The 57296-nt window shown below is 62.2% G+C and carries 53 protein-coding genes and 5 pseudogenes; 39 read left to right on the top strand and 19 right to left on the bottom strand.

The features are described 5' to 3' along the window. Positions 1-328: 328 nt before the first annotated feature. The 5 genes and pseudogenes from dhaK to BB934_RS41975 all read right to left on the bottom strand — a co-directional run. Positions 329-1318, bottom strand: coding sequence for a dihydroxyacetone kinase subunit DhaK (gene dhaK / locus BB934_RS41995; RefSeq protein WP_099515487.1), 990 nt, complete (start codon positions 1316-1318; stop codon positions 329-331). After that, positions 1315-1752, bottom strand: a complete 438-nt coding sequence (locus BB934_RS41990) for a hypothetical protein (protein ID WP_099513924.1) — start codon at positions 1750-1752, stop codon at positions 1315-1317. The genes dhaK and BB934_RS41990 overlap by 4 nt, the downstream gene beginning before the upstream one ends. Then, entirely contained in the window at positions 1749-3356 is a 1608-nt protein-coding gene (ptsP, locus tag BB934_RS41985) for a phosphoenolpyruvate--protein phosphotransferase (protein WP_099513923.1), read from the bottom strand. The genes BB934_RS41990 and ptsP overlap by 4 nt, the downstream gene beginning before the upstream one ends. Positions 3357-3361: 5 nt before the next feature. Further along, positions 3362-3640 carry an HPr family phosphocarrier protein gene (locus BB934_RS41980; protein ID WP_099513922.1) on the bottom strand — a complete coding sequence of 93 codons (279 nt, stop codon included), beginning with the start codon at positions 3638-3640 and terminating at the stop codon, positions 3362-3364. A gap of 16 nt (positions 3641-3656) precedes the next feature. Then, positions 3657-3851: pseudogene (locus BB934_RS41975) on the bottom strand (PTS sugar transporter subunit IIA domain-containing protein); the annotation flags it as partial. A gap of 83 nt (positions 3852-3934) precedes the next feature. On the opposite strand from BB934_RS41975, the gene BB934_RS41970 reads away from it, so the two are divergent. Beyond that, positions 3935-4903: an IS5 family transposase gene (locus tag BB934_RS41970; RefSeq protein ID WP_099515485.1), complete on the top strand. Its 969-nt coding sequence runs from the start codon at positions 3935-3937 to the stop codon at positions 4901-4903. A gap of 245 nt (positions 4904-5148) precedes the next feature. Here BB934_RS41970 and BB934_RS41965 read toward each other — a convergent pair whose 3' ends face one another. The 4 genes from BB934_RS41965 to BB934_RS41950 all read right to left on the bottom strand — a co-directional run bounded on the left by BB934_RS41965 (position 5149) and on the right by BB934_RS41950 (position 8529). Then, positions 5149-5457 (bottom strand): Dabb family protein, encoded by a 309-nt coding sequence (locus BB934_RS41965; RefSeq protein WP_099515484.1) that lies wholly within the window; start codon positions 5455-5457, stop codon positions 5149-5151. A gap of 37 nt (positions 5458-5494) precedes the next feature. Continuing rightward, positions 5495-5971 carry a heme-degrading domain-containing protein gene (locus BB934_RS41960; protein ID WP_099515483.1) on the bottom strand — a complete coding sequence of 159 codons (477 nt, stop codon included), beginning with the start codon at positions 5969-5971 and terminating at the stop codon, positions 5495-5497. Between the two features lie 49 nt (positions 5972-6020). Next, positions 6021-7262, bottom strand: coding sequence for a glycerate kinase type-2 family protein (locus BB934_RS41955; protein ID WP_099515677.1), 1242 nt, complete (start codon positions 7260-7262; stop codon positions 6021-6023). Positions 7263-7368: 106 nt separating this feature from the next. Continuing rightward, complete coding sequence (locus BB934_RS41950) at positions 7369-8529, bottom strand: dihydrodipicolinate synthase family protein (RefSeq protein ID WP_099515482.1); 1161 nt, start codon at positions 8527-8529, stop codon at positions 7369-7371. 207 nt (positions 8530-8736) lie between these two features. Here BB934_RS41950 and BB934_RS41945 point away from each other — a divergent pair, with 207 nt between their 5' ends. From BB934_RS41945 to BB934_RS41865, 17 genes are all read left to right on the top strand, one after another. Next, positions 8737-9786, top strand: a complete 1050-nt coding sequence (locus tag BB934_RS41945; RefSeq protein WP_099515481.1) for a LacI family DNA-binding transcriptional regulator — start codon at positions 8737-8739, stop codon at positions 9784-9786. Beyond that, entirely contained in the window at positions 9783-10808 is a 1026-nt protein-coding gene (locus BB934_RS41940; protein ID WP_099515480.1) for a Gfo/Idh/MocA family protein, read from the top strand. Before BB934_RS41945 ends, BB934_RS41940 begins: the two co-directional genes overlap by 4 nt. Continuing rightward, positions 10805-12424, top strand: a complete 1620-nt coding sequence (locus BB934_RS41935) for an acyl CoA:acetate/3-ketoacid CoA transferase (RefSeq protein ID WP_099515479.1) — start codon at positions 10805-10807, stop codon at positions 12422-12424. The genes BB934_RS41940 and BB934_RS41935 overlap by 4 nt, the downstream gene beginning before the upstream one ends. Next, positions 12421-13197 (top strand): enoyl-CoA hydratase/isomerase family protein, encoded by a 777-nt coding sequence (locus BB934_RS41930; protein WP_099515478.1) that lies wholly within the window; start codon positions 12421-12423, stop codon positions 13195-13197. The genes BB934_RS41935 and BB934_RS41930 overlap by 4 nt, the downstream gene beginning before the upstream one ends. 10 nt (positions 13198-13207) lie before the next feature. Beyond that, entirely contained in the window at positions 13208-14743 is a 1536-nt protein-coding gene (locus tag BB934_RS41925; protein ID WP_099515477.1) for an aldehyde dehydrogenase family protein, read from the top strand. Positions 14744-14783: 40 nt separating this feature from the next. Beyond that, on the top strand, positions 14784-16046 hold the full coding sequence (locus BB934_RS41920; protein WP_099515476.1) for an ABC transporter substrate-binding protein: 1263 nt from the start codon (positions 14784-14786) through the stop codon (positions 16044-16046). A gap of 133 nt (positions 16047-16179) precedes the next feature. Beyond that, positions 16180-17049 (top strand): carbohydrate ABC transporter permease, encoded by an 870-nt coding sequence (locus BB934_RS41915; protein WP_099515676.1) that lies wholly within the window; start codon positions 16180-16182, stop codon positions 17047-17049. Continuing rightward, positions 17046-17942: a carbohydrate ABC transporter permease gene (locus BB934_RS41910; protein ID WP_099515475.1), complete on the top strand. Its 897-nt coding sequence runs from the start codon at positions 17046-17048 to the stop codon at positions 17940-17942. The genes BB934_RS41915 and BB934_RS41910 overlap by 4 nt, the downstream gene beginning before the upstream one ends. Before the next feature lie 14 nt (positions 17943-17956). Further along, the gene (locus tag BB934_RS41905) at positions 17957-19069 is read left to right on the top strand and encodes an ABC transporter ATP-binding protein (RefSeq protein ID WP_099515474.1); all 1113 of its coding nucleotides are present in this window, start codon (positions 17957-17959) and stop codon (positions 19067-19069) included. Then, entirely contained in the window at positions 19066-20580 is a 1515-nt protein-coding gene (locus BB934_RS41900) for an FAD-dependent oxidoreductase (protein ID WP_237050680.1), read from the top strand. The genes BB934_RS41905 and BB934_RS41900 overlap by 4 nt, the downstream gene beginning before the upstream one ends. Next, a complete protein-coding gene (locus BB934_RS41895) occupies positions 20577-21344 on the top strand; it encodes a 3-ketoacyl-ACP reductase (RefSeq protein WP_099515473.1) in 768 nt (255 codons plus the stop codon). The genes BB934_RS41900 and BB934_RS41895 overlap by 4 nt, the downstream gene beginning before the upstream one ends. Before the next feature lie 82 nt (positions 21345-21426). Beyond that, positions 21427-23067 (top strand): GMC family oxidoreductase, encoded by a 1641-nt coding sequence (locus BB934_RS41890; RefSeq protein WP_099515472.1) that lies wholly within the window; start codon positions 21427-21429, stop codon positions 23065-23067. 8 nt (positions 23068-23075) lie between these two features. Then, positions 23076-23747 carry an amino acid ABC transporter permease gene (locus tag BB934_RS41885; protein WP_099515471.1) on the top strand — a complete coding sequence of 224 codons (672 nt, stop codon included), beginning with the start codon at positions 23076-23078 and terminating at the stop codon, positions 23745-23747. Positions 23748-23759: 12 nt separating this feature from the next. Continuing rightward, the gene (locus BB934_RS41880; RefSeq protein WP_099515470.1) at positions 23760-24416 is read left to right on the top strand and encodes an amino acid ABC transporter permease; all 657 of its coding nucleotides are present in this window, start codon (positions 23760-23762) and stop codon (positions 24414-24416) included. 46 nt (positions 24417-24462) lie between these two features. Beyond that, positions 24463-25272: a transporter substrate-binding domain-containing protein gene (locus BB934_RS41875; RefSeq protein WP_099515469.1), complete on the top strand. Its 810-nt coding sequence runs from the start codon at positions 24463-24465 to the stop codon at positions 25270-25272. 16 nt (positions 25273-25288) lie between these two features. Then, positions 25289-26059, top strand: coding sequence for an amino acid ABC transporter ATP-binding protein (locus BB934_RS41870; protein ID WP_099515468.1), 771 nt, complete (start codon positions 25289-25291; stop codon positions 26057-26059). A gap of 289 nt (positions 26060-26348) precedes the next feature. Next, positions 26349-27515, top strand: a complete 1167-nt coding sequence (locus BB934_RS41865; protein ID WP_099515674.1) for an MFS transporter — start codon at positions 26349-26351, stop codon at positions 27513-27515. 337 nt (positions 27516-27852) lie between these two features. On the opposite strand, the gene ltrA is transcribed toward BB934_RS41865, so the two are convergent. Beyond that, positions 27853-29136 carry a group II intron reverse transcriptase/maturase gene (gene ltrA, locus BB934_RS41860; RefSeq protein ID WP_237050679.1) on the bottom strand — a complete coding sequence of 428 codons (1284 nt, stop codon included), beginning with the start codon at positions 29134-29136 and terminating at the stop codon, positions 27853-27855. Between the two features lie 641 nt (positions 29137-29777). Between ltrA and BB934_RS41850 the strand changes: the two are divergent. Then, positions 29778-31002 (top strand): annotated as a pseudogene (locus BB934_RS41850) (IS701 family transposase). Positions 31003-31231: 229 nt separating this feature from the next. Here BB934_RS41850 and BB934_RS41845 read toward each other — a convergent pair. From BB934_RS41845 to BB934_RS41830, 4 genes are all read right to left on the bottom strand, one after another. Continuing rightward, positions 31232-32434, bottom strand: a complete 1203-nt coding sequence (locus BB934_RS41845; RefSeq protein WP_099515673.1) for a mandelate racemase/muconate lactonizing enzyme family protein — start codon at positions 32432-32434, stop codon at positions 31232-31234. 118 nt (positions 32435-32552) lie between these two features. Beyond that, complete coding sequence (locus tag BB934_RS41840) at positions 32553-33911, bottom strand: mandelate racemase/muconate lactonizing enzyme family protein (RefSeq protein ID WP_099515466.1); 1359 nt, start codon at positions 33909-33911, stop codon at positions 32553-32555. Between the two features lie 170 nt (positions 33912-34081). Then, positions 34082-35242 (bottom strand): mandelate racemase/muconate lactonizing enzyme family protein, encoded by a 1161-nt coding sequence (locus BB934_RS41835; protein WP_099515465.1) that lies wholly within the window; start codon positions 35240-35242, stop codon positions 34082-34084. Positions 35243-35294: 52 nt separating this feature from the next. Further along, positions 35295-36008 (bottom strand): GntR family transcriptional regulator, encoded by a 714-nt coding sequence (locus BB934_RS41830; RefSeq protein ID WP_099515464.1) that lies wholly within the window; start codon positions 36006-36008, stop codon positions 35295-35297. A 183-nt stretch (positions 36009-36191) separates the two neighbouring features. On the opposite strand from BB934_RS41830, the gene BB934_RS41825 reads away from it, so the two are divergent. The 6 genes from BB934_RS41825 (at position 36192) to BB934_RS41800 (ending at position 42910) form a co-directional block, all read left to right on the top strand. After that, complete coding sequence (locus BB934_RS41825) at positions 36192-37676, top strand: ABC transporter substrate-binding protein (protein WP_099515463.1); 1485 nt, start codon at positions 36192-36194, stop codon at positions 37674-37676. Between the two features lie 70 nt (positions 37677-37746). Then, positions 37747-38706 carry a carbohydrate ABC transporter permease gene (locus tag BB934_RS41820; RefSeq protein WP_099515462.1) on the top strand — a complete coding sequence of 320 codons (960 nt, stop codon included), beginning with the start codon at positions 37747-37749 and terminating at the stop codon, positions 38704-38706. Next, positions 38703-39584: a carbohydrate ABC transporter permease gene (locus BB934_RS41815; protein ID WP_099515461.1), complete on the top strand. Its 882-nt coding sequence runs from the start codon at positions 38703-38705 to the stop codon at positions 39582-39584. Before BB934_RS41820 ends, BB934_RS41815 begins: the two co-directional genes overlap by 4 nt. A 12-nt stretch (positions 39585-39596) precedes the next feature. Next, a complete protein-coding gene (locus BB934_RS41810) occupies positions 39597-40694 on the top strand; it encodes an ABC transporter ATP-binding protein (protein WP_099515460.1) in 1098 nt (365 codons plus the stop codon). Between the two features lie 141 nt (positions 40695-40835). Next, positions 40836-41588, top strand: coding sequence for a ribonuclease activity regulator RraA (locus BB934_RS41805; RefSeq protein ID WP_099515459.1), 753 nt, complete (start codon positions 40836-40838; stop codon positions 41586-41588). Positions 41589-41752: 164 nt separating this feature from the next. Next, positions 41753-42910: a mandelate racemase/muconate lactonizing enzyme family protein gene (locus BB934_RS41800; protein WP_099515458.1), complete on the top strand. Its 1158-nt coding sequence runs from the start codon at positions 41753-41755 to the stop codon at positions 42908-42910. A 163-nt stretch (positions 42911-43073) separates the two neighbouring features. Here the strand turns inward: BB934_RS41800 and BB934_RS41795 are convergent. Next, positions 43074-43808: pseudogene (locus tag BB934_RS41795) on the bottom strand (esterase-like activity of phytase family protein); the annotation flags it as partial. 79 nt (positions 43809-43887) lie between these two features. Between BB934_RS41795 and BB934_RS41790 the strand changes: the two are divergent. The 11 genes and pseudogenes from BB934_RS41790 to BB934_RS41745 form a co-directional block, all read left to right on the top strand. After that, complete coding sequence (locus BB934_RS41790) at positions 43888-44178, top strand: DUF6894 family protein (RefSeq protein WP_157934659.1); 291 nt, start codon at positions 43888-43890, stop codon at positions 44176-44178. 371 nt (positions 44179-44549) lie between these two features. Continuing rightward, the gene (locus BB934_RS41785) at positions 44550-46019 is read left to right on the top strand and encodes a tannase/feruloyl esterase family alpha/beta hydrolase (protein ID WP_157934658.1); all 1470 of its coding nucleotides are present in this window, start codon (positions 44550-44552) and stop codon (positions 46017-46019) included. Between the two features lie 999 nt (positions 46020-47018). Continuing rightward, entirely contained in the window at positions 47019-47159 is a 141-nt protein-coding gene (locus BB934_RS48660; protein WP_173909568.1) for a ribbon-helix-helix domain-containing protein, read from the top strand. A 174-nt stretch (positions 47160-47333) separates the two neighbouring features. Continuing rightward, a complete protein-coding gene (gene repC, locus BB934_RS41780) occupies positions 47334-48488 on the top strand; it encodes a plasmid replication protein RepC (RefSeq protein ID WP_099515455.1) in 1155 nt (384 codons plus the stop codon). Positions 48489-48730: 242 nt separating this feature from the next. Further along, positions 48731-49045 (top strand): WGR domain-containing protein, encoded by a 315-nt coding sequence (locus BB934_RS41775; RefSeq protein WP_099515672.1) that lies wholly within the window; start codon positions 48731-48733, stop codon positions 49043-49045. Between the two features lie 168 nt (positions 49046-49213). Continuing rightward, the gene (locus BB934_RS41770; RefSeq protein ID WP_157934657.1) at positions 49214-49519 is read left to right on the top strand and encodes an antitoxin Xre/MbcA/ParS toxin-binding domain-containing protein; all 306 of its coding nucleotides are present in this window, start codon (positions 49214-49216) and stop codon (positions 49517-49519) included. Positions 49520-49734: 215 nt separating this feature from the next. After that, positions 49735-50013, top strand: coding sequence for a DUF433 domain-containing protein (locus tag BB934_RS41765; RefSeq protein ID WP_099515453.1), 279 nt, complete (start codon positions 49735-49737; stop codon positions 50011-50013). Further along, the gene (locus BB934_RS41760) at positions 50010-50402 is read left to right on the top strand and encodes a hypothetical protein (RefSeq protein WP_099515452.1); all 393 of its coding nucleotides are present in this window, start codon (positions 50010-50012) and stop codon (positions 50400-50402) included. The genes BB934_RS41765 and BB934_RS41760 overlap by 4 nt, the downstream gene beginning before the upstream one ends. Before the next feature lie 132 nt (positions 50403-50534). Then, positions 50535-50804 (top strand): hypothetical protein, encoded by a 270-nt coding sequence (locus BB934_RS41755; RefSeq protein ID WP_099515451.1) that lies wholly within the window; start codon positions 50535-50537, stop codon positions 50802-50804. Positions 50805-50888: 84 nt separating this feature from the next. Then, positions 50889-51422, top strand: coding sequence for a hypothetical protein (locus BB934_RS41750; RefSeq protein ID WP_099515450.1), 534 nt, complete (start codon positions 50889-50891; stop codon positions 51420-51422). A gap of 88 nt (positions 51423-51510) precedes the next feature. Beyond that, positions 51511-51708 (top strand): annotated as a pseudogene (locus BB934_RS41745) (transposase); the annotation flags it as partial. Between the two features lie 114 nt (positions 51709-51822). Here BB934_RS41745 and BB934_RS41740 read toward each other — a convergent pair. Next, positions 51823-51933: pseudogene (locus BB934_RS41740) on the bottom strand (SWIB/MDM2 domain-containing protein); the annotation flags it as partial. 36 nt (positions 51934-51969) lie between these two features. After that, positions 51970-52137 (bottom strand): hypothetical protein, encoded by a 168-nt coding sequence (locus BB934_RS48105; protein ID WP_157934656.1) that lies wholly within the window; start codon positions 52135-52137, stop codon positions 51970-51972. A gap of 732 nt (positions 52138-52869) precedes the next feature. Between BB934_RS48105 and BB934_RS41730 the strand changes: the two genes are divergently transcribed. Beyond that, on the top strand, positions 52870-53895 hold the full coding sequence (locus tag BB934_RS41730; protein WP_099515448.1) for a P-loop NTPase family protein: 1026 nt from the start codon (positions 52870-52872) through the stop codon (positions 53893-53895). A gap of 617 nt (positions 53896-54512) precedes the next feature. Beyond that, positions 54513-54641 (top strand): hypothetical protein, encoded by a 129-nt coding sequence (locus BB934_RS50350; protein ID WP_257792387.1) that lies wholly within the window; start codon positions 54513-54515, stop codon positions 54639-54641. A 296-nt stretch (positions 54642-54937) separates the two neighbouring features. On the opposite strand, the gene BB934_RS41725 is transcribed toward BB934_RS50350, so the two are convergent. Beyond that, entirely contained in the window at positions 54938-55093 is a 156-nt protein-coding gene (locus BB934_RS41725; protein WP_237050813.1) for a KGG domain-containing protein, read from the bottom strand. Positions 55094-55268: 175 nt separating this feature from the next. Beyond that, the gene (locus BB934_RS41720) at positions 55269-55457 is read right to left on the bottom strand and encodes a hypothetical protein (RefSeq protein ID WP_237050808.1); all 189 of its coding nucleotides are present in this window, start codon (positions 55455-55457) and stop codon (positions 55269-55271) included. Between the two features lie 625 nt (positions 55458-56082). Here BB934_RS41720 and BB934_RS41710 point away from each other — a divergent pair. After that, a protein-coding gene (locus tag BB934_RS41710; protein WP_418294821.1) for an IS3 family transposase occupies positions 56083-57224 on the top strand; the annotation gives its coding sequence in 2 pieces (ribosomal slippage) (positions 56083-56341 and positions 56341-57224; 1143 coding nt in all). Positions 57225-57296 lie beyond the last annotated feature (72 nt).

Genomic DNA, 57296 nt, shown 5'->3' with positions numbered 1-57296 from the left:
CAGACGAGGCTGACACCCTCGCCGCGATCAAGAGGCTGAGCTCTCAGGTCATGGATCCGCTCCTCGCAGAGTACAAGGGATCCCGGTCAGAGCCTCGGGATCGGTTGGGGCCGTGCCGCGCCACAGGCGGCGGCCCTGCTCATCTACGATGCAGATCGTGGTCTCCTTTTGTGACACATCCAAACCGGCATAGTGGGTCATCATCTGCTCCTGCTCTGTTGGGCTAATCAGACTGTCGCCTGATCGGCGTCTCCGCTAGAGCTCTCGCGCTCCCCGCCATTATCCGATGTCCACATATGACGATACCCTCGGCACTGATGCGGCGTGGTCACGCGCCCCATCGCAACGCGGCCGTGTGCACTGGCTGATCCCAAAGCCGGATCAAGGTGTCATCCAGCACTGTCACCGTGAGGGAACAGCCGGCCATGTCGAGCGAGGTCACATAGGGGCCGACGAGCGAGCGAGCGAGGATTGCGCCGGCGTTGTCGAGGAGGCGCTTCGCGCTGTCGAACATCAGGTAAAGCTCCATTGCGGGCGTGCCGCCGAAGCCATTCACGAGGAGAAGGACCGGGGTGCCCGGTCTGATCGCAAGATCCGCCAGGATCGGCGCCATCAAGTCCTCGGCAATCCGATCCGCCTTCTCGAGGCGCACACGGCGCCGACCCGGTTCGCCATGGATCCCGACGCCAAACTCCATCTCGTCGTCTGAAATCTCGAAAGTCGGCTTTCCGGCCGCCGGTACGGTGCAGGATGTCAGTGCAACGCCCATCGAGCGGGTTTGGCTATTGACCTGCTGTCCGAGCGTCTGGAGCTCTGCGAGACCTGCCTTTGCCTCGGCGGCTGCGCCGACCATTTTCTCAACGACGAGGGTGCCGGCGACGCCCCGCCGGCCGGTCGTGTAGAGGGAGTTCTCGACCGCGACGTCATCATCTGTGACGACTGTCAGGACCTTGCGGCCCGCCATCTCGACGGCCATCTCGAAGTTCATCACGTCGCCTTCATAGTTCTTGACGATGAAGAGGCATCCGGCGCCGGTGTCGACGGCCTCGGCGGCTTCCACCATCTGGTCCGGTGTCGGCGAGGTGAATACCTGGCCGGGGCACGCCGCGTCGAGCATCCCAAGTCCGACGAAGCCAGCATGAAGCGGCTCGTGGCCCGATCCGCCGCCCGAGATCAGCGCAACCTTGCCGTGCGTGAGGGAGCGGCGCCTGACGAACTTTCGCTCGGGCCCAAGGACAACGATGTCCGCATGAGCGGCAGCGAACCCGTCGAGGCTTTCGGACAGGACCGTCTCGACATCGTTGACGAACTTCTTCATGGCTCCCTCCGTTCTGAGGCGCGGATGATGTGGGCGATGCGCCGGGCCATCTCTTCCATCAGGTCTTCGAGGGCGCGATTGCGTTTCGCGTCGCCGAGGTCGGGAACATTGATGGTGATGCGCCGCGTGGCCGGCCCGTGCCCGGCCGTCACCAGGCGGCGCGGATGGGCGGCGTGATAGGCGTCCAGGAAGGCCTGCCGCTCCGCGGGCGAGAAGTGGCAGACCTCGAAGATGACCGAGAGGTGCTGCACCGGCACCGGCACCGGATAGACCGGGTTCGTAATCTGCGAGACGAAGCTGCGGTTCTTGTTGAGCGCAATGGCCAGGCGTTGCCGCGTCCCGGATGGTCGGCGATCGAGCAGGTCCGCCAGAATCTGCTTATAGGCGCCGACTGCATCGGTCTTCGTCGCCTTGTCGGCCGGGCGAGACGTCATCGCTCGCCGTCCCGGAGGTCGATGGCAGCGATCGCCGCCTTCGTCGTCGCCACGAGGGTCGGCGCGACGGAGACGGTGCGCAGCCCGCGCCGCAGGAGCAGCGGCAGCATGCGGGGATCAGCCCCGGCATCCCCGCAGAGGGACACCTTGCGGCCGCTCCTCGCCCCGTGAGCGGCGACCTCTTCGATGAGGCGCAGCACCGCCGGATGGGCGGGATCGGCGAGGGACACGACGGAGGCGGTGTCGCGGCTCGCGGCCGTGACATATTGGGTTAGATCGTTCGAGCCGATGGAAAAGAAATCGGCGTCGAAGAGATCGATCGCGATTGCGGCCGCAGGCACCTCGACCATCATGCCGAGCGGCGGCCGTCGATGGGGCAGGCCTTCTGCAGACAACGAGGCCACCGCCTCGTCGAGAAGTGCGCGGGACGCGGACAGTTCCTCCCGGACTGTCACCATCGGCACCATGATCTCGATGCCCCCATAGGCGGCCGCGCGGGCGAGCGCTCGAAGTTGCGTTCTGAACAGATCCAGGTGTTTGAGAGTGAGGCGAACGCCGCGCAGGCCGAGGAACGGGTTCGTTTCGCCGTTCTCGGTTAGACCCGGGATCGGCTTGTCGCCGCCCGCGTCCAGTGTGCGGATGATGACGGGCTTGCCGGACGCCCATTCGACGATGCGCCGGTAGATTGCGACCTGATGCTCCTCGTCGGGCAGCCCGCGGCCGCCGAACAGGAGTTCCGTCCGCACCAGCCCGATGCCGTCGCAGGATGCGAGGTCAAGCGCGTCGAGTTCCGCCGGATCGGCGATGTTGACCTGAACGGCGATCGGCGTGCCGTCTGCAGTCACCGCGGGCTTCAGACGGTAGGCGGCATGACGGGCCACGGTGTCAGCCGCCGCCATCTCGAGCGATCGGAACGCCTCCAGGTCCGCCGCATCGGGGCCAATTAGGACAAGGCCCGTCGCGCCGTCCACGATCGCCTCGGACGGGGTTGATCCGAGCGCATCCGCGGAGATCCTCACGCCGACCACCATCGGCACGCCGCGCCCTCGCGCCAGGGTGGCCACATGGCTCGTCGGGCTCCCGCCGGCGAGGACGATGGCGCCTCCGGTCCAGTCGGTGGCGAGGAAGCGGGAAGGCGTCACGTTGTCGGCGAAGACAACGGACCCGGGCGGGATCGTACGGGTGCCGGCGCCCGTCAGCGCGTCGAGGACCCGGTCCCGCATATCCTCGAGATCGGTCGCCCGGGCGCGGAAATACTCATCCTCGGAGGCGGTGTAGCCCGCGATCTCCCGATCAAGGGCGCGGCGCCAGGCGTGATCCGCCGGGATGCCGGCCGCAATCTCCGCGAAGGCATCGGCCGACAGCGCGTCGTCCTCCAGCATGGCGATCTGGAAACCCAGAATCTCGGCGCCCGCGTCGCCGGCCTCTGCGGCGAGAAGGTTCAGCGTCTCGATCGCGGTCCGGATCGCCATGCGCAAGGCGCTTGCCTCGAATGCCGGGTCGCCGGTGACCCGGCATTCGCCGCCGGCCCGATCGAGGAGTGCGACTGGCCCGCGCGCCAGTCCCGGCGCGGTGGGGCGACCGACGAGGCGGGTGGCGGGCATGGTCGTCACTCCTCGTCGAACTTGCGCTCGACGAGATTGACGACGGCCGCGACCGCGGCCTGCGCATCCTCGCCCTCGGCGCGCACATGGACAACCGAGCCCCGCCCGGCCTTGACCCGCATCACCTGTACAGGGCTCTTCGCATCGGACCACGGACCATCCGGAGCGAGCGCGAGCTCGACATTCGCCCGGAAGCTCTTAGCGAGCTGGGTGAGCTTCACCGATGGGCGCGCATGGAGCCCGACAGCGTTCGTCAGCATCATATTGGCCGAGGCCCTGTTCATCTCGTCACTCCAACCCTCACGGGCTCAACTCCTCGGCGGTGCGCTTGACGGTCTCAAGAGATGAGCCTCCCGACGATTCCGCGGCGGCGATCACGGCCCCTTCCACGATGGGCGCGTTGCAGACTACAACTTTGCCGCGCCAATTCTCCGGCAGCATCTCGACCGCCATTTCGCTGTTCGTCTCGGCGCCGCCAAGATCGACCAGGATGGAGGCTTGTTGCACGGATGAGCGAATTGGTAACCGCAGCCGGGTAGCGTAGAGGCCTATTCGGCTTCTGATCAAAGATTTCTACCGTGCCCTTCAAAGCCAATGCCGCTCGCCGTCATCGTATCCCCAGGCAGCGGCACCGGGTGACAAACTGGGCCGAGTACGACGCCAGCCTGCGTCAGCGGGGCAGTCTCACGGTATGGTTCACCGAGGAAGCGATTGCAGCCTGGCGGGCTGAGCCTCGGACGACACGCGGCGGTCAGCCGCATTATTCGGCCCTGGCAATCAGGACAGCCCTGACCCTCCGGGCGGTGTTTCGGCTGGCGCTGCGCCAAGCCGAAGGTCTGATCGGCTCAGTCCTCCAACTCCTCGGTCTGGACCTGCCGGTGCCGGATCACTCGACCCTGAGCCGACGCGCCGAGACCCTGGAGGTCCCAAAGTCATCTCCAAGCTCGAGAGGGCCCGTTCACCTGCTGGTGGACAGCACGGGCTTGCGGCTCCGTGGGCCCGGGGAGTGGCTGGTCGAGAAGCACGGGACCCGCAGGCGCCGATCCTGGCGCAAGCTGCACCTCGGTGTCGATGCCCGCACTGGGGAGATCCTTGCCTCAGAGCTGACGCCCCATGATGTCGATGATGGCTCGCAGGTTGAGCCCTTGCTCGACCAGATCACCGGTCCAATCGCCACCCTTACAGGCGACGGGGCCTACGATCAGGAGGACATCTACAGTATCGTCGTCCAACATCATCCTGATGCTGGCGTGATCGTTCCACCTCGATCAACGGCAGTGCTGAGCGAGAATGTGGAGACAACTCCAACCCAGCGCGATCGGCATCTCCAAAGCATCCGTGAACAGGGACGCATGGGCTGGCAGAAGACCTCCGGGTATACGCGTCGTGCCTTGGTAGAGTCGGCTATCAGCCGCTTCAAACGAGTGATCGGGGATGCGCTGCGCTCACGGACGGATCAGCGTCGCGCGACCGAAATTTCCATTGCCATTCATGCCTTGAACCGCATGCTTGAGCTCGGATGCCCGACGTCCGTCCGCATCGCCTAAACTCCAGGCAGGGGGTGGGCTCAGTGCGTTCACCAACTGATCCATGCAACACGGTCCCGCGCAGGACGCCACCAGAAGGGAACGTCAGGAGCTGACACTGAGCTACCTCTGTTCCGAGTTCCACGATCGCGCGCCGAGCGGACATTCATTCAGTCCGCGTTACGTTACACATTGACCCGATGCAGACCTTCGAGGACTGAAATTAGTTGAGCAGAATTGGACAGCGGCTGCCTCCTGGCATTTTCTTAGGCTGAGAGGTCGAAAACGAGGATGCCCTCAAGCCCGCCCTCGGCCGCTCCCACGAGCCTGGCGCCTGTCCGGCGATGGTCCTCGTTGTTCTGGTAGGCCTCCAGGGCGGCCCGGTCATCGAACTCCACGATGAAGCCGTGTCGGAATCCCTTCTCAAGTTTTTCTAGCTCCAGGCTTCGTCCGGAGACAACACCGAGCATGCCAGAGATGCTCGGCTGGAGAGCTTTGATCTCGGCGAACAGGGCCTCGATCTGATGCTCACTGATCTCCTCCCGGAATCGGACAAGTACGGTGTGTCGGATCATGGGGTGAACTCCGGCCGTGCGGTCTTTCCGTGAATGGCTATGCGGTTAGTCGCGCGATTGTCTCCCGGATCGCATCGGTCACCAGGCGATGGTCCTCGAGTTGGGGAAGGCCACTGACGACGACCGCACCGACACAACCGGTCTCTCTGACGAATATCGGAAATCCGCCTCCGGCTGCCGCATAGTCCTGTTCAGACAGCCCGTAGCGCTGCAAGAACGGGCGCCCCTTCACTTCGGCCTCGACCGACATGTAGAGGGAGCTGTGGTGGAAGCGTTGCACGACCGCCCGCTTGCGGCGGATCCACTCTGCATTGTCCGGTGTTGCGCCGGGCAATGCCGCAAAGAACAGTTGCTGCCCGTTCCTGGACACCTCGATCGCGATCGGAAAGGATCCTGCCTCCGCACGCTGGTGGATGGCATTGCCGAGCATCCAGGCGGCATCGGCGCCGAAGGACGGAAACTGCAACTCCCGTTCCTCTGCGAGGAGTGCTTCAAGACTATTGCTGTCGTTCATCGTCGGTCTCCAAGCCATTGAGGCGGATCGTTCTCGCCCTCGAATGCAATCACCTGATCAGGATGGCACGAAAGTCGTTGACGTTGGTCAAGGTGGGTCCGGTCATGACGAGTTGGTCGAGCCTGGAAAAGTACCCGTAGGCGTCGTTGTCCGCCAGGAACGCGGTGGCGTCCAGGGCAGGGTCGGCGGGAGAGGGGCTGCGATGGTCGAACCAGGCGCCTGCGTTGTCCTCGATCCCGTCGATTCCATCGGTGTCGCAGGCGATGGCGGCAACGTTGGGGAACTCCGTCAGTGCGAGGTGCAGGGCCAGGAGGAACTCGGCATTCCGGCCACCGCGACCCTTCCCACGGACCGTGACCGTGGTTTCGCCACCCGAGAGAAGGACGCACGGCTTGATCGCCGGGATGTCGTAGTCACTCACCGACCGCGCGAGCCCCGCGAGCCCCTTGGCCACCTCGCGGGCCTCGCCTTCGATCGCGTCGCCGAGGACCAACGGGTTGAGCCCCATCTCCCTGGCTTTGGCTTCCGCCGCCTTGAGGGCCATCATCGGCGTCGCCAGGACGCGCACGTCGCTGGCCGCGGCCCCAACGGGCAATTCGCAATTCCCGATGATCGCATCCTTCATGGCCGGGGAGATCCCGATTCCGTAGCGGTCGAGAATGGTGAAGACCTCATCGGCATCCTGCGGCTCGGGAATGCTGGGGCCCGAGCCGATGCTGGCCGGATCGTCCCCGGGCACGTCGGAGATGACGTAGGTCACGACCCGGGCCGGCGCGGCCGCCAGGGCCAGGCGGCCGCCCTTGATGCGCGAGAGCGACTTGCGCACCTGGTTCATCTCGTGAATGGGCGCTCCTGACTTGAGGAGCGCCTTGGTGACCTCCTGCTTGTCGGCCAGGCTCACGCCCTTTGCCGGCAACGAGAGCAGGGCGGACGCACCGCCCGAGATCAGGCACACGACCAGGTCGTCAGGGTCCGCGCCGGAAGCCAGTTCCAGGATTCTCTCCGCGGCCTCCACACCGGCCCGATCCGGAACGGGATGCGCGGCTTCGACGATCCCGATCCGCCGCGTGGCCGCGGCGTGACCGTAGCGGGTCACCACGAGACCTTCACAAGGATGCGACCAGGCAGCCTCGAAGGCTTGCGCCATCCGGGCCGACGCCTTGCCCGCGCCAAGCACGATCGTGCGCCCCCTGGGAGGGTCCGGCAGGTTGGCGGCGAACTTGCCATCGGGCAATGCCGCGGCTAGGGCAGCCTCGAACAGGGAGCGGAGTATCCTGATATCGTCAGCCATCGGCACGGCCTCTTCTGTCCGCCACGCCGCCGCGGTGGGGAGGATGGTCTCCAAATCCGCGAACGGCATCATGCATGTCATCGCATCCCGGGCGTCCATCGGGACGCTAGATGCCGTTCAGGGCATTGAACTGGCGCATCCGCGTGATCGCGAGGTCGGGGTCGACGAGGAGGCGGGCCTGGTCGGCCAGCCGGAAGATCTCGGAGTAGTGAAGGATGCCCCGGGCCGACTCCATGCCGCCGACCATCCGGAAATGATCCTGGTAGCCGTTCAGCCAGGCGAGGAACACGACCCCAGCCTTGTAGTACTGGGTCGGCGCCTCGAAGATGCGGCGGGAGAGCGGCACGGTCGGGTCCAGGATGGCATGGTAGCCTGCGCCGTCGCCCTTCGCCAGGCAGTCCATCGCCGCTGCCGCGGCAGGCGCGATCGGGTCGAAGATGCCGAGCAGCGCGTGCGAGTGGTGCGTGCCGTCACCCTCGATTAGGTCGGCGTAATTGAAGTCGTCGCCCGTGTACATCTTCACGCCGTCCGGGAGGAGGGCGCGCATCTTCTCCTCGTAGGAGCGTTCGAGCAGGGAGATCTTGATCCCCTCGACCTTCCCGGGATGGGCGTTGATGAGTTCAAGGCAGTTGGCCATCGCGGTGTCGACCTCGCGGCTGGCCCAGTAGCCCGACAGTTGCGGGTCGAACATTTCGCCGAGCCAGTGAAGAATGACCTTGTCGGAGGCCTGGCGGATGATCCGGTCGTAGACGTAGAGATAATCGTCCTTCGAGCGGGCCACCTTGCAGAGGGCGCGGCTCGCCATGAGGATCGCACGTCCCCCGTAGGCTTCGATGTGGGCCAGTTGCTCCTCGTAGGCCGCGACCACATCGTCCAGGGACTGGACGTCGGCGGGGTTCAGGTGGTCCGTGCCCGCGCCGCAGGCCAGGTCGGCTCCCGGAACCGTCTTGGCTTCAAGCAGCGACCGCTTGATGAGTTCCTTCGCGCCGGACCAGTCGAGACCCATGCCGCGCTGGGAGGTGTCCATGGCCTCCGCGACCTTGAGACCCAATCCCCACAGGTAGTGGCGGAACTTCAGGGTGGCGTCCCAATCGACCTCCGACGACTGCCACGGGTTCCTCTGGGCGATGGGGTCGGCCACGACGTGGGCGGCGGCGTAGACCGTGCGGGGCAATTCGCCCGCGTGGCTGCGCGGGTAAGGCGAAGCTTCGCGAACCCGGTAAGGCTCGAGCGAGCCATCCAAGCGGAGCAAATCAATCTGAGTCATGGCGTTTCAACCTCCCGATCGGGCTGCCGGCGCAGGCCCATCCACGGAGCGTCTTTTAGAACGTTCCAATAAAAACTGGCAAGTGTCAGATTGCCGCTCTAACGGATAAACGATCATTTTTACCTACGGGGAAAAAATTATTTACAGGCTGCACATCATCATGATATGGAACGTTCCAATAGATCTAGGGATGGAAAGGCGGCCCCAATGTCCGGCAAGCGGAGGGCCTCGGCGAGTGTCACCATCATTGACATCGCCCGCGAGGCAGGCGTCTCCAAATCGACGGTTTCCTTGGTGCTCAAGGGCAGCTCCCTTGTGGCGGACGAGACCCGCGACCGGGTGTCGAAGGCGATGTCCAAGCTCGGCTACGTCTACAACCGCGGCGCAGCCAACCTGCGCGGTGCCCAGTCGAGCATCGTCGGCATGGTCATCAATGACCTAGCGAACCCGTTCTTCGCCGAGCTCGCCATCGGGATCGAACGCGTCCTGCGCACGTCGGGCTACATTCCGTTCATTGCCAACACGGCCGAGAGCGTCGTCCGGCAGGCCGAGGTCGTGCGATCGATGCGCGAGCACGGGGCGTCGGGGATTATCCTCTGTCCGGCGCTCGAGACCGAGGGGCGGGAGGTCAACGACCTGCTCGACCTCGGCATGCCGCTCATCCTGGCCATCCGGCGCGTGCCGGGTGCCCGTACATCGCTCGTGGCGTCCGACAACACGGCGGGAGCCGCCCGCATTACGGCGCACCTGATCTCCCTCGGCCACCGCAGGATCGCTTTCCTGGGCGGCATGGAGCCCATGGCCGTGCGCAAGGACCGGATCGCTGGCTTCACCCGCGCTCTCGAGGCGGCAGGACTGCATGCCGATCCCGCGCTCATGCCGGAGTCGATGCCGAGCAAGGACGGCGGGTTCACCGCGATGTCCAACCTGCTCGCCCGCCCGGAGTGGCCCACCGCGGTCGTGTGCTTCAACGACGTCGTGGCGATCGGGGCCATGCTGGCCCTGGGCCGCAAGGGCGTGGTGGTCGGCCGGGACATGGCGATCACCGGCTTCGACGACACGGCAGAGGCCCGGCAGGTCTCCCCGCCGCTCACCACGATCGCGGTCGACGCGGGAGACCTCGGCGAGCGCGCCGCGCAGATGCTGCTGCGCCAGATCGCATCCGGCAGCCGGACGCCGGAAACGTACATCGGCGAGGCTCGCCTGGTCGTCCGCGAGAGTTGCTGCCCGCCACCGAGGGAAAGGAAGATCTCATGACCACGACACTTCGCTGGGGACTGCTCGGAGCGAGTACGATCGCACGGGAATGGATGATCGATGCGATCCGCTCGACGGGCGGCGACGTCGTCTCCGTGATGAGCAGCGATCAGGATCGCGCCGCGGCCTACGCGGAAGCGAACCGCATCCCGCATCCCACGACCGATCTGGATGCGCTGCTCGGCGAGGTCGATGCGGTCTACGTCTCGACCACCAACGAGCTGCATCATGACCAGGTCCTGCGCTCCGCCCGCGCCGGCAAGCATGTCCTGTGCGAAAAGCCACTCGCCCTCACGGTCGGTGAGGCGCGGGACATGGTCGATGCCTGCCGCGCCGCCGGCGTCGTCTTGGGAACCAACCATCATCTCCGCAACGCCGGGACGCATCGCGCCATGCGCGAGGCCATTGCGGCGGGCCGGATCGGGCGTCCGCTCTTCGCGCGGGTCTTTCATGCCGTCTACCTCCCGCCCCACCTGCAAGGCTGGCGCCTCACGAGCCCCGGCGCCGGCGCAGGGGTGGTGCTGGACATCACCGTGCACGACGCGGACACGCTCCGCTTCGTCCTGGCCGACGATCCCGTCGAGGTCACGGCACTGACCCAATCCGCCGGCCTGTCGCAGGGCGACGTGGAGGACGGCGCCATTGGTGCGATCCGGTTCAGGTCCGGCGTGCTCGCCCAATTCCACGACGCCTTCACGACGGCTCACGCCAGGACGGGATTCGAGGTGCACGGCACCGACGGCTCCCTGATCGGAACCGATTGCATGACGCAGAGGGCGATCGGGGACGTCCTGCTGCGGACGGCGTCCGGCGAGGAGCTCCTGCCAATCGACCGCAGCAACCTCTACGAGCGCAGCGTCGCACGCTTTACCGCGGCCGTCGCCGGGGATGGCGAACCCGCCGCGACCGGAGAGGACGGCATCTGGTCCCTCGCCGTCGCAGCGGCCGCCCTCGAGTCCGCCAGGACGTCCCGGGTCGTCGCCATCGATCCCGTTCAATCAACCACGAAGGTCTCGCAATGAGCTTCCCCCGCATCCTCCAGGCCGACGAAGCGGCCGCCCTCATCCCGGATGGCGCCACCGTCACGGTTTCCTCCGCCTCCGGACTCGGATGTCCCGATGCCGTCCTTGCCGCTATCGGCAAGAGGTTCGACGAGACAGGTCATCCGCGCACGCTGACCACGGTCCATCCGATCGCTGCCGGTGACATGTCCGGGATCAAGGGCGTCGACCATCTCGCAAAGCCCGGACTGCTGGCGCGCATCATCGCAGGCTCCTATCCCTCGGGTCCGTCCTCGGCCGAGCCGCCCGCCATCTGGAAGATGATCACCGGCAACGAGATCCCGGCCTACAACATTCCCTCGGGCATCCTGTTCGACATGCACCGCGAGGCCGCGGCGAAGCGCCCGGGCGTGCTCACCAAGGTCGGCAAGGATACCTTCGTCGATCCCTCCCGCGAGGGCTGTGCGATGAACGAACGGGCGGCCGCGGCGCCGATCGTGAATACCGTCGGTTTCGATGGCGACGACTGGCTCTACTTCAAGAGCATCGTGCCCAACGTCGCCATCATCCGCGCGACGACGTCCGACGAGCGCGGGAACCTCTCGTTCGAACATGAGGGCGCCTATCTCGGCCCGATTGAGCAGGCCCTGAGCGTCCGCAACAACGGCGGCCTCGTCATCGCGCAGGTGAAGCGTCTGGTGGAGAGCGGGACGCTCAAGCCCCACGACGTCATGGTGCCCGGCATTCTCGTGGACGTCGTCGTCGTCGCGCCGGATCAGATGCAGACGACCCAGACCGTCTACGATCCGGCCATCTCGGGTGAGATCTTCAGACCCCTCGCGAGCTTTTCCATCCCGGAATTCGACGTCTCGAAGGTGGTCGCGCGCCGGGTTGCGCAGGAGCTGAACTACGGCGATGCCATCAACATCGGTTTCGGCATCTCGGCCAACGTCCCCCGAATCCTCATCGAGGAGGGATGCCACGGCGATGTTACCTGGATGATCGAGCACGGGGCCGTCGGCGGCATCCCCTTGCTCGACTTCAAGTTCGGCTGCTCGTCGAACGCCGAAGCCATCATGCCGTCGCCGTACAACTTCACCTACTTCCAGGGCGGCGGGTTCGACCTCTCGCTCCTGTCGTTCCTTCAGATCGACCGCACCGGATCGGTGAACGTCTCGAAGTTGAGCGCCCGGCCGCATGTCACGGCCGGGGCCGGCGGGTTCGTCGACATCTCGAGCCATGCCAAGCGGATCGTCTTCTCGGGCTTCTATACGGCCGGTGCCAAGTTCGAGATCGTCGACGGCGAGCTCAGGATCCTGAAGGAGGGCAAGGTCGACAAACTCGTCGAGGCCGTCGAGCATGTTTCCTTCTCGGGCCGGCGTGCCATCGAGCAGGGCCAGGACATCACCTACGTGACCGAGCGCTGCGTTCTCAAGCTCACGCCGGATGGGATTGCGGTGGTCGAGATCGCACCTGGCATTGACCTGGATCGGGACGTGCTCGCCCATGCCGCATTCCCCCTGCTCGTGCCGACCGCTCCGAAACCGATGGACGCCGCGCTTTTCCGGCCAGAGCCGTTCGGTCTGCGGGTTCCGACGCGGGACGATACCGCGAAGACCAAGAGGAGGGCAGCATGACAACTCCTTACGTGCGCTTCCAGGTTGACGGTACGGTGGCGACGATCACCCTGGCCCGTGCCGAGAAGCTGAATGCCCTCGACATGCCCATGATCGACGCGCTGATGGACACCGCGAATGCCATCGAGGACAGCCGGGAGATCCGCTGCGCGATCATCACGGGCGAGGGCAAGGCTTTCTGCGCCGGAGGGGACATCGCCGGCTGGGGCGTCCTCGAGCCTCTGGACATGTGGCGGGTGTGGACGCGCCAGGGACATCGTGCCTTCGACCGGTTGGCCCGACTGAGGGTTCCTCTGATCGCCGCGCTCGGCGGTCATGCCCTGGGCGGCGGCCTGGAACTGGCCGCGGCCGCCGACATCCGGGTGGCTGAGCCGCAGATCAAGATCGGCCTTCCCGAAACAGGTCTCGGGATGGTGCCCGGCTGGTCCGGAACGCAGCGCCTGGTACGCCGCTTCGGCTCGCAGGCCGTGCGGCGCCTTTCGCTCACGGGTGTGCTCCTGTCCGGTGAGGAGGCCGAACGACAGGGAATCGTCGATGAGGTCGTACCGCAGGGGAGCGCCCTTTCACGAGCGCATGAGATTGCGGCACGGGTCGCGGAACGTGGACCGATCGCCGTCTCGATCGCCAAGGAACTCATCAACGCTGCGGAAGGCGAGGAGACCGCCGCAGCCGTGGAGGGCATCGCAGGCGCCCTCGTCTCCTACACGTCCGACCTGAAAGAGGGGGTTGCGAGCTTCAGGGAGAAGCGCACCCCATCCTACACGAACACCTGAGGGCCGACCCATGAATGCACCCATCAAACTCGACCGCTCCCGACTGGACGCCGCCCTGGCCAGGATCCCCCGCACTCACGAGCTGCTGATCGACGGGCGCTGGGGCGCGGGACGCGGCGGGGAAACGATCGAACGCATTAGTCCAGCGCACGGCGTTACGGTCTCGACCTATGCCAGGGCCTCGGAACATGAGGCGGATCTGGCGATATCGGCCGCACGCAGCGCATTTGACGGCGGCCCTTGGCCGCGCATGACCGCGGCCGAACGATCCAAGGTCCTTCTCGACGTTGCATCCCTGATCGAGCGCGATGCCGAAGTGATCGCCCTGCTCGATTGCCTGGAATCTGGCAAGCCAATCGCGCAAGCCCGTGGCGAGATCGCAGGCGCCGCCGACATCTGGCGCTATGCCGCTGCCCTGGCGCGGGATCTCCATGGCGAGAGCTTCTCCACGCTCGGTCCGAACAAGCTCGGCGTCGTGGTCCGGGATCCGATCGGTGTCGTCTCCATCATCACGCCATGGAACTTCCCGTTCCTGATCGTCAGCCAGAAGCTGCCCTTCGCGTTGGCCGCGGGTTGCACGGCCGTAGTCAAGCCGAGCGAGCTGACGTCCGCGTCGACGCTTTATCTCGGGAAGCTCCTTCTCGAGGCTGGCCTGCCGGCAGGTGTCGTGAACATCATCGCTGGAACGGGTGCCGACGTAGGCGCCGCGATGACGTCCGATCCCCGTGTCGACATGATCTCGTTCACGGGATCGACACGCGTCGGGAAGAGCGCGATGGCCACGGCGGCGCAGACGTTGAAGAAAGTCTCGATGGAACTGGGTGGGAAAAACCCCCAAATCGTCTTCGCCGATGCGGATCTCGAGGCTGCCCTCGATGCGGCGGTGTTCGGCGCCTACTTCAATGCCGGGGAATGTTGCAATGCCGGAAGCCGGCTGATCATCCAACGGCCGCTTGCCGAGCGCTTCGTCGCAGACCTCCAGCGGAAGGTTCGCGACGTCAAGGTCGGTGATCCGCTCGACGAGGACGTGCGGGTTGGCGCCATCGTCACGCCGGACCATCTCGAGAAGATCGAGGGATATGTCGCCGAGGCCCGCGCGGCCGGTGCCGAGGTCAAGGTCGGCGGGACCCGCCTCGAGCATGAGAGCGGGCAGTTCATGGCCCCGACCATCGTCGACGGCGTCCAGCCGCAGATGACCATTGCGCGGGAAGAGGTGTTCGGCCCGGTGCTGTCGATCCTGACGTTCGAGACCGCCGACGAGGCCGTCGCGATAGCCAACAGCACGGATTATGGACTCTCGGCGGGCGTCTGGAGCCAGGACTTCAACACATGCCTGAACGTCAGCCGTGGCATCCATGCCGGCACCGTATGGATGAACACGTTCATGGACGGCGCCAGCGAGCTTCCCTTCGGTGGGTACAAGCAATCCGGTCTCGGCCGCGAGCTGGGTCGCAGGGCGGTCGACGACTACACCGAAGAGAAGACGCTGCACTTCCACTCGGGCCCGCGGACGGCCTGGTGGGTGCCACGACCTTCAGAAACCTGAAGCGTACGCCGAAACGGATTCGGCTCTAGGGAGGACTGAAATGAAAGCGACTAAAGCATACCTCATCTCGGCAGTATTGCTTGGCTCGAGCGCCCTTGCTGGCGCACCGGCTCTCGCTCAGGAGCGCGTCGACGTCTTGCACTGGTGGACGTCGGGCGGCGAAGCAGCGGCGCTGAACGTGCTCAAGGAGAACCTCAAGAAGCAAGGAGTTGATTGGCAGGATGTTCCCGTCGCAGGGGGCGGCGGCGAGCAGGCCATGACGGTCCTCCGGGCCCGTGTCACCGCAGGCGATCCGCCGACGGCGTCGCAGATGCTCGGCTTCGATGTCCAGGACTGGGCCGCTCAGGGCGTCCTCACCGATCTCAACGCGCTTGCCGCCAAGGAGAACTGGGACAAGAACATTCCCGCCGCCCTCCAGCAGTTCTCGAAGTACAAGGGCACGTGGGTTGCTGCCCCGGTGAACCTGCACTCCACAAACTGGATCTGGATCAACAAGAAGGTGTTTGATGACCTCGGTCTGAAGGCGCCTCAGAACTGGGATGAACTGATTACGGCCCTGGACAAGGTCAAGGCGTCGGGCAAGACGGCCTTGGCACATGGTGGCCAGCCCTGGCAGGATGCCACGATCTTCGACAGCGTCGTGATGGCGACCGGGGGGCCTGAATTCTACAAGAAGGCCTTGATCGACCTCGATCCCGCTGCACTCGGCTCGGATACCATGAAGAAGGTCTTCGAGCGGATGACGAAGCTCCGGAGCTACGTGGATAGCAACTTCTCCGGCCGTGACTGGAACCTGGCCAGCGCCATGGTCATCCGCGGCGATGCCGCCGTCCAGATCATGGGCGATTGGGCCAAGGGTGAGTTCCTCGGCGCCGGAAAGAAGCCGGGGACGGACTTCCTGTGCGCCCGTTTCCCCGGAACGCAAGGCACCGTCATGTTCAACACCGACCAGTTCGCCATGTTCAAGGTCGGAGCCAATCGCCAGGCCGCTCAGCAAAAGATGGCTGCGGCGATCGAGGATCCCACCTTCCAGTCCTCCTTCAACGTCGTAAAAGGCTCGGCTCCCGCCCGGACCGATGTCTCCGATGCCGCCTTCGACGATTGCGGCAAGAAGGCGATTGCCGACGTCAAGGAGGCTGAGGCGAAAGGGACGTTGCTCGGATCGTTGGCCCACGGGCACGCAGCCCGGGCCGCCGTCAAGAACGCCATGTACGACGTCATCACCGGCGAGTTCAACGGCGACTACACCCCGGACCAGGCCGTCAAGGAGCTTGTGTCCGCCGTCGCCAGCGCAAAGCAGTAGGCCAACTGCGCTTCCTAGGTCCCGCAAGTGCGGGACCTAGCCTTCGCCACAGATTGCTTTGAGACGAAAGGCACACGCCATGTCGGTCGCCGCGATTTCGAGTCATACCACGTCAACCGAGCCGCCCCGCACGATGCGTGGGCTTGAAGACTGGCTGCCTCGCTTGGTTCTTGCGCCAAGCTTCGCCGCACTCCTTGTCTTCGTCTACGGCTTCATCCTGTTCACGATCTACCTGTCAACGACCAGCTCGACGCTGCTGCCGGTCTTCGACTTCATAGGGTTCGGCGCATATTCGCGCCTGTTTGCGATCCCCAACTGGACCGTCGCGCTGAAGAACCTTGCGATCTTCGGTTCCCTGTACATCATCCTGTGTTCGGTGATGGGCCTCTTCCTCGCGATCCTCATCGACCAGAAGATCAGGGCCGAAGGATTGCTGCGCCCGATCTTCCTCTACCCGATGGCGCTCTCGTTCATCGTCACGGGGACGGCGTGGAAGTGGTTCCTCGATCCTGGCATCGGCCTCGAACAGACCATGCACGCGCTTGGTTGGACGAGCTTCACGTTCAACTGGATCAAGGACAGCCAAATGGCGATCTATACGATCGTGATCGCAGCGGTCTGGCAGTCATCGGGCTTTATCATGGCGATGTTCCTGGCCGGCCTGCGAGGCATCGACAGCGAGATCATGAAGGCGGCCCAGATCGACGGTGCGTCGACTGTCCAAACGTACCGCCGCATCGTGATTCCACAGCTTCGGCCGGCATTTCTGTCGGCCTTCGTGGTGCTCGCTCACCTGGCCATCAAGTCATTCGATCTCATCATCGCGATGACCAACGGCGGCCCCGGCCGGGCGACCGAAATGCCGTCCACCTTCATGTATTCGTACACCTTCACGCGAAACCAGATGAACATCGGCGCCGCCTCCGCGGTGATCATGCTCATGATGATCTCGTCCATCATCGTTCCCTACCTCTACACCGAGCTGCGGGGAGAAAAGAAATGACCGCACAAGTTGCTACCGTCGCCGACGCTCGCAGTGAAAGCTCGCCGCGATCCCTGTCGAGAGCACTTCTCTACACCGTGCTGATCCTGTTCGCGATCTACTATCTCCTGCCGCTGTTCATCATGGTCGTGAACTCGGTCAAGCCGCTGTCGGAGATCCAGGGCGGCAACATGTTGTCGCTGCCGGCACAATGGACCCTGGAGCCCTGGCAGAAAGCCTGGAACGAAGCCCAGATCGGTGTCCAGGCGACCGGCCTTCAACCGTACTTCCTGAACTCGATCCTGATGGTGGTCCCTGCCGTGGCGATTTCGACCATCCTGGGGGCTCTCAACGGCTACGTGCTCACCAAGTACAGGTTCCCCGGCCACAAGATCGTCTTCGGCTTGATGCTGTTCGCCTGCTTCATCCCCTTCCAGATCGTGCTCATTCCGACGGCACGCATTCTTGGAGCGCTCGGGATCGCCGGCACGATCTACGGCCTGATCCTGGTTCACGTCGTCTATGGGCTAGGGTTCACGACGCTCTACTTCAGGAACTACTACGAGGCCTTCCCGACGGAGCTGGTCCGGGCGGCCCAGGTCGACGGAGCAAGCTTCTTCAAGATCTTCTACCGCATCCTGCTGCCGAGCTCCGGGCCCATCATCGTCGTGACGGTGATCTGGCAGTTCACGAACGTCTGGAACGACTTCCTGTTCGGCGCTTCGTTCTCCGGTCCGAACGCCATGCCCATCACGGTGGCTCTTAACAACCTCGTGAATTCATCCACGGGGGTCAAGGAATACAACGTCCACTTTGCAGGAGCGCTTCTGGCGGCCCTGCCCACACTCATCGTCTACATCGTCGCCGGCCGGTTCTTCGTGCGCGGCCTGATGTCCGGCGCTGTCAAAGGCTAAAGGGAGGGATTGTTATGGCATTTCTGGAAATCAATCGCCTTGAGAAGTCCTATGGTTCCATGTCGGTGCTCAAGGGCATCAATCTGGCCATGGAGGAGGGTGGTTTCTTGGTTCTCGTCGGACCGTCGGGCTGCGGCAAGTCCACGTTGCTGAACACGATCGCCGGACTGGAAAGCATCAGCAGCGGCGAGATCAAGATCGACGGCCGCCGCGTGAACGACCGCCGTCCATCCGAGCGCGACATCGCCATGGTGTTTCAATCGTACGCGCTGTATCCCAACATGACCGTTGCCCAGAACATTGCGTTCGGCCTGGAAATGCGCAAGGTGCCGAAACCCGAACGGGACAAGGCCGTGGCCGAGGTGGCGGAAACGTTGCAGATAGGCCACCTTCTCAACCGCAAGCCGAGCCAGCTCTCCGGCGGTCAGCGCCAGCGCGTCGCCATGGGCCGGGCCCTTGTGCGCAAGCCGAAGCTGTTTCTCTTCGACGAGCCGTTGTCCAATCTCGACGCGAAGCTCCGCGTGGACATGCGGACCGAAATCAAACGTCTACACAATAGCCTTGGCACCACCATCGTCTACGTCACGCACGACCAGATCGAGGCGATGACATTGGCGACGAAGATCGCGGTGCTGAAGGACGGCCATCTCCAGCAGTTCGGGACGCCGGCCGAGATCTACAATGATCCCGTCAACACGTTCGTCGCCGACTTCATGGGATCGCCCCCCATGAACCTCGTCCCCGGTGAACTCGTGAAATCCGGCAATGCCTATGCGGTCTCGATCGAGCGCGATGGAACGGCACCGGTCATTTTGCCCATCGCCAACGATCGCACACCCGTCTCACCCGCTGGGCACAAGGTCGTTCTTGGAATTCGTCCCGAAGCCATCACGGACGTGGACGGCGCCGACCGCAACGCCAAGAATGTGATCCGTGTGAGCTGCCGGACAGAGGTGGTTGAGCCAGCCGGCTCGGACACGTTTGTCGTCACGCGACTTGGCGGCAAGGACGTGGTGGCCCGCATGCGCTCGGACGCGGCCGTGAAGCTGCATTCCACGACAGACTTTGCGTACAATATGGATCGGGCCGTTCTGTTTGATCCTGCCTCGGGCAATCGGGTGGCATGATGCGTGAGCAATCGGCCGATATCCTGATCATCGGGTCCGGGATCGGTGGGGCCTGCATGGCTGCGGGCCTCAGCACAAGCGGCGCATCGGTGGTCATTCTCGAACGTGGCGAGCAGTTGCCGCATTCCTCTCATGCGAGGAACACCCGGTCGATTTTCATCGAGGAGCATTACCGTCCCAAGGAGATGTGGCGGGATGCGGCAGGGCTGGAGTTCAACCCCGGCAATTACTATTACGTCGGCGGGAACTCGAAGTTCTACGGGGCCGTGATGCTCCGGTACCGCGAGCGGGATTTCGAGGCTCTCGAGCATGCCGACGGGGTCTCGCCAGGATGGCCGATCAGCTACCGGGACCTGGAGCCTTGGTACTGCGCCGCGGAGCAACTTTTCCAAGTCCGGGGTGCGCTGGGACAGGATCCGACGGAGCCGGCTCACTCCTCACCGTATCCGTATCCACCCGTTCCCGATGAGCCGGCGATCGCATCAGCCCGTGAACGGTTGCGCAAGGTGGGACTGCATCCGTTCTCGCTCCCGCTCGCCATTGATATCGACCGATGGCTGTCACATGCCAAGACACCCTGGGATGCCTACCCTGATACACGGACGGGAAAGCTCGACGCCGAGACGGCCGCGCTGGCAGTTGCACTTGAGCAGCCGTCCGTCAGCTTGGTGACTGGCGCGATGGTCGAGCGCCTGATCCTGGACAGCGACGGCCACCGCATTGCCGGGGCGGAGTACCTCAGGAATGGCGAACGGTTCGTGATCCGCGCCAGCATCGTGGTCCTATCCGCGGGTGCTATCAACTCGGCCGCGATCCTTCTCAGGTCGGGTGCCGAGCGCCACCCGGGCGGCCTCGCCAATCGATCCGGGGTCGTCGGCCGCCATTTCATGAACCACAACGCGACCGCGATGCTGACGGTGGATCCGCGGAAGAGGAACGACTCGGTCTATCAGAAGACCATCGGTCTCAACGATTTCTACTTCGACGATGGCCGCGGCGGCCCGCCTCTCGGGAATGTCCAGCTCCTGGGCAGGATCTCGGCTCCCGTCCTCAAGGCGAGCCTGAGATGGGCACCGGACTTCGTGCTCGAGCGGCTCGCCCGCCACAGCGTCGACTGGTACCTGATGAGCGAGGACCTGCCCGACCCCGAAAGCCAAGTCAAGATTGATGGGAAATCGATCGTCCTGGGATGGAAGCGAACGAACATGACGGCGCATCGCGGACTCATACGTCGGATGAAGGAAGTCTTCCGCGCGGCCGGTTACCCGATCGTTCTTGCGAGGGCGTTCGACAAGCGGACGCCTTCGCACCAGTGCGGCACCGTCCGGTTCGGGGATGACCCTGCCCGATCCGCGCTCGATCCGTTCTGCCGCGCGCACGACCATCCCAACCTGTTCGTCGTCGATGCGGGCTTCATGCCGTCCTCGGCGGCCGTGAATCCCTCCCTGACCGTGGCGGCTCAGGCCCTGCGGGTTGCCGACCACATCCAAGCCACAAGGTTCGCAGCATGAGCACTCGCCCCGTCGCCCTCGTTACCGGCTCCAGCCGAGGCATCGGCCTCGCCATCGCGCGCAAGCTCGCGATGGATGGATTCGATCTCATCATCACGGGCACCGCCGCCGATGAACCGGATCACACCCTCGGGGACCTCCGGCAGTACGGCGGCAAGGCCTCCTATCTGTCCGGAGACATCAGCGACCTTCGGGTTCACGACAGATGGACCGATTGGATCCGGGACAACACGGGCCGAATCGACTGCCTGGTGAACAATGCCGGCATCGGAGCGGTCGTCCGCGGCGACTTCCTGGACCTGCTGCCGGAGAACTTCGATCGCGTGATCGGGGTCAATCTTCGCGGCACCGTGTTCCTGACCCGGGCGGTCCTCAAGGTGATGCTGGAGCAATCGCGCGGGGACGGACCGCGGTCGATCATCAACGTGACCTCCGTCAGCGCGTCGCATGCCTCGCCGGAACGCCTCGACTATTGCATCTCGAAGGCCGGCCTCGCGATGTGGGGCCAGGGACTTGCCCTCAGGCTTGCGGCCGACGGCATCGGGGTCTTCGACGTGCGACCGGGCATCATCCGGACCGACATGACGGCCGGTGTGACCGGGAAATACGATCGCCTGATTGCCGACGGCCTCGTGCCGGCACGCAGATGGGGCGAGGGCGAGGATGTGGCGAATGTCGTGGCGTCGCTCGCATCGGGCACCTTCGCCTTCGCCACCGGAAGCGTCATCGACGTGGATGGCGGCCTGAGCATCGCACGCCTTTGACCGGACTGACCATGCGGGTCCCTTCCGGTGCGGCGGGGACATGCCGGAACCAGCGCCACCGTTGGGATAGTGGAAGATCACAATGACATACGATTACATCATCGTTGGCGGGGGACCGGCGGGATGCGTGCTCGCCAACCGGCTCTCGGCCGATCCGGGCGTCAAGGTGCTCCTGATCGAGGCCGGCAGCACGGACTGGAACCCGTTGTTCCACATGCCGGCGGGCTTCGCCAAGATGACGAAGGGCATTGCCAGTTGGGGCTGGTCGACTGTCCCGCAACGGCACCTCGGCGGGCGCGTGCTGCGCTACACGCAGGCCAAGGTGATCGGCGGCGGGTCGTCGATCAACGCCCAGGTCTACACCCGGGGCAACCGGCTCGACTACGACCGCTGGGCCCAGCAAGGCAACTGCGCGGGCTGGAGCTACGCCGACGTCCTGCCGTACTTCAAGCGGGCCGAGGACAACCAGCGCTATTCCGATGAGTTTCACGGGACCGGAGGACCGCTCGGCGTCTCCGTACCCGTGAACCCGCTTCCGATCAGCGAGGCCTTCATCCGGGCAGCACAGGAGTACGGCATCCCGTACAACGCGGATTTCAACGGCGCCACGCAGGACGGTATCGGGCATTACCAGGTGACCGTCCGAAACGCCCGGCGATCGTCCGCGGCTTCCGCCTATCTCAGGCCCATTCGGGAACGGGCGAACCTCACGGTGCGGACCGGCGTGGCCGTCAAGCGGATCATCCTGGAGGGCCGACGCGCCGTCGGGATCGAGCTAGCCTCGGCGGACGGCGCCAGCTCCGAGATCCGCTGCGATCGCGAACTCGTGCTGTCATCGGGCGCCATTGGCTCGCCCCGGCTCCTGATGCTCTCCGGCATCGGTCCGGCCGACCACTTGAAATCGGTCGGCATCAAGGTGCTCCACGACCTGCCGGGCGTCGGATCCAACCTCCAGGACCACCTGGATCTCTATGCGATCTGCGAATGCACCGGGGACTACACCTACGACTCGTATGCGAAGCTGCACAAGACGGTGTGGGCCGGCCTGCAATACCTCCTGTTCGGTCGCGGGCCGGTGGCGTCGACGTTGTTCGAGACCGGGGGCTTCTGGTACGCGGACCGGGCTGCCCCGTCACCGGACATCCAGTTCCACCTCGGACTGGGATCCGGGATCGAGGCCGGGGTTGAGAAGCTGCGCAACGCCGGCGTGACGTTGAACTCCGCCTTCCTGCGGCCACGGTCGCGGGGAACCGTCCGCCTCGGGACAGCCGACTTCATGGCGATGCCCCTGATCGATCCCAACTACTGGGAGGACCCGTACGATCGAGCCATGTCGCTCGAGGGCCTGCGCACGGCCCGGGAGATCATGCGCCAGCCGGCCCTCAAGCCGTTCATCCTGGCGGAGCGGATGCCGGGGCTGGACAAGACCTCCGAGGACGATCTCGTCCGGTACGCCTTTGCCACCTGCAAGACCGACCACCATCCCTGCGGCACCTGCAAGATGGGAACCGACGAGATGGCCGTCGTCGATCCTGACCTGAAGGTGCATGGTCTCGAGGGTTTGCGGGTCTGCGATGCCTCGATCATGCCCTTCGTGACATCGTCCAACACCAATGCGCCGACGATCATGATCGGCGAGAAGGCGGCGGACCACATCCTGGGCAGGATGCTGCTGCCGCCGGCATCGGCTCGGCCTGCCATGTCCAGAACCCTCGCCTCATAGGAGCGACCGTGACGTACACTTTCAGGTTCGGTCCCGTGCTGGAGGCCTACAGGGATCTGTTGGCCGGGGCTTGGCTGACCATACAGCTCTCCACGTCGGCGATGCTCCTAGGGCTGGTCGTCGCAATCATCTGTGCTTGGGTCAAGACATCCGGGCCCAAGCCCCTTCGGTGGGTGGTCGAGTGCTATATCGAGATCATTCGAAACACGCCGTTTCTGGTGCAGATCTTCTTCATCTTCTTCGGGCTTCCTGCGGCGGGTGTGAGACTCTCTCCGAACGCCGCGGCGCTGCTGGCGATGGTGATCAATGTCGGGGCCTATGCGACCGAGATCATCCGGGCCGGCATCGAGTCAATCCACAAGGGGCAGGTAGAGGCAGGCCTGGCGCTGGGCCTCAAGCCGCTCCAGGTCTTCCGCTACATCGTGCTGAAGCCGGCCCTGAAGACCGTGTACCCGGCCCTGACGAGCCAGTTCATCCTGCTGATGCTGACGTCGAGCGTCGTGTCGGCGATCTCGGCCGACGATCTGACCTCGGTGGCGAACAACATCCAATCCCTGACGTTCACGAGCTTCGAGGTCTATCTCGTCGTGACGCTCATGTACCTCGCCATGTCCTTGGCCTTCTCGGCCGTGTTCTCGACAATCTACCGGGTCGCCTTCGCGTACCCCGATCGGCATTGAGGAGAGACCGATATGCTGCGCCAGTTCGGCACGAACGAGTTCCTGTTCATTTTCACGGCGGCCCGCTGGACGGTGCTGCTGTCGCTGATCGCCTTCGTGGGCGGCGCCGTCGGCGGCTTGATCGTAGCCCTCTCAAGGGTTTCCGATGTGAAGCCGGTCTCTCTCGCGGCGGGCGGGTTCATCCAGGTATTCCAGGGCACACCGCTGCTGATGCAGTTGTTCCTGGTCTTCTTCGGGGCGACCACGCTCGGGCTCGACATCAATCCGTGGATCGCGGCAGCCGTTGCGCTGACGCTGAATGCCAGTGCGTTCCTGGGCGAGATCTGGCGTGGCTGCATCCAGGCAGTACCGAAGGGGCAGTGGGAGGCCGCGGGGGCGCTGGGCCTGCACTACCCGGCCACGATGCGCTACATCATCCTGCCGCAGGCCTTCAAGATCGCACTGCCGCCGACCGTCGGGTTCCTGGTGCAGCTCATCAAGGCGACCTCGCTCGCCGCGATCATCGGCTTCACCGAGGTGACCCGCGCTGGCCAGATCATCAACAACGCAACCTTCAGGCCCTTTCTCGTCTTCGGCATCGTGGCAGCCATCTACTTCATCCTGTGCTGGCCGTTGTCGCACCTCAGCATGCGGCTTGAACGCCGCTTCGCAGCCGCAACCACGAGGTAGCGGTCCTCAACCCTCAATCAGAACCCATGTTCCAAGGGAGGATCCCATGAAACGATCACCGTACTTCCAAGGCTTCCGCAAGGCTCTCGCCGTCGGGGTGGTTTTCGTCGCCGGCCTTGCTGCGACGGCTCCCGCCACCGCGCAATCCGTTGACGAGATCAAGAAGAAGGGACAGGTCACGATCGGCATGCTGGTCGACTTTCCACCGTTCGGAATCACGAATGTCGAGGGTCAGCCCGACGGCTATGACGCCGACGTTGCGAAGGCCTTGGCCAAGCACCTCGGTGTCAAGGCGAACATCGTCCCGGTCACCGGGCCGAACCGCATCCCGTTTCTCCTGACGGGCAAGCTCGACATGCTGGTCGCCTCCCTGGCGATCACGCCCGAGCGGGCAAAGCAAGTGACGTTTTCCGATCCCTACGCCGGCATCCGCATCGTGGTCTACGGCAAGAAGGCTGCCGGCGTGAAGGAGCCTGCCGATCTGAAGAACTTCGCGATCGGCGTCGCACGGGCGAGCACGCAGGACGTCTCGGTCACCGCGGTCGCGCCGCAGGGTACCCAGATCCGTCGCTTCGATGATGACGCGTCGGCGGTCCAGGCCCTGCTATCCGGACAGGTCGACCTGATCGGCGTCGCGACGAACGTGGTCTCCGAAATCGAGAAGGTCGCACCCGGCCAATTCGACAGCAAGCTGACGTTGCGCGAGCAGGTGCACGGGATCGCCCTGCGCCCGGGCCAAGACGAGCTGCTGGGTGCCGTCAACGCGTTCCTCGCCGAGCAGAAGGCAAGCGGCGCCCTCAACGCCACGTACAAGAAGTGGCTGGGCACGGACGCACCCGAGATGAAGAAGCCCTGATAGGAGGACATGACACATGTCGACGGCGTTGCAGGCCCAACACGTGCGGGACGAGATCATCATCCGCATGGAGAACGTGCAGAAATGGTACGGCACATTCCAGGTCTTGAGGAACATCGACCTGAAGGTCCGCACCGGCGAGCGGATCGTGATCTGCGGACCCTCGGGATCCGGCAAGTCGACCCTGATCCGGTGCATCAACCATCTCGAGCACGCCCAGGAAGGCCGCATCGTCGTCGACGGAATCGAGCTCGGGGCCAGCAGCCGCAATCTTGACGCCATCCGGCGCGAGGTCGGCATGGTCTTCCAGCAGTTCAACCTGTTCCCGCACCTCACGGTGCTGGAGAACTGCATGCTGGCCCCGATGAAGGTCCGCGGCACACCGAAGGCCGAGGCGGAAGCGACCGCCCGCAAGTACCTGGAGCGGGTGCGCATTCCCGAGCAGGCCGCCAAGTACCCCGCCCAACTCTCGGGTGGCCAGCAGCAACGCGTGGCGATTGCCCGCGCCCTCTGCATGAACCCGAAGATCATGCTGTTCGACGAACCGACGTCCGCCCTCGATCCCGAGATGGTCAAGGAAGTCCTCGATACCATGATCGGCCTGGCGGAGGACGGCATGACGATGCTGTGCGTGACGCACGAGATGGGGTTCGCCCGCAGCGTCGCCGATCGCGTCATGTTCATGGATCGGGGCGAGATCGTTGAGGAGGGGCCGCCGGATACTTTCTTCGGCAATCCCCGGCACGAGCGCACGCGCAACTTCCTCGGTCAGATCCTCTCCCATTGAGCGCTGGTCCCTGAGAAACCGCGACGGGTCGAAGTTCGCTCCCGGGCCGACTGCATCACGGCTCGGGAACACCGATCTCGGCCAGATGGAGGAAACATACGATGCCGCATGACCGCTTCGACGAAGAGGATGTGATCGTTCGGTCCGATCCGACCGGGCTCGTCCTGTATCATTTGACCATCGCCGCTAGCGCCGCACCTGGTTCTCCACCAGGCGGCACGGCACCCGGCAACGACATGTGGCGGTCCCACTGGCTGAACTGGACTCGGCGGCTGACATGGTGGGCAAGATGGCTTCTCCCCCAGCCCCAGCCCTGACGCGCGATCCTGCGCGGCTTCGCGAGCAGATCGCGACGCGGCTCACGTTTTTCATTGCCGGCTTTTCCACGGCCGCTTGGGCCCCGCTCGTTCCTCTGGCAAAGGAAAGGCTTCAACTCGATGAAGGGGCTCTGGGATTGCTTCTTCTGTGCCTGGGCCTTGGCTCGATCATTGCCATGCCCGTTACGGGGGTTCTGACAACCCGGATCGGCTGCAAGGCCGTGATTACCGCTGCGACCCTGCTGACCCTGCTGACCTTGCCGCTCCTGGCGGTGCTCGAGGGCTCGATCGCCATGGCGATGACCATTGCCGTGTTCGGTGCCGCCCTGGGGACGGTCGATATCGCCATGAACCTTCAGGCGATCATCGTGGAGCGCAACAGCGGCAGGCCGATGATGTCCGGCTTCCATGGACTGTACAGTGTCGGCGGCATCGCCGGCGCCAGCCTGGTCAGCCTCCTGCTGGGAAGCTTTGCGATCAGTCCGCTTCTCGCGGCGGGCCTGATCAGTGCCATGTCCCTGATCCTGCTCATAATCGCGATGCCGGGCTTGCTTCCCTACGGGGATGACAGTAGCGAAAAGCCACCGCTTTTCGCATGGCCCAAAGGCGCAGTGCTGTTCATTGGCTTCCTGTGCTTCCTGTGCTTCCTGGTCGAGGGGGCAGTCTTGGATTGGAGCGCCGTGTTTCTCATCACGGAGCGCGGCAGTGACATCGGACTTGCTGGTCTGGCCTATGCTGCGTTCGCGGTTGCCATGACCCTTGGGCGCCTCACTGGCGACCGGTTGCGGACGATCCTCGGGGAACAGCGGGTGCTGTTTGTCGGCGGAATCCTGGCCGCTGTCGGGTTCTCGATGGTTGCTTTCGTCCCCTCAGCCTATGCCAACCTCGTTGGGTTCCTGCTCGTTGGCGCCGGAGCATCGAACGTCGTCCCCGTATTGTTCTCCGTGGCAGGGCGCACCCGGGCGATGCCGCCGAGCTTGGCGGTGACGGCCGTGACCACGCTTGGGTATCTCGGGATCTTGGTCGGGCCTGCACTGATTGGCTTCATTGCTCACCTGACGGATCTGCGGATGGCGTTCGCCCTGCTGGTGGCCGCCACGCTGTTTATCGCAGCCAGCTTCAAGGTCGGTAAGCCGTAGCAGGATATGGACGCGGCTTTGTCGGGGTCACCTCGAACATCTTCCAGCGTCGGCGACGTTCGACTTAAAAAACGGTGACGACGGAATGTCTCTTCGTGGCACGAGGCAGACGATAGCCGAACTTCCGCAGTCGTAGGGTCAACAGACCTTCAAACAGGCCCCCGTACTACCGAGGATGGTAGAGTCGAGGTGTGGCGCGGTGGCGGTAGGATCGGCCTATCTGTTTCCGCCGCTTTCGCCTGGCGGTGCCTCATTAGCCGAGCCGTTGCTCCGTTTCCACACCCCGCTCATCGAACCGGACATGCAGATCTCCCGCATCCGGCTCTCGGACAAGACCTCACGCCTTCACCCACGGCACGTCGTGCCCAAGCCGGCTCAGGCGGACGAGCCCGAAGTGCCCGTAAAGATGCGAGAGGGGATAAGCCCCGCCCTTGCGTCGCCTGACCTTATGCTTGGAGCGCAACCACCGGCGCAACCGCACCGCTGTATAGGTGTCGAGCGCCCGGTACGCCGGGTTGACGGTGCCTACTGAGAAGTAGTTCGCCCATCCGCGTAGCGTGCGGTTCAACTTGCCCACCAGCACTGTGGTCTCTTGCCATGTTCCCGCTCGGGCGGTCAGCGCATGGATCTTCTCGACCGCGCGCCGGATGCTCTTCTTCGAGGGCCGTTGCGCCAGGCGGGCCTGGCCGGTTCTCGCCGAATACATCCGTCCGAACGTGTACCCCAGGAAGTCGAACTCGCCTTCCGGCACCTTGCAGATGCGTGTCTTCTCCTCGTTCACCGTCAGCTTCAGCTTGCCCATGATCTCGCGCAGCCGGTGCAAGGCCTCTTCGGCTTTGCCCTTCCTGCACAGGATCACGAGGTCGTCCGCATAGGTCACGATGCGACTGCCGAGGCTGTGCTCCAGCCCGAGCTTCTTCCATCCCAGCACAAACCGGCGCATGTACAGATTGGCCAGCAAGGGTGAGAGGGGTGAGCCCTGCGGGATGCCGCGCCGTTGATCGCGCGCCTCCGTTGTCCGTGTCGTCCGTCCTCGTGTGTCGGTCTCTTCCACGGGGCAGTCCAGCCACCCTCTGATCAAGTGCAGCACGCGCCGATCAACGATGCGGCGCGCCACTGACGTCATCAGCTCGGCATGGGGAATGCTCCCGAAGTAGTCCGCGAGGTCGGCGTCCACGACGTCCGGATGGCCTCGAAACAGCAGCTCTTCCACCTCGATCACCGCCTGCTGGGCATTACGCCCGGTACGATAGGCATAGAGTTCCGGTGGAAGGTCGGCCTCGAAGATCGGGTCCAGCACCAGCATCGCTGCCGTCATGCAGACTCGATCCCGCACGGTCGAGATGCCCAGCGGCCTGAGTTTGCCGTTGGCCTTCGGAATGAACACGCGTCTGATCGGGTCCGGTCGGTAAGTCTCCTGCCTGAGCGCAAGCGCCAGTTCACCCAGCCATCCCTCGACCCCATATGCCTCGATGTCCGCAAAGTCCTGACCGTCGCCACCCGGTGCGCCCTTATTGGAGCGGCACTGGGCATAGGCATGCGCCAGAATGTCCTCGCGGCTGATCTTGTCGTACAGGGCGTAGAAGCGATAACCGGCCTCTGCCTTCGCTTTCGCGTGCAACGCCGTCTGCAGTTTCTGAACACTCTTCGGAGTTGATAGGTTGCCCAATCTCCAGGTCCCTCACCACGTCGTGCGTCTGTCTTGAACTGAGGCCCCTTTCCTCCACCGGCATTACCCGGCTTCCAAGGTCCTACGAGCCTCTCCGCCACCCCAGGGCGCCCGGTCTGTCCCTCGCGGGCCTCCGGTTGGTCATCCCTGACCACGTCCTGGGGCTTCCCGTGTTGCGTGCGCTTTCCTTGTGTCCATGCTGCCGCCACTACCCCGGTGCAGCGCCTGGGCGTACTCTTTGCTCATTCACCCAGCCGTATCAGCCTTCCCCGAAAGGGTTGTCGGGTCGGCCTGCACATCGTCCTTTTCGAGGCTTGCTCAGCGTTCACTCACGTTGCGGCCTGCACACTCGCGCGGTCACCAATTCGTGACCCGCTATCCGAAGGCTTCAGCCATTTCGTTACCTCCATGACTGCTCCGGTTGCTTCCGGCTGGAGCTTTTGCCGGGTGGGACTTGCACCCACTGGAAAGCGCCGCCTTGTCACGGCGCACACCCATTCCGGACCTTCTGCCAAGCGCGATCTGTCGTATCTGGAACGACCTAATACTACAGCCGGGTTTGTGCGTTGTCTTAGACACGTAGGTGTCGAGCAATGACGCATGCAAGCGCGGCCCACCGCTGGGCCAATCAGTTAGATGATCTCGTCGCCCGGATTGCTCCTCGGTTCAGCCGCACCGAACCACGCCGCCGCGCCCGGGCCTATTTGCAGGGCCTGCTCTCGCCGCTCGAGCGCAAGAACGGCTGGCACTTGGCGGAAGCCGCCGGGGATATCAGTCCCGATGGCGTGCAGGATTTCCTCGCCCGCATGCACTGGGATGCCGAGGCCGTGCTGATGCTCGACGAGACCGGCTTTCTCAAGAAGGGCGACAAGTTGGCGGGCGTCAAACGCCAGTACTCCGGGCACGGCCGGCCGCATTGTGTCTTTCTCGCCTATGCCAGCCGCCATGGCCATGCGCTGATCGACCGGGCGCTGTACCTGCCCGAGACCTGGGCCTTCGATGCTGCACGCTGCGCGGAAGCGGGCGTGCCGGAGAGTGTGAGCTTCACCACCAAGCCGAAGCTCGGACAGGCCCTGTTGAAGCGCGCCTTTGCGGCCGGGGTGCCCTGCCGGTGCGTGGTCGGCGATTGCGTGTATGGCGCCGGTCATCAGACGCCGCCTGATCGAGGCGCACGGGCGCGGCTACGTGCTGGCGGTGACCTCGGCCCAGCGGCTCGGGCTGGAGCACGTGGAGGATTGGCTTGAGGGCGTGCCGGCCAAGGGCTGGAAACGGCTCAGCGCCGGCGAGGGCGCCAAGGGGCCGCGGCTGTACGATTGGGCGTATCTGCCCTACCGCGCACCGCCGGTGCCGGGTTGGAAAGCCGGGCTGCTGATCCGACGCCGGAAGGGCCGACCGCATCAGTTCGCGTTCTATCTTACCCGTTCGCCAGAGGAGACGCCGCTCGCCGAGCCGGTGCAGGTGGCCGGTCAGCGCTGGCGGATCGAGACCTGCTTTGAAGACGCCAAGGGAGAGACCGCATTGGACGAATACGAGGTGCGCTCATGGACAGGCTGGCACCGGCACACCACGTTATCCATGCTGGCGCATGCCTATCTGACGATCGTGCGCCAGCACGCCATCGGGGGGAGAAGCCCCCGTCGTGCAAGCCGCGGGGTTGTTGCCGCTTACCGTGCCGGCGGTGCGGCGACTGCCCTGGCATCTGGTGTAGGAGCGGCCGCCTTCGGTTAAAGAGGTCGAGCACTGGTCGGTGTGGCATCGGCGCCATCAACAGCGTGCGCGAGAATGCCATTGGCGCACGCGCACACGGCGCCGGCGTAAATCCCGGCTGTATTACTAAGCTGCCGGCAGCACGACTTCATCACGTCTATCGCGTCGAGCGGCGTCCGCGATCCGGCAAGGCCAGTGACGACACGTCGGCCCGAAGGTATCCGCTCGTCGCCATGGCCTGCCTGCGGCTGGTATAGGCCCGTGAGGAAGAGAAAAATCGGCCTAGCCTCCCAACCGTTCAGGGCCGAGCAACGGCAACACCGTTGAATATGGCTCAGAACTAGTCAAAGAAGCCGGCATCTTCGTCGTTGAGATAGCGGCTAGCGGCTTTAGCATCGATGTCGAGACCAAGACCTGGGCCGGGTAGCAAATCGATCATCGAATCATTGACGATGCGGCCTGACGGAAGTCCCAGGATGATCTCGTGCCACCATGGGTCTGACGCTGTAGGATACTCGAAGGCGATGTAGTTGGCGGGCAGCGTGGCGCACACGTTGATCAGCGCGCCCAGCCCCAGGAGGCCGTTGGCGGTGCCATGGGGTGCCATGAGGATCGAGTGCATGTAAGCGTGCTCGGCGACCCATTTGAGTTCTGCGATGCCACCGACGTCAGCTGGATCGGGTCCGATAATACGCACCGCCTGTGTCTCAATGAGTTCCTTGAAGTTGTGCCGCAGATAGATCTGCTCGCCGGTATGGATCGGCGTTGACGTTGACAGGGTCAGTTCGCGATAGGCCTGCGGATTGACCCATGGCACGTAATCGCCGGTGAGCATGTCCTCGAGCCAGGCGATGTTGTATTTCTCGACCGCGCGGGCGAACTTGATCGCATCGGGCAACATCCAGCCTGGGCCGCAATCAAGCGCCAAGCTGACTTTGTCGCCGAGCACCTCCTTCATCGCGATGACGCAATCGAGCATGTGGTTGAAACCATACTCACTGATCACGCCCTGGTCCATTGCGCCGTGGTAACCCGAGCGCGTCTGGCGCACGCCAAAATGGAAGTCCTCGACCGTATCCTTCATGTTGGAGTGGAAACTGATGCCCTGCTTCACTAGAAAGAATTTTTCGGGGAGTTCGGCCATCCACTGCACATCAGCGGCGTAGTCCTCCGGGCGGTCGCCCGTCCGCTTCTTGCGCATGTTGCCGTTGTAGCAACGAACCTTGTCGCGCACTTTGCCGCCGAGCAGCTTGTATGCCGGGACGTTCGCCGCTTTGCCGGCGATGTCCCAGAGCGCATGCTCGATGGCGCTGACAGCTGCGCCGTAGGGCTTGAACGAGCCACGCTGACGAATCTTCAGCATCACTCGTTCGACGTCGGTCGGATCCTCGCCGATCAACGCTTCTCGAAAATGCATCACCCAGGGCTTAATGTAGCCTTTGGTGTATTCCACTTCGCCGAGCCCATGGATTCCTTCGTCGGTGGTGATTCGGACGATCGGGTGCTTACCGATGATGGCGCAGCGCAAATCAGTGATCTTCATGGCCAATGCCTCTTCGTACGGTGGATGAGCGGAATGCGATGGCCGGGTGCGACCCCGACGACCGGCGACAGGCGTCGTTGCGATGCCAGCAGGCGCGTCCGTCCTTCGAATGAGGGCGTCAGCTCCAGGTGCGATCCCAGGAATACTCGTGATCCCACCCGTCCGTCGGTTGCCAGATACCGGCAACTCCCGGCTGCAGATGCTGGGCGATGACCTCATCAACGATATCATCAATGCCGAGGCCCGGTTTATTGGAGACATCGATGAAGCCGTTCCTCACCAGCGGCTTGGGGAGGCCCGTTACGATGTCATCCCACCAAGGCACATCGACCGAGTGATACTCAAGCGCCATGAAGTTTTCGGTGGCGACCGCGACATGGGCCGCAGCCATCGCGGCTATGGGACTTTCTGCCATGTGGATCGCCATGGCGACGCCATACTCCTGCGCCATGTCGCCGATCTTCTTGGTTTCCAGAATGCCGCCCGACGTGAGCAGGTCAGGGTGGATAATCGAAATTCCGGCCTTGAGCAACGGCTCGAAGCTCTCTTTCAGATAGATGTCTTCGCCCGTGCAAATCGGAACCGATGTTGCCGCCTGCAAATGCCGATACTGCTCCGTGTATTGCCACGGAATGACGTCTTCCAGCCAAGCCGGAACATATTTTTCGATGCGGTTGGCGAGCCGGATGCCGTTTTGCAGCGAGATGTGTCCAACGTGATCAATGGCGAGCGGGATGTCAGGACCGATAACGTCGCGGACCTCGCAAATGTACTGTTCGAGATAATCTAAACCTTTGTCCGTAAAGTGGAGACCGGTGAACGGATGGCGCACATTCTGCGCGTCATAGGCGGCATTGCGCCGTCGGCGCTCCTCCAGCGTATGCGCCCTGCCTTGCGCCGCATGCGAGCGGAAGCCTTCGAGGGTGCCGGCCGGCGCGACTACGGCGCCCGGCAAGTCGGCAATCTGCATCAGCCCGAGATCCATCTTGAGGAACGTGAAGCCGAGGTCCATGCGCTCTTTGAGGCGCTTGCCGGTCGCCGTGCCGCTGGGTTGCTCCGCATCGGTGTCGCAGTAGATGCGTACCTTGTCGCGGAACTTGCCGCCCAGCATCTGATAGATCGGTACGCCATAGGCCTTCCCGGCAAGATCCCATAAGGCGATTTCGACAGCCGAGACGCCGCCGCCCTGCCTCCCGTGTCCACCAAACTGCTTAATGCGGCGGAACAGACGGTCGATGTCGCAGGGGTTCTCGCCGAGCAGTCGGCTTTTGAGCATCAGCGCATAGGTCGCGCTGGCGCCGTCGCGCACCTCGCCAAGTCCGATGAGGCCTTGATTAGTGTAGATTTTGACCAGTACGGAGTCGAAGGGAGCGCCGACGATCTCGGCCACCCGCATGTCCGTGATGCGAAGCTCCGACGGCTTGGAGAACGAATTGACTCGATTCAGCGCCTCGTGAGCACCATCCAGCTTCGGCATGTCAACGTTCTCCCTGTCCCCGACTGACGGTTCGCGCGATTGACCGCGGCCGTTTCGCCGGCGTGTGTTTGTGGATTTCAGGCGTTACTCACTCTCAACCCGTCCGTCGCTTGCGCGCCGGGATTGCGACAACCCCAGCGCCGGCTCGACGCACTTTCGTGCATTGTGCCTCAATCGACGACGTTCGCCTCAAGGTATTCGCGGTTCATCTCGATGCCGAGACCCGGTGCGGGGTTGAGCTTGAGGCTGCCATTGGAATTGTCGAGCGGCACGTTGATGAGAGGATCATACTTTGAGAGATTCCATTCCGACGTTTCGAGCTTGTAGAAGTTCGGCACCGTCATCATCACCTGCGCCCCGGCGACGACATTAATCGGCCCGGCGGCATCATGGGGTGAGACCGGGATGTAATAAGCCTCGCATAGCGCCGAGATTTTTTTCAGTTCGGTAATGCCACCGGTCCAGGTCACGTCGGGCATGATGTAGTCGGCCAGCTTATTCTCGAGAATGGGGACGAAGTCCCATTTCGTATGTCCACGCTCGCCCCACGAGATTGGCACGTTGACCTTCTCGCGCACCTGCTTGAGGGCATTGACGCTTTCCGGTGGGCACGGTTCCTCGAACCAGTCAATGTTTCCGGCCTCCTCGAGGGACCGGCAGAGCCGAATGGCCGTTGGCACGTCGAAGCGGCCATGCGCGTCGATTAGAATTTCGATCTGAGGCCCGGCTGCTTCCCGGACCAGCGCCGTCAACTCCGCGGCCTCGTGCTCGTCTTGGCGCGTCATGCTGCCGTCGAGGTAGCCGTCGCGCTGCTCGCGCGCGATGCCGTCCACATGTGGGCCCTGCTGAGGAAACGGATCGAACTTGAGCGCGGTATGTCCCGACTTCACAATCGCCTGGATCTCGGCGACGACGGCTTCCTTGCTCGTGAACCTGCGTTGATCAGGGTGGGTGTAGAGCGCAATCTCGTCGCGCACAGGTCCGCCGAGAAGCTCGTATATCGGCTTTCCTAGCGCCTTTCCCCGGATGTCCCAAAGTGCGATGTCGATGGCGCTGAGGCATTCCACCGCGGCACCCCGGCTCCCCATATAGGTAAAGCTGCGAAAGAGCTTGTGCCAGAGACGTTCGATATGCGCGGGATCTTCTCCGATCATTGTCAAGCTGATTTGCCGCAGCATCGCCGTCAGCGCACGGTTTGCGATCTTTGTTGTTGTAGTGATCTCGCCCCAGCCGGTGATGCCCTCATCCGTGCTGACTTCGACAAACAGGAACTCGCCCCAGTAGGAGGCGGCCGACTTGATAAGCCACGGCCTGACGCTGGTAATCTTCATGTGCTTCGCTTTCTTGTGAATTTGAGAAGAGGCTGCGCATCAGGTCGGTAACCTACCCTGCCTGGGCTGCCGCCATGGCCCGCATATGCTCGAGGATGTGAAGTCCGGACCCTTTGACGTGCCGTGCCACGAGTTCGGCGGCCCGATCGGCATCGCCTGCCTTGATATGGGCGATCAGCTCACGATGGTCACTGATGACCTGCGCTCGCCGCGCGAGAGTGAAGTCGAACCGGCGGCTGACCGCTCGGAGCACCTCACGATGTTTCCACCACAATTCGGCAGTGTGTCGATTGTAGTGTCGCTGGTAGATCACGGTATGGAATTTCGTGTCGAGCTCGCTGTGCAAGATCTGGTCGGCGAAATTGTTGTCCTCGATCTGGCTTTGGACCGCCTCGAGTTCCGCGATGTCGGCCTCTGTGGCCATCCCGACGAACCAACGCGTCAGGGACGGCTCGATCAGAACGCAGATCTCGTAGATGTCGCGAATAAAATCTCGGTCGATCGGCCGGACGCGCGCGCCGCGATTTCGCGTGAAGATGACGAAGCCTTCGCCGCGCAGGAGCTGAAGCACCTCCCGAACCGGCGTCGTCGAACTGCCGTGACGCTTGGCGAGGTCGGTAACGACGAGGCGCTGATTGGCAGTGAGCCGCCCCGAGATGATGTCGTCCCGAATCGCCTTGTAGAGCAGCGCCGTGGAATCGGTGGAGGCGCCGATCGGGTCTATCCCGAGAGGCGGCACCGCCTGGTGGTCGCTTGCCTCCTTCAACCTTACCTCCAATGCCCAGATCATACGGCAACTGGCCCAGACAATATACGATCCAGATCGATTGACATACAAGTCTGGCTCTGTAATCGTTTCATGATAGGAGCCTCGATCAAGAAGAGCTCCACACGAGGGTGGAAGCCACAGTGCCAGTGTGCGCTGGCTCTGAAGAATTGGAGGGACCTAATGTCGACCTTTGACTTCGGCCGCGCCATTCGCGGCGGTGTTTCTGCGGCTGTTCTCACGTCGTTTCTGATGTCGTCGCCCGTATTGGCCGCGCCCCCCGTCGACCTGAGCAAATGGTCGCCGGAATATGTGCGTGAGATCGCAGGCACAAAGGAATTCGACACCGCAGCCGAGTGCGGCAAGGTCACGCCGCTCGATTACAAGGGGCGCCTCACGTTCTGGTATCAGGGCGTGTTCGAGGGAGACCCCGATCTCCTGCGCCAATATTACAAGGACTTCTTCGCAGCCTTCCGGAAAACCTATCCCAACATTCAGCTCGAGGAGCAGGCGCACACCTACAACGATCTCCTCGACAAGTTCCGGACGGCATTGCTTGGCAACGCCGGACCCATGGTGGTGCGGCTGCAAATCCTGGGCGGTGTCGAATTCGCCGCCAAAGGGTATCTCCAGGAGCTGAAGCCCGAGGACGTAGGCTACGCCACCGAGGATTTCTGGCCCGGGGCCATGAAGTCGAACATGTGGAAGGGCAAGACTTACGGCGTCCCGACGAACAACGAGACGATGGCGTTCATCTGGAACGCGGACGTGTTCAAGCGGGCCGGTCTCGATCCCGAGAAGCCGCCGGCCACCTGGGACGACGTGGTGAAATACTCCAAGCAGATTCACGACAAGCTCGGGATTGCGGGCTACGGCCTCGTCGCCCGCAAGAACGCCGGCAACACGCCCTACCGCTTCCTGCCTCAGCTCTGGGGCTTCGGCGGCGGCGTGTTCGACGAGGCCACACCGAGCCCGGCCTACTCGCAGATTCAGCTGAACAGCCCGGCGAGCAAACGAGCCTTGCAGGCCTCGTACGATATGTATGTGCGCGACAAGTCCGTGCCGGTCTCCGCATTGACCAACCAGCAGGCGGACAACCAGCCGCTTTTCCTAGCGGGTCAGCTCGGCATGATGATCTCGCACCCGTCCGATTACGACGTGATGCACGATCTCAAGAAAAAGGCTTCCGGCAGCGATCAGCAGAAGGCCCAGGCCGTCATCGACAACATGCGCTACGGCCTGATTCCGACCGGGCCGGACGGCAAGCGGGCGGTCGTTTTCGGCGGTTCGAACATCCACATCCTGAAGCCCGAATATGTTGACGGGGGCAAGGTGGATCAGCCGGCGGCCAAGGCGCTCATTTGTTTCTGGACGAGCCCGGAATGGTCGCTCAAGATGGCCTATGCCGGATCGAACCCCGGCAACCTCAACGGCTTCAAGACCAAGTGGATGAAGGAGCGTCTGGAAAAGATCAAGTTCCTCGACGTGACGACCTCGATGCTTCCTTACGGTATCCCGTTCCCGACGATTCCGGAGACGCCCGAGATCATGAACATCGTCGTGCCCGACATGCTTCAGAACGCTCTGACGGGCGCCATGACGGTCGACCAGGCCTCCGAAGATGCGGCCAAGAAGGTCAAGGACATCATGAGTGGCGGCAAGCTCTAGCGGCGACGCCAACGCGACCGGCGGCGACCGCCGCCGGTCAACACCCTCCTGACAGCATAAGGGCGCCCTGATGACCATGGCGACACGCCTGGCTGACGCATCTCTGCGAGTCGAAACGGAGCGTACGGGCGTCCTCCAGCAGGTCTGGGCCCGGCGCGCCGACTATCTCTACGTATTGCCCGCGATCGTGGTGATGCTAATCGTCATCGCCTATCCCATCTATTACACGATCAATCTGTCCTTCTTCAACACGCCGCCAAGTCTTCAGCTGCGCGACAAGAATTTCGTCGGGTTCGACAATTATTCCCTGATCCTCAACAGCGACGTGTTCTGGCGTGTCACGGCCAACACCTTCATCTGGACGATCGCCTCGACCTTGATCGCGTTCGTCCTGGGCCTGGGAGCGGCGCTTGCTCTGAACCGCGATTTCGCCGGCCGCAGCGTGTTGCGCGCCATCCTCATCATTCCATGGGTTATTAGCGCGGTCGCTGCTTCTTACATTTGGAAATGGATTTATCATTCGGATTTCGGCGTGATCGGCGCCGTTCTGGTGGGCCTCGGACTAGCCGACCGTCCGCCTAATCTCATCGATAGTGTGGGCACTGTTCTGCCGTCGCTGATTGTCGTCAATGTGTGGCGCGAATTTCCATTCGCTATGATCATGCTGATGGCCGGCCTGCAGACCGTCCCTGATCAACTGCTCCGGGCGGCGAGAGTCGATGGCGCCAGCGCGTGGCAGCGCTTCTGGCACGTCACCTTCCCCCATCTGCAGGGCGTCTCCACCGTGACCATCCTGCTGCTCGCAGTGGCGAACTTCAATTCCTTCATCATTCCCTGGATCATGACCGGCGGCGGTCCCTCCAACGCATCCCACATCTGGATAACGCATATTTATGAACTCGCCTTCGGCCGCCAGCGCTGGGGCGTAGCGTCGGCCTATTCGGTGCTGTTGTTCCTCATTCTGATGACGCTGGGCTATTTCTATGTACGCGCCCTCAGCGGCGGCGAGAGAAAGGAGCGCGGTGCATGACGCCGACGACCATCGCCGTGGCAACCCGGAGACGCAAACCGATCGACGTCTGGCGCTGGGTCGGGCGCATCTTCCTCGTGCTCATCCTGCTCTACACGGCCGTGCCGATGATCTGGATGCTGTTGACATCCATCAAGTCCGGATTTGCGGCCCTGCAGTTTCCGCCCCAATGGTGGCCTGACGAGCCGACCCTCGCGAGCTATCACAAGCTGCTCGACCCGACCAACAGCGTGGGCGAGGACTTCCTGCGCTTCTTCTGGAACAGCTTTTTTGTTTCCACCGCGACGACGATCCTGGCGGTCATCGTCGCGGTGCCCGCGGCCTATGCTTTCTCGCGGTTTGACTTTCCGGGGCGCAAATTCCTCTTCTTCTCGGTTCTGCTGCGCAACATGTTCCCGGCGGTGATCTTCCTCGTGCCGCTCTTCATCCTCATGCGGCTTTTGGGCCTCGTGAACACCCATGGCTCGCTGATCCTGACCTATCTGACCTTCGGCCTGCCCCTCGCGATCTGGCTGCTCAAGGGTTTTTACGACAACATTCCCTATCAACTCGAGCAGGCGGCCCGCATCGACGGCGCCACCCGCTTCCAGGCGTTTCTCCTGATCGTGATGCCGCTTTCGACGCCGGGGATCATCGCCACGGCGATCTATTCCTTCATCGGCGCCTGGAACGAGTACATCTTCGCCTACACGTTCCTGAGTAAAAATGACCAGCTGACGCTGCCGGTCGGCGTTCAGCGCTTCTTCTCCGAGAACACGACGGATTTCCCCGGTCTCATGGCGGCGAGCTTCATGATGAGCCTGCCGGTCGTCGTGCTCTTCCTCCTCCTGCAACGCTACTTCGTACGAGCCCTCACCGAGGGCGCCGTCAAACAATAGAAGGCAGGTTTCATGGCCCATGTGGTCCTGAGAAATCTTGTGAAGACCTATGGCTCCTTCAAGGCTGTCAACGACGTGTCATTGACCGTCAATGACGGCGAGTTCGTCGCGCTTGTCGGTCCGTCCGGATGCGGCAAGACGACCACGCTCAATCTGGTCGCCGGGCTGGTTCCGATCACGTCCGGCGAGATTGCCATCGGCGACCGCGTGGTCAATGACGTCGACCCGAAAGACCGTGACATTGCCATGGTGTTTCAGAATTACGCGCTCTATCCGCAGAAAACAGTCTATAAGAACCTGGCCTTCCCGCTGCAGATGCGCAGGCTGCCCCGCGAGGAGATCGACCGGAAAGTCAAGGAAGCGGCGCGGGTGCTCGACATGACGCACCTGCTCGAGCGAAGGCCGCGGGAGCTGTCGGGCGGGCAGCAGCAGCGTGTCGCCCTGGGGCGGGCGCTGGTGCGCGATCCTGCCGTTTTCCTGATGGACGAGCCCCTGTCCAACCTCGACGCCAAGCTGCGCGTGCAGATGCGTTCCGAGATCAAGCGCTTTCATCAGGACCTCAAGGCCACGGTCATCTATGTAACGCATGACCAGCTCGAAGCCGTTACCATGGCCGACAAGATGGCCGTGATGAACGGCGGCTTTCTCCAGCAGTATAATTCGCCGGCGCAAATCTTCGCTGATCCGGTCAACATGTTCGTGGCGAGCTTCATCGGCAGCCCGGCGATGAGCCTGATTCCCCTCGAGGCCGCAACGGTCGATGGCCGAACCGTGTTGACCGGCGCGGAAGGCTGGACTATGGCGCTCTCACCGCTCAACGACCGGAAGGTCAAGAAATCGACCACGAACAAAATCGTCGTCGGGGCCCGCCATTCCACGATCAGGCTGACCACGCATGCGACTCCGGGCGCCATCCCGGCCAAGGCCTATACGGTGGAACCCACCGGGGATGTGACCTTCGTCCAGGCGTTGCTGTCCGGTGCCGTCGTGACCATCAGCGTGCCGCCCAACGTTGCGGTCGCGCCGGACGAGCCAATCTGGCTCGAATTCGATCAGGAGCGTATGCACCTGTTCGATGGTGCAACCGAAATGACTCTGAAGGCGGATTGAGGCGGGGACAAGCGATGCGATGTCTGGGCTTGCATGACCGCGAAGCCTTAAGATCACGCCGTCCACACCCCTTCACCCTTTCAGGCGGCTCGACGTCTGCAATGTCGGTGGGCTCACCGCACCCGTTCAAGCGAGGTCACAATGACGCATACATCCGACATCGTACGCCCTCCCAGGGAACTGATCGAAGGGCTGAAGGAGATTGGTGCCGCGACCGTCGCCGGCACGCTCGGACATATGGGGTTCCGCAACCCCCACATGGTCGGCCCGGTTGCGCAGAATTTCGGCAAATCGATCGTTGGGCCGGCTTTGACGTTGCAGTTCATGCCGCAGCGACCGGACCTCTTCACCGAAGGCGAATATGCTGATCCGGAGACGCAGTTGCATCGGCACGTGCTCTATCACGCTCAGGAAGGCGACGTCGTCGTCGTGGACGCGCGCGGCGATATGAGCTCGGGAGTCTTCGGTGACATGATGTCAACCTATTTCAAGGGCCGGGGCGGCGCGGGGATCGTCATTGACGGGTGCATGCGCGACCGGCCCAATGTCAAAAAGCTCGACCTCCCCCTGTGGCTGCGCGGCTGGACGCCGAATTACCACGTACAGACCACAATTTATCCCACAGCCGTCAATGTTCCCATTGCCTGCGGCGGCGTTACGGTCATTCCCGGCGACATCATCGTGGCCGACGATGATGGAGTCGTGGTGGTTCCCGTCTCCATGGCGAAGGCGGTGATTGACGAAGCCCAGAAGCATCATGAGTGGGAAGTCTTCTCACGGATGAAGCTTCTGGAAGGGGCGCCGTTGCAGCGTTATTACCCGCTCCACCCGAGCGCGACCGACGAGTACGAGGCCTGGCGGGCAGAACAGGCGAAGACGTCCTCAACGGATTGAAAGCGTCGGCATCCACCTTGAGAACCGGGAAGGTTGACGACGTTCGAGGCTGCCGCGAACTTCGGGGTTCGTGGCGGCAGAAAACTTGTGATGCCATCGAAGCTCAAACAACAACAGCGCCATGCCTGGCCCGCCCGCGAACACTTTCCACGTGAGGAACACCGATGAGGATTGTCGAGATCAAGACCGCAGTGGTTGCCTACCATGGCAAGGCGACACTGATCAGGATCGATACGGATGCCGGCATTTCCGGGTATGGCGAGGCTAATCCCGATGCCGGCGCGGCGGCGATCGTCGGGCTGATCTCCGAACTGAAATCCGAACTCATCGGCGAGGATCCCCGCAACGTCGAATATTGCTGGGAAAAGCTCCGGCGCAAGCACGTCTTTGCCGGCGCCCAATCGGGAATCTTCCTCATCGCGCTGAGCGGCATCGAGATGGCGCTTTGGGATCTGGCAGCCAAGGCGGCCGGTCAGCCGCTTTATCGCATGTTCGGCGGAAAGTTCCGCGACCGCATCCGCCTCTACGCCGATTGCGGCGACGGAGACGGCCCTGCCGGGTCCCCCGAGGGTTGCGCCAGCCGGGCAAGGCGCATGGTTGCGGAGGGTTTCACGGCCCTCAAATTCGACATCGACGATCTCGGGCATCCGGCAAAGTTCGATGCGGTCAATCACACGATCAACGGCGCCGAACTGCGCTTCATGGTGGAGCGGGTGGCCGCCGTTCGCGATGCCATCGGACCAGACATCGATTTATGCATCGACCTGCACGCCCGTTACGATGTACCGAGCGCCTGCCGCATCGCCAGCGAGATGGAACGGTTCAACCTGCTCTGGCTGGAGGAGCCCATTCCGGCCGAGAATGTCGAAGCGTTGAAGCAGATACGGATGCGCAGCAAGACGCCGATCTGCGTCGGTGAGAATCTTTATCTGCGTTGGGGGTTTCGTGAGCTCCTCCAGGGGCAGTGCGCCGACGTGGTGATGCCGGACGTTCCCAAGTGCGGGGGACTTTCGGAGAGCCGGAAAATCGCGCATCTCGCGGAGATCTACTACCTTCCTTTCGCTCCGCATCTCGTATCCACCCCACTTGGCACCATGGCCACCTGCCATGTTTGCGGTTCGGTGCCGAACTTCCTCGTTCTCGAGTGGCACGCCCTTGAGGAGCGTGAGGTTTGGGACAGCTATGTCCATGTCCCGAACGGCGGAAAGTCGATCCTCAATGACGGGCACATCACCTTGCCTGATGCGCCGGGTATAGGAGTCGAATTGAACCTCGAAGGCGTCCGCAAGCACGCCGTTGCAGGCTATGGCGTTTTTGATTAAGGCTTCATGCATGGCCGCCCGCCGCTCCAACATCCCAGAGGTCGGCTACGGGGCGTTCCGAGTGACGCAAAGAGCCATTCTGGACGAAGCACTAACGTTTCTCATTTTGCCCCATCCCGAAGTAGTCTCCGCGATCGACTGCTCATAAAGCTCAGGCCGGCATCGCCGTAGCTTCGTAGCCCTTGGACCGGCGAATGTTGAAGGTGACAGAGCCGTTTGGCGCTGGCGGCGTCGTGATCGCATAATGATCGGGCGAGCGGGCGGGCTTGCCGTCAACCGTCGTCTCGAACACCGCCTCGATCTTGCCCGAGCGGTCGGCCCGGATCAGGTAGGGGCCGAATTCATCTCCAATCCAGATTTTATCGCCGATCATTTGAAAGCTTTCCGGATCGAAGTCCGAGCCGGTCAGGTAGCGCTTGTCCGTGCCCTCGTTGGTGATCCGGAACGGCACCTTCTTGTCCGGGTCGCTGAGGAAGACCGTATCGAGCCGCTCGACCGTGCCGTTCTCCCAATCGATGCGGTAATGGTTCAGGTACAGCATCGCGTCAGGGGAATTGGCTTTGGCCCCGAAGCCATTGTCGGTCAGCACCCAGAAGGTGCCATCGGGCTGTCGTTTGATCCCGGAGTGACCTTGCAGCGCTTGGCCCCGGAAAGGAAGCTTGACACCGGTCGGGCGCTCACCCGAGGTGCCTTCAATGGTTCCGATCGTGTCGACCCGCTTGCCGGTGGTGAACTTGCCGGCGATCTTCAGATCGGATGGGGCATCGGCTGGCGCATCGACAAAGCTCTGGGCGGGCAGCACGGCATGACCGGCGAGCGTTGCCGGAAACTGTTGTGCGAGCGCGACCGAGGAGAGCGCAGCCACCATCGGCAGCGCGAGGGTCAAGCGGGTTGCCATGTTCGTCCTCCTGGGGGATTGAGCAGGCTCCTTCTGGACAGAGTGCATGTCGCCAGGGCGACAAGGGGGTGACATTTGGATGACGGCGGCCGGAACCTCGGGTCGCGTTTCCCTTCGCGGGCTGGCCCTGGAACAGCCGGGCTCGACAGGAGGACTACCCTTGTTATGCGCCTGTCAGAAGGCCTCCCTGAGGCAGCCCGACATGCAGCATTACCACTTCAACCTCACAGGCGGGTACCGGTTGTGCCCGGATCCCACCGGGCTCACCTTGGCTGGCCCTGAGGCGGCGCGCCAGCATGCTCTTGAGGATGCTCGTGCCCTGCTCGAGAGCTGGATGGCCCGCAATCTGCGCCGCTTACTTCCCAGGTAAGCGGCTAGCCTCATTGGAATAACGGCTTGTCCCCTGTCCCTCCGTTCCATCAAGGCTTGCTTTCGCGGAACGTGGCTGAACTAGCTCGACGAGCAGGTTACAATCTCATGTTGCGCCGGTGCTCCGGCAGCGATACGCAAAACTGAACACAGACGAGTTCGACGGAGGGAACCTTGCGATTAATCGAATGGACTTCGGGTGTGGTCACGAGAACCTCTGCTATAGCCTTGGCCGTACTCACGACAACAGCTCTTGTCACCAGCAATGCCCCTACGCGGGCGCAACCATCCTCTCAGTCAGGAGCCTGCTCCCGTCTCTCCGGGATGTACGTCCCGGCTTGGGCGATTGGCCTACCGAGCTCAGGCGCGGTGGTGCAATCCGCGACCCTTGTGGCCGCCGACGCAGCCAACAACCCGAATGGAGAGTACTGCGCTGTTAAGGGGCTGATCGTGCCGGTCTCGGCCGAAGCCCCAAACATGGAATTCCAGGTCAACTTGCCGACGAACTGGAACGGCAAGGCGGTGCAACTCGGCGGCGGTGGCTATAATGGCACTCTCGTGACCGGGCTGGGGATCGCTGGCTTGCAGCCTGCGACCGTTCCGACGCCGCTCAGGCAGGGCTACGTCACGCTCGGCAGCGATGGCGGCCACAAAGGCGCACCCGGCTTCGACGGCACCTTCGGCATGAACGACGAGGCCCTGCTTAATTTCGGCAAGCAGGCGGTCAAGAAGACGCACGATGTCGCGCTGGCGGTCGTGAAGGCGCGCTACGGAACGGCGCCGCGCCGCTTCTACTACATCGGCAACTCCCAGGGCGGTCACGAGGCGCTCGATGCTGCGGCCCGCTATTCCGCCGACTACGATGGCGTCGTTGCCAACTACCCGGCCTACAATGTCACCCTGCTTCATCTCGGATCGCTAAACGCTGGTAAGGCGCTCTACGCCAATGGCGGAGCGGGCTGGATGAACGCCGCAGAAACCAAGCTGCTCACGGATGCGGTGCATCAGGCCTGCGACGGCCTCGACGGAGCACAGGATGGCATCATCAGCAACATCGCCGGATGCAACGCGGCGTTCAACATCGAGACCGTGAAAAGCACGTTACGCTGCCCGAACGGTTCCGACACCGGCGATACCTGCCTATCCGACGCGCAAATCGCAGCGGTGGAGAAGATCGCATCACCCTACCGGCCCGGATTTGCCATTGCGGGAATGGAGGAGTTCCCCCGCTGGTCGCTGCTGGAGGGAGCCCGCTTCGAGGGACGCTCCACCTTCGGCACGCGTCCGGTTCCGGGCAATCCTCCAACGTCGGCCGATGCCCTGCTGTACAATGCAGGTGCGGCTACCACAAAGTTCATCCTGACCCGCAATCCCGCCTTCGATGCGCTGACCTTCGAGCCGACCACCCTGAAGGGGCGCACGCAGGGAGCGGGCGCCATCATGGATGTGACCGACATCGACCTCACCCCTTTCCGCCAGAAAGGCGGCAAGATCATCCTGCTGCACGGCACCACGGACGACTTCATTACGCCGCACAACACGGTGGCCTATTACAACCGCCACAAGGCGCTGCAGGGCGAGGCCAACATGGACTCGTTCGTCCGCTTCTACGTCGTCCCTGGCCTCAGCCACGGCTTCGGCGCGTTCAATGCAAAGTACGACGGTCTGGCGGTTCTGGATAACTGGGTGGAGACCGACAAAGCGCCCGAAACACTCGTGGCGATCGACGGCAACCAGGGTGCCAACCGCACCCGTCCGATGTGCCGCTATCCGTCCTGGCCGCGCTATAATGGCTCTGGCTCCATGGACGATGCCGCTAACTTCAACTGCGTCAGCCAGTAACGATCGGCACCATGAGCCAAGTCGGCGACCTACCCCCCGTTCGACCTTTGCTGGCGCCCTCTGGGGGCGGCACAAAATGTGACGGGACTCCCCACCTTTTTACAAGCTGGTTCTGAGTGACTATGTCGGGCTGGACTTATTCGCTGGAAGAAAGCCTTCGGGAGCAGCGCAAGTCCTGTGCCTGTTTGTGCGGTAACGAGGTACGTATCAAGAACGTGCACCTTCAGGCTAACCGTCAAACCCCTCAACGCCCTATCAGGCTTGGTTCCAGTGCCTGAGCGGTCATAAAGGATGGAGCATTTGATGAGAAAGGTATCACGTCAGGCGGGAGGGCAGCGACAAGTGAACAAAGAAGGAACTGCACTCCTGCCCAAGTGCGAACCCGGGAAGAGTGATCTAATGGTGACACCGCTTCCCATAGATTGGCATCGCAGCACTTAGGATGCCTACCCAGCGTAGGGTTAGATGGGCGGCGACCAGACGGATGGAGCGTGTATTCAGCGCAACTCTGCGAGCGCCGGTTGGTATCGATCGACCAAGGTGCAAAGCAGGTGGGATGATATACAAACGCATGCCGCGCGCCGACTCAGGAGGCTTCCAGAGTCTATTTCAAATAATCAAGGGCCTCAGCAGTTCGGTTAACAGTTATTATCCGAGGAGCGCCCCCGTCGCCGGATCGTAATTTGAGGTCGCTTGTTGAAATTTAGGGCGAATACTAAGGCACTGCGAATCGAGTGTGTAAGTACGAGTCGTCTGGAACCGGGCTTTTACATGCGAATTGATTCGGCCGTTTGGCTAAATGATTCTGCGAAAAGAAGTTTCCCACCGTTGAATCGATCTATTGTGAATGGATTCTTGACGCGCGACTCCACAGCCAACTCAGAATCGGTCATCACTCGTGACGGCACGAGTCCTACGGGTGTTGGCATGCCTGACGTAAAGCATACCGAACGCGTTCAGCGGTTTCGCAGATCTCGCCGGGAACGAGGGGATCGAGAGATGAACGTGTGGGTAGCAGGTTCTATCGGAGCGGCCATCGATGAAGCGATCGAGAGTGGCCGCTTCAGAAATCGGCAGGAGGCGATCACCCATGCCCTCGAGGCCACATTTGCCCAGAAGGAGCGAATTGTTGTGACGTAAACAGGCAAAGCAAAAGGCCCACGAAGCTGGAAACTTCGAGGGCCTTTGGGGACCCACCGAGGGGTGGGCGTAAGTGAATCTTGAACACATTCCTTATGCCATCCCGACAAACTGCGTGTCAAGAGCATCGGTTTCGGTGAACGCTCCCGCTTTGCCCTCAACATGGAGGGTACGATGCAACTCGCATCGTCAGGAGGCCGGCGGCTGAGACATGCCGCTCTGGCCGCGAGAGAGCTTGCGCTCGAAGCCGGGCGCACGGTAACGCGTAAAGAACTATCTGCGGCAGCTCGCGAGGCTGCCAAGGCCCTGGAATTGCGGAACGGACCCCGATCGGTCCTGTCCGAGCTCGTCGCCTGCTGGGGCGAGCAGGAGTGGGAGCGGCTGCTGGTATGGCCATCCAACGATTATCTGGTCAGCCGCACTGGGTTGTCCGAGCGTGGGATCCGCAAGGCGTTCCGTGTCCTCATCGACAAGCAACTGATGGTCCCAAAGGAATCGCCCAACGGGAAGCGATATGCGGTCAAGGACTTAGCTGGCGAACTCGTCGACGCCTTCGGCTTCGACTTGACCCCCGTTTATGCCAGGCGAGGGGAGTGGGCCGAACGGCTCATTGAGATGAAGCAGGCCAAGGAAGCCCGCAAGCGCACCTTCGACGAGATCACCATTGCTCGAAGGGCCGCTCAGGAAGCTCTTAGCAGCTTGGCGCAAGAGTACCCTGATCTTGATCGCTCCGATCTTGAGGAGCAGTTTCAGGGGCTGTTGGCTCGCACACCGGTGCGCAGCACGAAGGCCATGCCGATTGATATGCTGGAGGAGTGGAAATCCCTGAGAGGGGCTTGTGAGGAAGCTTATTATAAGGCGGGCTATGCCGGAACTCAGTACCGTCACACTAATAACAACAACGGATCTCCTAGTGAGTCTTGTAACAAAGGCTTTCCGAAGAAAGCTGAGGCGGTTCGTCAAACCGAACAACCACCGGAGCACCTATCACCGGAATTGATCCTCGAGGCATGCCCCACCCTCAGCGACTACGGCCAACCGGTGCGGGATGTCGCCGATATCGTGTCGGCCGGGCGCTACCTGCGGGCATCCCTGGGGGCTCACGAGAGCGCCTGGGCCGAGGCCGTCGATGAGATCGGGGTCATCAGAGCCGCGATTGCGGTGATCTATGTGCTGCAGCTCTATGAGGACGATGCCGCCCGGAACGGCGGGGAGAGCCGGATCAAGAACCCAGGCGGCTACTTCCGCGCGCTCGTGCGCATGATCAAGGCCGGAAAGCTCGACCTCGGCGTCGAACTCCTCGCCATGCGGAGGCGAAGAATGTCATAGGAGAACTGATCTTGTGCTCAAGGCGCCATAGCCCACTTGCATAGACTTGCGTTTGCCTGTGAAGGCGAGACTGCTCACGCAGGAACTTGATAGGGGCGGGAATGCCCCTTTGAGGCATGATGAAACTTTCATGCCTGCTGAGAGGAGGCTCAGTAAGGAGCATCACTGATAGGAATCGTTGGAACGCAATGGATTCACGACTTTGATTGGACCTCGCCGAGGCCCTTGCGCAACATGGGGGTATGTCTGAAGACGCGATCCAGTACCTGGTGCTCGACAGGTGTGATCCCACCTGCAACATGGCTCGCTACTATGTCCTGGCGATCGAACCAAGCCTGTTTGGTAACCCCACCTTGATCCGTGAGTGGGGTCGCATCGGCCTGCCAGGGCAGAGAAAGGTTGAGCTTCACGAAAACCAATCCCGAGCAGTGGAAGCTCTTGAAACATGGCTCCAGAGGAAGCGGCGACGCGGCTATGAGCTCAGAGATGGGACTGCCGCGGGAGCGGGCCAAACCGGCTGCAGCACCTGCCAAAGCCGGGCGGACGGCTCATGGTAAAGGTGGACTGGTCCGAGAGGGAATTGTTTTTCACGTAAGCTGGTTAGCAATCACGACATCGAACAGAATTGGCCTCAATCTGTTGTGATGCATGCATCATACGCATGACACGGATGGCCGACGAGGATGGTCTGGCCGAACTCCCGACCATGTTGCAGCGAGATCCAGATGCCACTCAACGGAAGTGATCGAGAGTTTACGCCTTACACGGCAGAGAAGGTCGACCCTCTGGTCGATCAAGCGATCACGCATCTTGAGCGCCAGATCGAGCAACTCAGGTCGCTCAAAGGAGCCACGCCGGAAATTGCGATGGTGATCGGGAAAGCGCACGAGATCTTCGGCGATCTCGGGGCGCTGTGGTTGGTGCGGCAGAACCAGGTTCTGCAGGCCAGACCTCTGGATCTGATTGCTCAGGGGAAGACGGACCAGGTCCTCCAGCTTCTCGGCCAGATCGAGTATGGAGTGTATGTGTGAGCACAAAGGGGGCGCGGTTCAGGCGACTGTGGCCGGCAGGCTTGGGTGGACTGCGACGTTCTGGGAACTGCCAACGTGCTCACGATTGTGAAGCGCGTAGACCTGATATTAGTATCGGGAGGCGCTTCGCCAAGAGAACTGACCAGCCGAGGCCTAGAAGTTGGTTACAATGCTCGGGTGAGGGGAGCCAGTAGGCGAATTGGGGTTTCTTTGGAATGGCGGATGACACGATTATCTCGGACTCCGAAATCCTGAGCGGCATGCCGGTCATCAAAGGAACCCGCGTCCCAGTCTATGACCTAGCAGCGTCCGTGAAGGCAGGGATCTCACGGGATCGCATACTGGCCGCCTATCCCACCATCAAGGAGCATCATTTGGATCTGGCTGTCGCATACGCAGAGGCCAATCCTTTGACGCCGCAGCCCCGTAATTGGCCACCAGTGGTCAACGGAACCGTGGTCGAATCCGGACACAACCCGAGGCAGAAGAAATGACAACCGATTTGCAAGCCCTGATCGCGGCCGGCGACATTTGGAAAGCTGAACTGATCGAAATGGCCGGAGGTCTCTACTCGCTTTTGGAGGTCGCCTCACTCCTTAATGTCCCCGAGCAATTGATCGAGGAGCGGCGCAAGGTCGGGACGATCATCGCCGTAAAGACAGGGGACGGCCACGGGTACCCGGCCTGCCAGTTCGGGCCGAACGGAATGGCACCGGGGCTCTCGGAGGCCTTGGCAGTTATGCCGATACGAGCCGACTGGATGCGACTGGAGTGGCTTTTGGTTGCGGATGATGCCCTCGACGGGCTCTCGCCGCTTGAGTCTCTTAGGGTAGGCTGTGTCGAGGAGGTAATTGATATCGCTCGGGCGCAAGGAGCAGACTAGCAGCGGAGCACCTCAAGATCTCAACATGTCAGACGATGAGAAGGACGCGCCCGACGTACAGGCCTATGACGCAGCCAAGCGCCCAAGCAGGCGAGGGGTGAGCGCGATCTGACATTGAGTGTGAATGTGCTCATGCGCATTTCAGCCGTTCTAGGGATCTACCAGGCTCTCCGGGTGCTCTGCGAGGGCACCGACGATGTGAGGGATTGGCTGACTGGGTCTTATAATGGCTCGATCTTCCAGGGCAGGGCGCCGCTTGCCGTGATCACCAGCGGCTCTCTCGACGATCTTTTGAACGTCCGACGGTTCCTTGAAGCGGGTATGCAGGGACTCTACCTGGAGCCAGACGAGAACGACACAGGCCTCGCACCGATCCATGATGAGGACATCGTCTGGGTGTAAGAGGCCTGCCAAGAGACTGCATTCGACTTCGGGTTACCAGCTGGTAACTCCAGCGTATACCTTGCAGGGGAGAGCATCCAGGCGATGAGTACTTACGATCACATCCGGTGCGAAATGCCCCTCCCTGAGCCACAGCCACCTGAGGGCACCGTCTTCATAACTCGCGACACCCCAACCCAGTTCTTTGACGATTACACGATCACCGCGGACGGACGCTTGATCCATCACGGCACAGAGGAGGTTCCGGACGAGGAGCGCTCCTCGGCAGACCTGCCTGACATCCTACGAGGATCGTCCGAGCTTGGGCGCTCAGCTTCGGAACGCGACAAGGAGATCCCATACAATGGGGATCTGACGTTTCAGGCCCTGAGCTCGTCCACAAGCCCTGCGTATGTGGCCTGTTTTATCGACGGCCGATGCGTCAGGATCCTGACCAGGGATGAGCACAAGCGGCTGATGGAATTTGCGCGGCGCCTCATCCTGATGACCGACCTGAGGGCGTTAAATCCCCGGCGCGTCTTATCCGCGAGCGACACCCCGGATGACATTCGACGCTTATTAGAAGACGAGTTCGCCGCACTGAACAAAATTCCGATGGAGGGGGTCGAAGAGCGTTAAAGCCTGTGGACATTCAGGTGCTCTGAGGGATTCCCGCTCCTGGCGAATTTTGGTTCAAAGCTGGAAAACGGGAGGTCATCTTAATCGCTTGGTCCTGAACAATAAACAATGGGAGCGTGTCGCGCCGTTGCTTCCTGGCAAGGCCGGCGATCTCGGTCGCACCGGTTCAGACAATCGGCTGTTCCTGGAGGCGGTGCTGTGGATGGTCCGCACTGGGTCGCCTTGGCGCGATCTGCCCGAGATGTTTGGGAATCGGAATAGCGTGTTTCGACGCTTCCGCCGGTTTTGACCCTAAGCTCTTCAGAAGGTGCTTGAACGAGCGCTCTCGTAGCGTATGCAGCAGCCTTTCTTCAGAGCTTGGATCAACGCAAGATGCCTCTCTTCGTCTAAAAATGGACGATCAGGACAGGTGCTGGGCAATGTGCTTGTTCATCTCGAACATGCTGACCTTGTCCCTGACCCCGAAGATGGCCCGGAGCTTGTCATCGGCCAGGATCTCGCGCTTGTTCTCGAGGTCGCCCGGATCGTTTGGAAATGAGCCGCCATATTAGTTATGGTTGCCGTTGACGTGGATAACCAGCAAGCCGAGCTCATCTTCAATCTTTGCAAGGACCTGGCGCCGGATCTCGGGATCGGGATGCGTATCGCCGGCGATCACCATGATATCGGCATCGATCTCACGGGGAAGCGAGAGGCTGCCAAAGACCTGAAACATCCCAGGCGGCGTCCCCAACGGGGATGGGTCCTTGCTTTCCTCAAGGTGAAGATCGGAGATCAACGCAATCTTGGTCAAAGGTATGTCCTGGGCTGATGCCATGCTCCGGTATCACACAGAGCAATTCTGTGCTGCCATCGTTCAGGACGGCAACAGACTTCTTGTCAAAAGGGTCGTTATCAGATTCCCTGTTGGAATCGGGTGGATATAGGCGGTTAGCAGGACTGGCCGATAGTTGAAATCTAATCCACTGGGGATATGGCAATTGAGGCCGTGGGAAAGCTGGCTTCATCACCGACAGTATCGTGATTGCTAATTGCAGAACACTTCAATCACGAGCCATGCATGTTCAGTGGTCGCATCGGATTAAGATATCGTCCTACCACAGATTGAATGGCGTGCCCGGCCAAGAGACGCTTCAGTAGGGCATCTGTGATGCCGGTTTCAACACGGCATTCTCACGGACCACGGCACTTTTGACGTCAGTGAGGAAGAGGAAGCAACAGCCCCGGAAGGCACGATCCCAAGAACGGACGATGGGACGGCACCTGGACAGGTGTAGGGCAAGACAAGGCAAATCCCGCAAAGGACAAAGCACGCTTCGCTTGAGGCCGAACCAGACCGGTGCAGCCTCGGACGAGGATGACAGCGTCGCGCCCTGCAACAGGCGGGCGCGCGTCGCAGCAGCGCCAGCCTTCGTTTCCATCATCCTTCCCCAGAAAGACTGACTTCATGCCAACCCGCTCCCTCCCGTATGACGAGATCTTGTGCGAACTCATCACCCGAATCCGCAAGCGCTTTATTGGTCAGGATGCCGCCGTCGCGGCCTTTGCGGCCGAGATCTGCCGGCACATCGCAGCCAGCCCAGCGCAACAGAGACCTGGCATCTTCCTCATCGCAGGCCCGAACGTCGGCAATGATCATCTCGGTCTGCCCGCGGGCTTGGCCGACTCCCTCAGGACGGGGGGCGAGTTGTATGAGCTATCGTCAATCCAAGGAGAGGATCTGGCCCATCTCTTTGCACCGACTTCCGGCGGCACGCAAGTCCGCTCGATGCTCTACGTGCTGAAGAACAATCCCATCGGGGTGCTCGTTCTGCGGGACATCGACAAGGCCCCTCCCGAGCTTCTCAAGAAACTGATGAACGCCTGGAGCCAGGGGTTCGCTGAAGATGAAGCCGGAAAGAAGATCGCGCTCGCCAACGCGATCTTCGTCTTGACCACCGAGGTGGCGCAGACACAGATCGGCCAGATTGCTCGCGATGAGCCGGATCCCGACCGGTTGCATGTGCAGTGCCTCAAGCTGCTTCTCGATGCCGGCTTTCCAGCCCCACTCCTCAAAAGCCTTGATGCGGTGTTTGCCCTGAAGGCCCTGACACCGGGCGAGGTGGTGCTGGAACATTATCGTAGCTTTACGGACCAGATAGCCTCCCATGGTCTTGTTCTGAAGGGCGGCATCGACGGCCGGATCCTGGCGCATTCCATGGACAAAACCACCGAGCCTTGCATCGAAGATGCGTGGTTGCCGCGCGATGAGCTCGATGCCCGGTTGGCGCAGGCGAAAGTCGCGGGCGTTCACACGGTGCGGCTGGTGCTGCGCGAGGGGATCATCACCGTCGTCCCGGTCGGCGAGCGATCGGCACAGGACGCAACGAACCCATCCGCCGATGCTCACCTGCCGTCTCTCCTGACGGCGAGACGGCAGGTGAGTGACGGAACCGGCGTCCGGAATCGCATGGTGACAATCCCGAATGCGTGATGTCGTGTCCGGCAAACCTCACCTGCTTTGATAACCGGAAATGCACGAGCCCTGGAGATACAAATCTCGTTCCGAACTTTCGTGACGCCGCTGTTCATCCGCCAAGTCCGTGTCACGCAGATGACCTGGAAAAATCCACGCTCTAAGCGGGCAGGTGTAGACTGATCTGTTCGGGCGCGGACCCGCCCATGGACAACATGGGGTGGCTGATCCCCTTGACGGACGTTCACATCGTTCGTCCGCCCGCTTTCCTCAACCGCGCCGAGTGGCGTCATACCGCTCGCTGACGCCTTCCTCGCCGTTCGTAGGCAGAGGTACCTGAGACGTCAGATGGGTGAGGGCGGAGCAAGTAAAATCCCAAAAAGGACAATCCAGGGTGCGGCGCCGTTAACCGGCGCAGCACGCGGTAGTCCGACCTCATCGCACGCGCTCGAACGATCGCTGTTGAAAGAGCGGGCTCGTTTTCCATCAACCATCTACGAATTGAGCCTTATGACGACGGATGTGAATACCCTAAGCTGCGAATTGTGTGACTTAAGTCACAGAAGACATCTCTCGAATATGCGACTGTCATCCTGGCTTGCCCTTGCACACACAGCAGGATGCAGGAGAGTGCGATGACCCAGCCGACGCAGAGCGCCCCTGAACCCAACCAACTGGCCGTCAAGGCCCATGTGAAGGCGATGCTGAAGAGGATTCCTCGCAAACCTCAACGAAATGAGCAAGCTCATCAACGCTGTGCCTGAGAATGCGCATGCTTCGACGGCGCGCTCAAGCAGCGGTAGCGAAGCCGTCGGACATGGCGCCATTGGCTTGTTCCGCTTGCTGTCAGGTGCGTCACCCTGACTGAAATCCCGCAGACTTCTCCAGCCATTTTTGTCACCGGGGAAAGTGGGGTTTCGCTGTACTTTGGGAGCCGCCTTGGAGGGGCTTCCAAAGCCGTTACAAGGCTCTCCATTTTTGGCAACAAGGCCACTTGCGTGACCATCGTGCCATAACGGGACTGCCAATCAGCAATTCGCCCGTTAGCTTGGGCTGTGGCCTATCCTTGATGATCCTTCCTGCGGCTCGGGGAGTTCTGGCCTCCCTTGCGGCCAGCTTGGGAGGCGGGTGCAGTGTTCTGGGAGAAATGGCGCTTTTCAGCCGGGTCGCTCTTGCCGCCTTTGCTTGCGATCTCGCGACGCCTTTCCTCACTCATTGAAGCAAAGCCGCGCTTTGGCGCGTTTCCATCAGCGCCCATGACTGTTCTCCGAGACCCTCTGAGCCTAAACCGAGAACGACCGGTGCTGGTAGAAGTTCGGGCGCTTCGTGAACTTATCTGGATATGCCGCCCTCGGGCAGCCGGTTGAGTCCGATTGCGCTACTCGTTCTGATTACTTGCGAGCGGCCATGAGATCGTGGGTGAGGACGGTGAGCTTGCCGATCAGCGATGCCATATCGCCAGGATCGCAAGACCACTGGGTGCCAATGGCGGACCCGTCAGCGGACACGGACACCACGGCAAGCGAGCGCAGCTTGCCTTCGCGGGCGAGCCGCAGATGGTCCTGCAGCAGGTCGATCATCGAGGCGGTGTTCTCATCGATCGGCGGCGTGCTGACGGGATGGAGCTTAGCCACCGATCCACATTGATTTGCCTGCTTGTCGCTCATGGTACACCCCGCAATAATTCCCAGGCTCTTACGGCCGTCTGGACAAGGATGTGCACTAGACATGAACCATGCGTCAACACTAGGCCAGTGCCGCAGAAACATTGGCCGTGTCGTATTTCGACAACAGGACCAAGTAAGCTTGGCCAATACCATTTGCAGCGGCGTCAATGCGGATCTTTCCAGGACTGGGGCAAACGGCAAGTACGCGACGGTGGATGCGGATGAGTGATGGCTCAGGTGACGAGATTGCAGGCAGCAGAACAGCGTCCGAAATCATGAAGAATCAGACTCTGCTGGATCGCGGTCTGCCGCTCGACCGCATGCCGGAGGCTGAGGTGGCCTTACGGCTGGCTGTGTTCATACTCTCGCTCCCCGTCTCCGGAGCCATGGCCAGCGTCGCGATTGACGGAGGCAGCATGAGGGGCGGCGACGGCGTCATCTTCGACATCGGCCGCTTCATGGCCAGCACCGGGTGGCAGCCAGTCAATGGACTTGCATCGCGAAAGTGGAGAACTCTGTATGAAGCAGGAGGATCTCCATGCCGAAGAGCCGTTTTACGAGAGAGTTTCAGGATGAGGCCGTCCGCCTCGTTTTGACGAGTGGGCGCTCTCAGCGCGCGATCGCCGATGATCTCGGGGTGAACCGTTCGACGCTCGCGCGCTGGATGGCCGAGCACCAGGACACACGGCCTTCGTCGGCCATGCCGCCCAGTGAGGATGTCATGGACGAGCTCAAGCGCCTCCGTCGCGAGAACGAGGTGCTGCGGCAAGAGCGCGACATCCTCAAGAAGGCCACCGCTTTTTTCGTCAAGGAGGGAAGTCGATGAGGTTCACGTTCATCGATGCGGCGAAAGCGGAATTCCCCATCCAGCGCCTGTGCCAAGTTCTTGAGGTGAGCCAGAGCGGCTACTTTGCCTGGCGAAGTCGTCCGGCCTGCCAGCGTCAGCGCGACGATCTGATGCTGCTCGCCCATGTCCGATCCGCCTTTCGAGAATCGAATGGCACCTATGGCAGCCCACGGATGACGCGCGAACTCCAGGATCAGGGCCTGCCGATCGGGCGCCGTCGGACGGCCCGACTGATGCGCGAGAATGGGCTCAAGGCCCGGCAGAAACGTCGCTTCAAGCGCACCACCGACAGCCACCACGCCTTTCCTATTGCTCCCAACCTGCTCGAGCAGGACTTCTCGGCCGAGCGCCCGAACCAGAAATGGAACGCTGATATCTCGTACGTGTGGACGGGTGAGGGCTGGCTCTATCTGGCCGTGGTCCTGGATCTGTTTGCCCGACGGGTGGTTGGCTGGGCGGTCAGCGACCGACTGCACAAGGAGCTGGCGCTTGAGGCGCTGCGCAAGGCTCTGGTGATCCGAAGGCCCAGTGAGGGGCTGACCCATCACGCGGACCGTGGCAGCCAATATTGTTCGATCGAGTATCAGGCCGAGTTGCGGAAGCACGGCATCCGGATCTCGATGTCCGGGAAGGGAAATTGCTACGACAACTCGGTGGTCGAGACCTTCTTCAAGACCTTGAAATCCGAATTGGTCTGGCGCACCGTGTTCCAGACCAGGGCCGAGGCCCGGGAGGCCATTGGGCGTTACATCGACGGCTTCTACAATCCCGTCCGGCGTCATTCAACACTGGACTATGTCAGTCCGGTTCAGTTCGAAAGGCTGGCCGGATAGTTGCAAAACCGCTCTCCACTAAACTGAAGCAAATCCATTGTCGCAAAATGCAGCAAGGGGCCGCTGGCCCGG

Origin of the sequence: Microvirga ossetica, from assembly GCF_002741015.1 — a bacterium.
GTDB lineage: Bacteria > Pseudomonadota > Alphaproteobacteria > Rhizobiales > Beijerinckiaceae > Microvirga > Microvirga ossetica.
This window is presented reverse-complemented; position numbering and strand designations above follow the sequence as displayed.

Bases quoted from the DNA above. Each gene is read 5' to 3' on its own strand.
- dhaK (WP_099515487.1), bottom strand. From the start codon at position 1,318: ATGAAGAAGTTCGTCAACGATGTCGAGACGGTCCTGTCCGAAAGCCTC.
- BB934_RS41990 (WP_099513924.1), bottom strand. From the start codon at position 1,752: ATGACGTCTCGCCCGGCCGACAAGGCGACGAAGACCGATGCAGTCGGC.
- ptsP (WP_099513923.1), bottom strand. From the start codon at position 3,356: ATGCCCGCCACCCGCCTCGTCGGTCGCCCCACCGCGCCGGGACTGGCG.
- BB934_RS41980 (WP_099513922.1), bottom strand. From the start codon at position 3,640: ATGAACAGGGCCTCGGCCAATATGATGCTGACGAACGCTGTCGGGCTC.
- BB934_RS41965 (WP_099515484.1), bottom strand. From the start codon at position 5,457: ATGATCCGACACACCGTACTTGTCCGATTCCGGGAGGAGATCAGTGAG.
- BB934_RS41960 (WP_099515483.1), bottom strand. From the start codon at position 5,971: ATGAACGACAGCAATAGTCTTGAAGCACTCCTCGCAGAGGAACGGGAG.
- BB934_RS41955 (WP_099515677.1), bottom strand. From the start codon at position 7,262: ATGGCTGACGATATCAGGATACTCCGCTCCCTGTTCGAGGCTGCCCTA.
- BB934_RS41950 (WP_099515482.1), bottom strand. From the start codon at position 8,529: ATGACTCAGATTGATTTGCTCCGCTTGGATGGCTCGCTCGAGCCTTAC.
- BB934_RS41945 (WP_099515481.1), top strand. From the start codon at position 8,737: ATGTCCGGCAAGCGGAGGGCCTCGGCGAGTGTCACCATCATTGACATC.
- BB934_RS41940 (WP_099515480.1), top strand. From the start codon at position 9,783: ATGACCACGACACTTCGCTGGGGACTGCTCGGAGCGAGTACGATCGCA.
- BB934_RS41935 (WP_099515479.1), top strand. From the start codon at position 10,805: ATGAGCTTCCCCCGCATCCTCCAGGCCGACGAAGCGGCCGCCCTCATC.
- BB934_RS41930 (WP_099515478.1), top strand. From the start codon at position 12,421: ATGACAACTCCTTACGTGCGCTTCCAGGTTGACGGTACGGTGGCGACG.
- BB934_RS41925 (WP_099515477.1), top strand. From the start codon at position 13,208: ATGAATGCACCCATCAAACTCGACCGCTCCCGACTGGACGCCGCCCTG.
- BB934_RS41920 (WP_099515476.1), top strand. From the start codon at position 14,784: ATGAAAGCGACTAAAGCATACCTCATCTCGGCAGTATTGCTTGGCTCG.
- BB934_RS41915 (WP_099515676.1), top strand. From the start codon at position 16,180: ATGCGTGGGCTTGAAGACTGGCTGCCTCGCTTGGTTCTTGCGCCAAGC.
- BB934_RS41910 (WP_099515475.1), top strand. From the start codon at position 17,046: ATGACCGCACAAGTTGCTACCGTCGCCGACGCTCGCAGTGAAAGCTCG.
- BB934_RS41905 (WP_099515474.1), top strand. From the start codon at position 17,957: ATGGCATTTCTGGAAATCAATCGCCTTGAGAAGTCCTATGGTTCCATG.
- BB934_RS41900 (WP_237050680.1), top strand. From the start codon at position 19,066: ATGATGCGTGAGCAATCGGCCGATATCCTGATCATCGGGTCCGGGATC.
- BB934_RS41895 (WP_099515473.1), top strand. From the start codon at position 20,577: ATGAGCACTCGCCCCGTCGCCCTCGTTACCGGCTCCAGCCGAGGCATC.
- BB934_RS41890 (WP_099515472.1), top strand. From the start codon at position 21,427: ATGACATACGATTACATCATCGTTGGCGGGGGACCGGCGGGATGCGTG.
- BB934_RS41880 (WP_099515470.1), top strand. From the start codon at position 23,760: ATGCTGCGCCAGTTCGGCACGAACGAGTTCCTGTTCATTTTCACGGCG.
- BB934_RS41875 (WP_099515469.1), top strand. From the start codon at position 24,463: ATGAAACGATCACCGTACTTCCAAGGCTTCCGCAAGGCTCTCGCCGTC.
- BB934_RS41870 (WP_099515468.1), top strand. From the start codon at position 25,289: ATGTCGACGGCGTTGCAGGCCCAACACGTGCGGGACGAGATCATCATC.
- BB934_RS41865 (WP_099515674.1), top strand. From the start codon at position 26,349: ATGGCTTCTCCCCCAGCCCCAGCCCTGACGCGCGATCCTGCGCGGCTT.
- BB934_RS41845 (WP_099515673.1), bottom strand. From the start codon at position 32,434: ATGAAGATCACTGATTTGCGCTGCGCCATCATCGGTAAGCACCCGATC.
- BB934_RS41840 (WP_099515466.1), bottom strand. From the start codon at position 33,911: ATGCCGAAGCTGGATGGTGCTCACGAGGCGCTGAATCGAGTCAATTCG.
- BB934_RS41835 (WP_099515465.1), bottom strand. From the start codon at position 35,242: ATGAAGATTACCAGCGTCAGGCCGTGGCTTATCAAGTCGGCCGCCTCC.
- BB934_RS41825 (WP_099515463.1), top strand. From the start codon at position 36,192: ATGTCGACCTTTGACTTCGGCCGCGCCATTCGCGGCGGTGTTTCTGCG.
- BB934_RS41820 (WP_099515462.1), top strand. From the start codon at position 37,747: ATGACCATGGCGACACGCCTGGCTGACGCATCTCTGCGAGTCGAAACG.
- BB934_RS41815 (WP_099515461.1), top strand. From the start codon at position 38,703: ATGACGCCGACGACCATCGCCGTGGCAACCCGGAGACGCAAACCGATC.
- BB934_RS41810 (WP_099515460.1), top strand. From the start codon at position 39,597: ATGGCCCATGTGGTCCTGAGAAATCTTGTGAAGACCTATGGCTCCTTC.
- BB934_RS41805 (WP_099515459.1), top strand. From the start codon at position 40,836: ATGACGCATACATCCGACATCGTACGCCCTCCCAGGGAACTGATCGAA.
- BB934_RS41800 (WP_099515458.1), top strand. From the start codon at position 41,753: ATGAGGATTGTCGAGATCAAGACCGCAGTGGTTGCCTACCATGGCAAG.
- BB934_RS41790 (WP_157934659.1), top strand. From the start codon at position 43,888: ATGACGGCGGCCGGAACCTCGGGTCGCGTTTCCCTTCGCGGGCTGGCC.
- BB934_RS48660 (WP_173909568.1), top strand. From the start codon at position 47,019: ATGAACGTGTGGGTAGCAGGTTCTATCGGAGCGGCCATCGATGAAGCG.
- repC (WP_099515455.1), top strand. From the start codon at position 47,334: ATGCAACTCGCATCGTCAGGAGGCCGGCGGCTGAGACATGCCGCTCTG.
- BB934_RS41775 (WP_099515672.1), top strand. From the start codon at position 48,731: ATGTCTGAAGACGCGATCCAGTACCTGGTGCTCGACAGGTGTGATCCC.
- BB934_RS41770 (WP_157934657.1), top strand. From the start codon at position 49,214: ATGCCACTCAACGGAAGTGATCGAGAGTTTACGCCTTACACGGCAGAG.
- BB934_RS41765 (WP_099515453.1), top strand. From the start codon at position 49,735: ATGGCGGATGACACGATTATCTCGGACTCCGAAATCCTGAGCGGCATG.
- BB934_RS41760 (WP_099515452.1), top strand. From the start codon at position 50,010: ATGACAACCGATTTGCAAGCCCTGATCGCGGCCGGCGACATTTGGAAA.
- BB934_RS41755 (WP_099515451.1), top strand. From the start codon at position 50,535: ATGCGCATTTCAGCCGTTCTAGGGATCTACCAGGCTCTCCGGGTGCTC.
- BB934_RS41750 (WP_099515450.1), top strand. From the start codon at position 50,889: ATGAGTACTTACGATCACATCCGGTGCGAAATGCCCCTCCCTGAGCCA.
- BB934_RS48105 (WP_157934656.1), bottom strand. From the start codon at position 52,137: ATGTTTCAGGTCTTTGGCAGCCTCTCGCTTCCCCGTGAGATCGATGCC.
- BB934_RS41730 (WP_099515448.1), top strand. From the start codon at position 52,870: ATGCCAACCCGCTCCCTCCCGTATGACGAGATCTTGTGCGAACTCATC.
- BB934_RS50350 (WP_257792387.1), top strand. From the start codon at position 54,513: ATGACCCAGCCGACGCAGAGCGCCCCTGAACCCAACCAACTGGCCGTC.
- BB934_RS41725 (WP_237050813.1), bottom strand. From the start codon at position 55,093: ATGAGTGAGGAAAGGCGTCGCGAGATCGCAAGCAAAGGCGGCAAGAGC.
- BB934_RS41720 (WP_237050808.1), bottom strand. From the start codon at position 55,457: ATGATCGACCTGCTGCAGGACCATCTGCGGCTCGCCCGCGAAGGCAAG.